The following is a 50,509-nucleotide window of genomic DNA, read 5'->3' on the forward strand; positions in this document are numbered from 1 at the left end:
AGACAGCGCTGGTTTCCCCGCCGCCTGTTGGCTGGACGGCGTGCCCGGCCAGGTGGCGGTGGGGGTGATCGTCGGAATGGAGTCCGAGGCGGCGCTGTTGCCGCCCGGAACCCGGATTGGCGTCGCGGGAGCAGACAGCGCCCGCGCCGCCTCCGAGGCCCGCCGTCTGCTCGACGAGGGGGCCGAGGCGCTGCTCAGTCTGGGGATTGGCGGCGGCCTCGATCCGGCGCTGGTTCCAGGCGAGATCGTTATCGGCACCGCCGTCCAGGATGGCGACGAAACCCTTGATACCAATCAGGTCTGGATGTGCCGGTTGCTCAACGCGATCCCGCATTCGCAGAGCGGATTGATCCATGCGTCTGCCGGTCCTGTGGTTGGGCGGGGCGCGAAACAGGCGTTATTCGTCGCCAGTGGGGCGCGGGTCGTCGATATGGAAAGCGGCGCGGTGGCCCGTGTCGCGGCAGCGGCGGGGCGTCCATTCGCGGTGATCCGTGCCGTGGCCGATGCCGCCGATTTGTCTTTGCCATCATCGGCCCTGGCCGGGATTGGTCCCGATGGAAAGTCCCGTCCCTTCGCCGTTATCGGCCGCCTTGCGCTAAAGCCGTGGGAATTGCCCGACCTGATCCGGGTCGGACTTGACTCTCACACGGCACACTCGGCCCTGCGCGTTGCTCTCGGCGGTCTGGGACCGGCGTTCGGGCTTTAAATTCATTCCGATTTGGGGTGGCTGCCCGCAGGCGATCCGGGCGGTTGCCCGGACTCGCTTGCGAGTCTCACCGATCGAACCCTTTAGCTCGGATCGGTTTTCAGCAAGGCCCGCCCTTCTTCCAACACTTCGGCGTAGCGGTCAACCGCCGGACGCTGATTGTCGAGCGAAAGATCGGGAGCCATCGGCCCCTCGGTGCGCGGCCCAAACAGCGCGACCCGTGCCGCTTTCAGTGGATGATTCAAGGTGTCGGTGACGGCGGTCGGTTCATAGCCGCTGTGAACCATGCAATCGGCGCATTTTTCATACTTGCCGGTGCCGTAGGACTCCCAGTCGGTTTCTTCCATCAGTTCCTTGTAGGTGCGGGCATAACCTTCGCCCAGCAGATAGCACGGACGCTGCCAGCCGAACACGTTGCGGGTCGGATTGCCCCACGGCGTGCAGGCATAGGTTTCGTTGCCGGCAAGGAAGTTGAGGAACAGCGAGGATTGCGTGAACTTCCATCCGCGCCCCTTGCCCAACCGGAACAGGGTGCGGAACAAATCCTTGGTCGTCCGCCGCGTCAGGAAGTGCTGGCCGTCGGGGGCGCGTTCGTAGGCGTAGCCCGGCGACAGGGTGATTCCCTCGACCCCGATCGAATGGGCAAAGTCGAAGAACTCGGCCATCCGCGCCGGGTCGGCGTTGTTGAACAGGGTGCAATTGATATTGACGCGGAAGCCCCGCGCCCGTGCCGCCTTGATCGCCGCTACCGCCTGATCGAAAGTGCCGTCGCGCGATACCGCGTGGTCGTGGTCCTCACGGTTGCCGTCCAGGTGGACGGTCCAGGTGAAGGCCGGGTTCGGCTCGAACTGATCGAGCTTCTTTTCGAGCAGCAGGGCGTTGGTGCACAGATAGACGAACTTACCCCGCGCCAAGGCTCCGCGAACGATCCGGTCCATCTCGCGGTGGAGCAACGGCTCACCGCCAGCCATCACCACCACCGGGGCCGGACACTCGTCGATCGAGGCCAGAGCATCGGCCACGGACAGGCGGGCGTTCAGCACGTCGTCGGGATAATCGATCTTTCCGCAGCCGGCGCAGGTGAGGTTGCAGCGGAACAGAGGCTCCATCATCAGCACCAAGGGATAGCGCTTGGCGCCGGAAAGGTGCTGGCGCAGAACATAAGCGCCGATACGCAGGGTCTGTTTAAGGGGGACTGCCACGGATTTCGACTCGGGTTGTTGGCGGGGCCGCCGGGCGTTTCTGGCGGGTGGCGGATCATACAGGCCGGTCGTCGTCAAGTTCAACGACGGAACGTCGGTCCGCAACGCGCCGATGGCGCCGGGGCCGCAGGATGTGCTATGGGCTGCGGTCATGAGAATGAATATGAGGTTTCCCATGAAGCCGGGTTTTGTCGCCGCGATTCTGGCGCTCGTCATCCTGGTTGCGGGCCTGTCGGCTCCGGCACGGGCGGGAGAGGCCGAGGCGGTCATCGCCACCTTCAACGATCGCCTGCTCGATGTGATGAAGACCGGGCAAAAGCTGGGGTTCAATGGACGGGTCGAAAAGCTGCGCCCGGCAGTGGCAGCGGCTTACGATATGGCGGCGATGACACGGGCGACATTGGGGGCGGCGGCTGCCAAAATGGCGCCGGAAGAGGCGTTGCGGCTGTCCGATGCCTATACCCGCTTTTCCGTCGCGACCTATGCCGCTCAGTTCGACGATTGGAATGGCGAGCGGTTCGAGGTTGGAGAGGCGCGGGCATCGACTCAGGGGGCGGTGATCGTGCCGACCAAGATCGTCCCCAAGGATAGCGAGCCGGTCGCGATCGATTATCTGCTGCGTGAGGATCAGGGGCGTTGGCGGATTGTTGACGTTTATTATCAGGGAACGGTCAGTCAGGTGGCGGTTCGCCGTTCCGAGTTCTTATCGATTTATCGCGCCAAGGGATTGGACGGGCTGATCGAGACTCTTGACGCCCAGACCCGCGCTCAGGGTGGAAACTGACGCATGATTAGTATGTTGTTCTGGCTGCTGACCGCGTTGGTCGGCGCCGGATGCGTTTACCAAATCGCCGCCGCGATTCTGGTTCGGCGGTTTGCCGCTGCATCGCGGTTGGTTCCGGTCGAACGCCCTCCGGTCAGTCTGCTGAAGCCGCTCCATGGTGCTGAGGCCGGTTTGGATACGGCACTTGAGTCTACTCTGCGCCAAGATTATCCGGCGTTTCAGGTTCTGTTCGGCGTTGGCGATCCGTCCGATTCTGCACTTGATGTCGTGCGGGCGCTGCCTGCGCCGCCGCCTGGGGGCGAGGTTATGGTTGTGGTGCGGCCCGGTGGCCCCGCGCGCAACCGCAAGGTCGCCAATCTGCTGTCGATGTGGCCCGAGGCCCGTCACGATCTGATCGTTGTCGCCGATAGCGATGTCCGGGTTGATCGCGGCTATCTCGACGATCTGGTCGCACCATTTGCCGATCCCACGGTCGGAGTGGTCACCAGCCTTTACGTCGGTCGTTTCGGCGAGGGATTGTGGAGCCGTATCGGTGCGCTGGGGATCAATCACGGCTTCCTGCCCTCGGCTCTGGTTGCTCGGGCGCTGGGCCGTTGCGACGGTTGCTTCGGTGCCTCGATCGCGATCCGGCGGTCGGTGCTGGAACGGGGCGGCGGATTGGATGCCGTCGCCGATCTGCTGGCTGACGATTGGGCGCTGGGAGCGATGGCGCGGGCCCAGGGACTCAGAATTGCCCTGGCGGCTCGTCCGGTCGATATTGTCGTCACCGAGCCCGATCTGAGAACGCTGTTCGATCACGAAATTCGTTGGGCGCGGACCATCGCTTCGATTGACCGCGCCGGTTACTTTGCTTCGATCATTACCCAGCCGTTTGGGCTGGCCCTGCTTGCAGCCGGTGTCTCGTTGGTCGCGGGTAGTGTCGGCGTGGGGCTGGTGGTGCTGGGCGCGGCTTCGGCCTGCCGCCTGTGGGCGGTACGGGCCGAGGAAGCTGCTTTTGGTCTGCCGCGCGCCGATCTGACCGATCTGGCGTTGCGGGAAATTCTTTCTGTCGCCGTCTATGCTGTCGCATCGGCGGGGCGGACTGTGCTATGGCGTGGCCGCCGTTTTGTCGTCCGCCGTGACGGTACTCTAGAGCCTGTCGAGGGGTTAGCCTCATGAAGAAGTCGTTGTTTCTCAATCCACCCTCGCTCGAAGGGTTCGACGGCGGCGCCGGTGCCCGCTATCAGGCGAAGCGTGAAGTTCGCTCTTTCTGGTATCCGACCTGGCTTGGCCAGCTCGCGGCGCTGGTTCCCGATTCGAAGCTGGTCGATGCTCCGGCTCACGGCCAGACCCTGGCCGACATCTTGCCGTTAGCGAAGGATTTCGAACTGCTGGTGATCTATGCCAGTGCCGCCACCTTCGCTTCCGAGGTTAAGGTTGCCGAGGCGTTCAAGGCCGCCAACCCCAACCTGATGATCGGCATGGTCGGCGCGCATGTCGCCACTGTGCCCGAGCCGTCGTTGCTGGCTTCGCCCGCGATCGATTTCATTGCCCGCAACGAATTCGACTACACCATTGTCGAGATCGCCGAAGGCAAGCCGTTCGCCGAGATCGATGGCCTGACGTTCCGCGGCGTTGATGGGGCGGTGGTCAACACCAAGGATCGCGCCCTGATCACCGACATGGACGCGCTGCCGTTCGTCTCGCCGGTTTATCGTCGCGATCTGAAGATTGAAGATTATTTCATCGGCTATCTCAAGCATCCCTACATGTCGTTCTATACCGGGCGGGGATGTCGGTCGAAATGCACCTTCTGTCTGTGGCCGCAGACGATCGGCGGACGCTCTTACCGCGCCCGGACGCCTGCCAGCGTGATCGAGGAAGTGACCCAGGCTCGGGCAATGTTCCCCGAAGTGAAGGAATTCTTTTTCGACGACGACACCTTCACCGATGACCTGGAGCGGGTTGAGGAAATTGCCCGCGGTATCGGTAAGTTGGGGATTCCGTGGTCTTGTAACGCCAAGGCCAACATCCCGCGCAAGACCCTGGAAGTGCTGAAGGCCAACGGCCTGCGTGTGTTGCTGGTCGGATATGAATCCGGTGTTCAGGACATTCTCAACAATGTCCGTAAGGGGCTGCGCCTCGACATCATGCGGCAGTTCTCCAAGGATTGCCACGAGTTGGGGATCATCGTTCACGGCACCTTCATTATCGGCTTGCCGGGCGAAACCCGCGAGACGATCCAGCAGACCCTGGCTTTTGCCAAGGAAGTCAATCCGCGGACCCTCCAGGTGTCGATGGCGGCTCCCTATCCGGGGACAGAGCTGTTCCGTCAGGCGATTGACAACGGATGGTTCAAGCAGGACGAAGGGTTGTTGCGCCAGGATGGCTGGCAGATGGCGGCACTGCACTACCCGCATCTGTCGTCGGAGGAGATCTTCTCTGCCGTCGCCGATTTCTATAAGGCGTTTTATTTCCGCCCGTCGAAGATCGGTGAAATTGTCCTGGAGATGGTTCAGGACTGGGATATGATGAAGCGTCGCCTGCGCGAGGGTGTCGAATTCTTCCAGTTCCTGCGCACGCGTAAGCCTGGGGCCGATTGCTGATCCCGGATTCGTTCGCCCACCCCAAGAGAGCCGGGTCCGGAACTGCGTGTGCCGGTTTCTGGACTCAGTTTCTCTTGACGGGGGGAGAGCGGATAAATAGGATGCGGGCCTCCCGGGGGACCGGTGGCTGGCGACGGGCCATGACACCGTCGTCCGCCGATTAGCGAAACAACGATGTTAACGCCGGACGGGTCGGCGACCGATACCCGAAGAGGCCCGGTAGTCAGGCTGCCGGTGACCTTTCATCTTGGTTGCGCCATTCCTGCGAGGGGAAAGAGACCGTATGCCTACGATTAACCAGCTGATCCGCCAGCCGCGTACCCCGGAGAAGGATCGTAACAAGGTGCCGGCGCTTGAAGCCTGCCCGCAGAAGCGCGGCGTTTGCACCCGCGTTTACACCACGACCCCGAAGAAGCCGAACTCGGCGCTTCGTAAGGTTGCCCGCGTGCGTCTGACCAACGGCTTCGAAGTCACCAGCTACATTCCCGGCGAGGGCCATAACCTCCAGGAACACTCGGTGGTGATGATCCGCGGCGGCCGTGTGAAGGATTTGCCGGGCGTTCGCTACCATATCATCCGTGGTACCCTCGATACGCAGGGTGTTAAGGACCGCCGTCAGCGCCGGTCGAAGTATGGCGCGAAGCGTCCGAAGTAAGGAGTTCGTCACAGATGTCCCGTCGTCACGCCGCCGAAAAGCGCGAGATCACTCCCGACGCCAAGTTCGGCGATTTCGTCGTTGCCAAGTTCATGAATTGCCTCATGTTCGATGGCAAGAAGTCCGCCGCCGAAGCGATTGTTTATGGCGCCCTTGACAAGATCCAGGCCCGGAGCGGCCAGGACCCGTTGAAGGTGTTCCACGAGGCCCTGACCAACGTGAAGCCGGCTCTCGAAGTCCGGTCGCGTCGCGTTGGTGGTGCCACTTATCAGGTTCCGGTCGAAGTCCGCACCGATCGCCGTCAGGCGCTCGCGATCCGCTGGCTGATCGAGTATTCGCGCAAGCGTTCCGAAACCACGATGATCGACCGCCTGTCCGCCGAGCTGCTTGATGCCGCCAACAACCGTGGCGCCGCTGTCAAGAAGCGCGAGGACACCCACCGTATGGCAGAGGCCAACAAGGCCTTCTCGCATTATCGTTGGTAAACCGGAAACGCGAGAATAAAAATGGCCCGCACGACGCCCCTCGATCGGTACCGCAATATCGGCATCATGGCTCACATCGATGCCGGCAAGACCACCACGACCGAGCGTATCCTTTACTACACCGGAAAGTCCTACAAGCTCGGTGAGGTGCATGAAGGCACCGCCACCATGGACTGGATGGAGCAGGAGCAGGAACGCGGTATCACCATCACTTCCGCCGCGACGACCGCGTTCTGGCGTGATCATCGCGTCAACATCATCGACACCCCCGGTCACGTCGACTTCACCATTGAGGTCGAGCGTTCCTTGCGCGTGCTCGATGGTGCGGTGACGGTGTTCGACTCGGTCGCTGGCGTCGAGCCGCAGTCCGAGACGGTGTGGCGTCAGGCAGACAAGTACGAAGTTCCGCGGATTTGCTTCGTCAATAAGATGGATCGTATCGGCGCCAACTTCTACCGTTGCGTCGATATGATCATCGATCGCCTCGGTGCCCGTCCGCTGGTGCTCCATCTGCCGATCGGCGAAGAGAGCAACTATCTCGGTGTCGTCGATCTGCTGCGCAACTGCGCGGTGATCTGGAAAGACGAAAACCTGGGCGCCGAGTTCGAAGACGCCCCGATCCCGGCCGATCTGGCCGAGAAGGCCGCCGAATATCGCGCCCAGCTCATCGAGACCGCGGTCGAGATGGACGATGACGCGATGGAGCTGTATCTCAGCGGCGAGGAGCCCTCGATCGAGACTCTTCGTGCCTGTATCCGCAAGGGCACCATCGCTCGGACCTTCGTGCCCGTGCTGTGCGGTTCGGCCTTCAAGAACAAGGGCGTTCAGCCCCTGCTCGACGCGGTGGTCGATTACCTTCCGTCGCCGCTCGACATTCCCGCCATCAACGGCGTGAAGTTCGGCACCGAAGAGGAAATCTTCCGTCACGCCACCGATGACGAGCCGTTCTCTGGTCTTGCCTTCAAGATCATGAACGATCCCTTCGTCGGTTCGCTGACTTTCGTCCGCGTCTATTCGGGCGTTGTCGAGTCGGGTTCGTACATCCAGAACACCGTCAAGGAAAAGCGCGAGCGCGTCGGCCGTATGCTGCTGATGCACGCCAATTCGCGTGAAGAAATCAAGGAAGCCCGCGCTGGCGATATCGTCGCCTTCGCTGGTCTCAAGGACACCACGACCGGTGATACCCTGTGCGACCCGACCCCCAGCTCGCTGGTGATCCTGGAGCGCATGGACTTCCCCGAGCCGGTGATCGAGGTCGCGGTCGAACCGAAGTCGAAGGCTGACCAGGAAAAGATGGGCGTTGCCCTGGCGCGTCTTGCCGCCGAGGATCCGTCCTTCCGCGTTGCGTCGGACCCCGAAAGCGGTCAGACGGTGATCAAGGGGATGGGCGAGCTTCACCTCGAAATCCTCGTTGATCGCATGAAGCGCGAGTTCAAGGTCGAAGCCAACGTCGGCGCGCCGCAGGTGGCCTATCGTGAGACGATCTCGAAGTCTTACGAGTGCGACTACACCCACAAGAAGCAGACCGGTGGTTCGGGTCAGTTCGCCCGCGTCAAGATCCGCTTCGAGCCGGCCGAGAAGGGCGACGGTTTCGTCTTCACCAACAAGGTCGTTGGTGGTTCGGTGCCGAAGGAATACGTCCCCGGCGTCGAAAAGGGTATCCGCTCGGCGATGGACAATGGCGTGATTGCCGGCTTCCCGCTGATCGACTTCAAGGCGACCCTGATCGACGGTGCCTATCACGACGTCGACTCGTCGGTGCTGGCCTTCGAAATCGCTTCCCGCGCTGCCTTCCGCGAAGGTATCGCCAAAGCGGGTCCGAAGCTGCTTGAGCCGATGATGCGTGTCGAGGTCGTCACCCCCGAAGACTACATGGGCGACGTCATTGGCGATCTGAACAGCCGTCGCGGTCAGGTCAACGGCATGGATCAGCGCGGTAATGCCCGCGTCATCACCGCCATGGTGCCTCTCGCCAACATGTTCGGCTACGTCAATACCCTGCGCTCGATGTCGCAGGGCCGGGCGCAGTACTCGATGCACTTCGATCACTATTCCGAAGTGCCTCAGAATGTGTCGGACGAGATTCGCGCCAAGCTGGCTGGCTAAAAAACACGGTATTCGAGGACGGAGTAAGAGACGATGGCTAAGGCGAAATTCGAGCGCAACAAGCCGCACTGCAACATCGGCACCATCGGTCACGTTGACCATGGCAAGACCTCGTTGACTGCGGCGATCACCAAGGTTCTGGCCGAGACCGGCGGAGCGACCTTCACGGCCTACGACCAGATCGATAAGGCCCCCGAAGAGAAGGCTCGCGGCATCACCATTTCGACGGCGCACGTGGAATACGAGACGAGCAATCGTCACTATGCTCACGTTGACTGCCCCGGCCACGCCGACTATGTGAAGAACATGATCACCGGCGCGGCGCAGATGGACGGCGCGATCCTGGTCGTTTCGGCGGCTGACGGCCCGATGCCGCAGACCCGCGAGCACATCCTGCTGGCGCGTCAGGTCGGTGTTCCGGCCCTGGTCGTGTTCATGAACAAAGTCGACATGGTTGACGATCCCGAACTGCTCGACCTGGTTGAGCTTGAGGTTCGTGAGCTGCTGTCGTCCTACGATTTCCCTGGCGACGATATTCCGATCGTCAAGGGCTCGGCGCTGTGTGCTCTCGAAGACCGCAGCCCGGAAATCGGCAAGGAAGCGATTCTGAAGCTGATGGCCGAAGTTGACCGCTACATCCCGCAGCCGGAACGTCCGAAGGACAAGCCGTTCCTGATGCCGATCGAAGACGTGTTCTCGATCTCGGGCCGTGGCACCGTCGTGACCGGCCGTGTCGAGCGTGGCGTGGTGAAGGTTGGCGAGGAAGTCGAGATCGTCGGTATCAAGACGACCGTCAAGACCACCTGCACCGGCGTTGAAATGTTCCGCAAGCTGCTCGATCAGGGTGAGGCTGGCGACAACATCGGCGCTCTGCTGCGCGGCACCAAGCGTGAAGACGTCGAGCGTGGCCAGGTTCTGGCGGCTCCGGGTTCGATCACGCCGCACACGAAGTTCGAGGCCGAAGCCTACATCCTGACCAAGGAAGAAGGTGGACGTCACACCCCGTTCTTCACCAATTATCGTCCGCAGTTCTACTTCCGCACCACCGACGTCACCGGCGTCGTGTCGCTGCCGGAAGGCACCGAAATGGTGATGCCGGGCGACAACGTGAAGATGAGCGTTGTGCTGATCGCCCCGATCGCGATGGATCAGGGTCTGCGTTTCGCTATTCGCGAAGGCGGCCGTACCGTCGGTGCCGGTGTGGTTGCCAAGGTCCTCGAGTAGTCTCGACGGTCCTTAAGGTTTGTACGACGCGCCCGGAGCTTACTGCTCCGGGCGTTTTCGTTTGTGGGTGCGCGGGGGACGTGTCTGTGCCGTCGATCCAAAGGCGATAGCGTCTTCCATGCCCCAAGCCATCTTGCCTCGCGCCCGCAGGGTGTCTAATATTCAATCCCTAACGTTCGAGGGGATTGGCGATGGCCAAGGTGGTAAGCGGACTCGCGCAGGGAACGAAACTTGTGGCGAAGGGAACGCGCCTCGTTGCGTTGTTCGTGATGAAGCTGTCACGTCTTCTGGTGCGGCTGACCGGGCGCTTCGGTCTTGCCTTCGCCCATTCTTCTAACGAGACCAAGACCACCACGCTGATGGCTTTGCTCTGTGCCGTCGGTGGTATTGTTTTGTCGCCGTTGGTCGAAATCACCGTGGCGGGAAGCGCCGTTTCGAGCGCGATGATTTTGGCTCTAATCGGGCTGGTGATCGGGTCTTTGGCCGGGTACAGTGCCGTTAAGAAGGTCCGGGACGGGGGAAAAGCCGGATCGTAGGGGAAATCGCCTGGTTCCGGCTCGGAATTGGGCGGGAATCGGCAGGTCGACATTCCGGGGGGATCGGTCGCACAGTTGCCGGTTAGGAACTGCGGCGGCTATTCTCTTTGGGTCTTGAATCCATGGGTTTCGAGGAACGGAAATGACGGAGAACGGTGGGCGAGAGCTCCAGAGCGTCGAGCCGGTTGCAAATAATATACCGGCGGAGCGGGCATTAAGCCTCACGCAGAGCGACTCGCTCGATCTGAGCGGTTTGTCCGATGCGCAGGTTGCCCTGATCAAACGGCAGCATGCCGACGGAATGGTCTCGGTCCAGGTCAAGGCCGCCGAGATGAAACTGGATGTGTCGGCCCTGGATGCGGCATTGACCTCCTTTACCGACCAGACCGCCAAGGCGACCCAGGCCGGTGCCCATGCCACCATCCAGCATTCGCAGACCAGCGCCATCGGCAAGACCGAAGTGGTGATCGGCAATACGGAACGGGCCGCTGCGGGCCGGTTCGCCGGGTTTTCCGAAGTGGTGCAGAAATATATTCTGTGGATCGTTGGCGCTGTTGCTGTGCTGGTGATCCTCGGTAGCACGGTCATGGGCCGCTAGCCGATGTTCAAGCGCGACATCATTCTTCGGCAGCCGCAGGACGCGCCCCGAGAATTGGCGCGCTTTCGTTCTCTTCTCACCCATTCTGGTCTGCCGGATGTGACTGCCGCGCTGCTTGCCGAGCAGGTCGAAAGCACACTGTTGCAGTTCCAGTTCCAGATGTCCGTTCCCCACGTCAAGAAGATCGTCGCCGATCGGGTGCTTGAAGGGGATGGCTATCGGGTGACGATCGAGATTCGGCTTGGTAGTGAAAGTCTTTTGGCGAAAGTGTTGCGCCTGTTTCGGGGGGGGTAATGGGACTGGCTCGTCGCCACATCCAGGAAGCCCAGGAGTTCTCTCGCGAGGTCGGGGGCCTCGATGCCGAGGTGAAGGCTTACTTCTTCTCGTTGGATCGCGAGCAGCTCGATATCCTGTTGAAGGAATACGGTAAGAAATACAGTCCCCAGGCGGCCAGTTATGCCCGTCAGGCGATTCCGAAGTGGCGGGCCGGTTCGACGAAGATGTCGGGAACCGTGATGAAACGGTTGTTCGACCTGTTGCCGCCGTTGATGCCGCTTCATATGAAATTTGATCTGGCCGAGCGGATCTGGCTACATTTTGGTCCCGCATCTCGCCACGAATACATCATCGGTCCCAATGCCGATGTCGCGGAGTTAATCGCCCTGGTGTGCGAGAAACTCGACGAAGTGGTGATTCCCTATGAACTGGAAGAAGCGGTGCCGCACCGCTTTCACTGGTTGTCTTCGGGTGATGTTAAGATCAAGGAAAAGCTGCTGAATCACTCCCGCCAGGTTCAAAAGACGCTGGCGACGGAAAAGCTGTCGCTGGAAATTCCCGTCTTGCAGCGTCAGGTCCGCGATCACTCCGATATTACGCGTCTGGCCCGTATCGAACTGAAAATCCATAAGCACAGCGTCATCGTTTCGGTTGAGAAAGCGATGAATCGCAAGGTGATGGAAAAAACTCCCGAGGCGATTATCAGCCCCGACAGCCAACGCAACTGGCTGCGGTTGCTGATTGGAACCGTGCTGATCTCCTTTGTTTTGTCACGTCAGGTGGTGTGGTCCACCCTGTTCGAAGTGATCGCGCGGCTGAACGTCCTTTTGCCGTTCTGATCGGTGCCGCCTCTGTCCGTCCGTCCCGAGTGCTGTGGCACCGGGGGGGGCGGGAATTGTCGGATTCTCGCGGCTGGCTGGCTTGTCTGGCTGAGTCCGGCACGGCATAATCGCCGCCGGCTGAAAATTGGTTCGGGGGTTACTGTATGTCTGAGGCAACGGGGCGGGAATTGCAGAACGTCGAGCCGGTCGTGGCGAATGTCCCGGCCGAGCGGGCGATCAATCTCGCACAGAACGACGTGCTTGATCTGAGCGGCTTGAACGACACCCAAATCGCTGAGATCAAACGTCAGCACGCCGATGGGATGGTTTCGGTCCAAGTCAAAGCCGCCGAGATGAAACTGGACGTTACCGCGCTGGACGCGGCGCTGACCTCGTTCACCGACCAGACCGCCAAGGCGTCTCAGGCCGGTGCCCACGCCACCATCCAGCATTCGCAGACGACTTCGATCGGTAAGACCGAGGTGGTGATCGGCAATACCGACCGTGCCGCCGCCGGGAAGATCAATTCCGGCTCGAACACCCATCTTCGCACCCTTCTGGTGGTCGCGGTTGTCGCTATCGCTGTTGTGGTTTTGGTCGGGCTGTTCCGCGGCCATCCGTAACGTCTTGTCATGGCTGCGTTGGGTCGGACCGGCCTCGCCGCCGTTTGGAAAGTTTGGGCGTGCGTCCGTCTGCTCGCCCTCTGCCGCCGATTCCCGGCGGGTTGCGTTCGTTTTGAACGCCATCGCTGGGGATCGCGGCTTTCTCCGGCGCGATCTTCAATGATACACTGCGCCACGTTTCAGTCCGGGGGAGCCTATGTCTTATACCGCCGATATCAGTCGTTCCACGCCGACCTGTTTTCTGTTCGTGATCGATCAGTCGGGGTCAATGGACGAGATTCTGGATTCTGGCGAATCCAAGGCTGAATTCGTCGCCAATGTTTTAAACAAGACGCTTTATCAGTTAGTGATCCGCAGCACCCGCGCCGATGGTGTGCGGAATTACTTTGATGTCGGCGTGATTGCGTATGGCGGTGCGGGTGTCGGCTCGGGCTTTCGCGGTGCGTTGAACAGCGGCATTATCCATCCGCTGTCGGAGATCGAAGCCAACGTGCTGCGGGTTGACGAAAAGCACAAGAAGGTCAGCGACGGTGCCGGTGGTCTGGTCGAGGTGTCGGTCAAGTTCCCGGTCTGGTTCGAGGCGGTTAACGAGGGTGGAACCCCGATGTGCGAGGCGATGCACAAGGTCGCCGAAGTGTTGGTCGAATGGTGCGATGCCCATCCCGGCAGTTATCCGCCGACCATCATCCACGTCACCGATGGCCAATCGACCGATGGTGACCCGTCGCGGATCGCCGATGGATTGAAGCAGATCGCCACCCAGGACGGCACCTGCCTGCTGTTCAATCTGCATATCGACCGCACCAGTGGTTCGGCGGTTCTGTTCCCGGCCACCGAGCGCGGCTTGCCCGATTCTTATTCGAAGATGCTGTACCGGATGTCGAGTGTCTTTCCGCCCCATCTAGTTGCGGCGGCGAAGGCCAAAGGTCATGAGGTCGAGGAGGATTCCCGCTTCTTCGGCTACAAGGCCAATATCGAGGAAATCGTCGACTTCTTCGAAATCGGCACTCAGGCGGCCAATCTGCGGTAGGGCGAGAGGAGGGCAGGCCATGCGCCCGCTGTTCGAAGCCCAAGTGTCCAAGTTGGAGGCGGCACCTCACGAGATCGAGGATGCCGCCTGCTCATGGCCGCAGCGCGGGCTGTACGCGGTCAGCGACGGTGCCAGCGAATCCTATCACTCGGCATCGTGGGCGCGCGTGCTGGTCCGGCGTTTCATTGCTCATCCGTCGCTGGGGGCTGAGTGGCTGGCCGAGGCGATTACCGAGTACAACACCGGCTTCGACCGTGAAACGATGTCGTGGAGCGCTCAGGCGGCATTCGACCGTGGTTCGTTTGCGACTTTGCTGGGGTTGTCAGTGTCACGGCCCGAGGAGCGGGTCCGGCTGCTTGCCGTTGGCGATTCGCTGGCGGTGCTGGTCTCGGGAGGGCATCTGGTCGCCTCGTTCCCCTATGACCGGCCCGAGCAGTTCGAGGCTCGTCCCATGCTTCTCTCGACTGTTTCCGAGCGCAACGAGGCGCTGCTGCGCCCCGCCAGTCTCCAGGCGATGACCGCCGAATGGGGGCTGAAGGGTATCGTCAATCCCCGCGTCCTGTTGATGACCGACGCATTGGGGGCTTGGCTTCTGGCCGAGGCGGATGAGAGGGTCGAACACTTATTGACGTTGCCGTCGGCAGCCGCCTTCTCGCGGTTGGTGGTCGAGGAACGCGCCGCCGGGCGAATGCGTCGCGACGATTGCACCCTCGTGGTCCTGGGGTAGTGGCCGATGGCCTACCCGTCGCCGGATCAGTACAACGACGCGGTTCAGGCTCCGCACCTCGCTTTTGCCGACCCGGTGCTGCAAGCGGGCAAACTCGTTCTGAACGACATGGGGTTGCCTCAGGCCTATGGCGGTGGCTTTGCCGTCACCTACGCCGTCGCCCATGGGCGACGAAAATATGCGGTTCGCTGTTTCCACAAAGAAGCTCGCGACCTTCAGGACCGCTACGCCCGGATCGGTGAGGCTCTGTCCGGCGGCAAGGGCGGTGAGCACTTCGTTGGATTCGACTATCAGCCGACCGGAGTCCGGGTGCTGGGGAAGCCGTATCCCCTGGTCAAGATGGACTGGGTTAATGGCACGCCGCTTGGTATCTGGCTGGAGCGCAACCACCGTCGTAAATCGGCGTTGACCCCCTTGATTGCCCGATTGCGCGTTTTGGAAAAGCATTTGCGCATGCAGGGCGTCGCTCATGGCGACCTCCAGAACGGCAATATTCTGGTTCAGGATGGGACCCTGAAGCTTATCGATTACGACGGCATGTTCGCCCCCGGTCTGGTCATGGGCGACGGCAACGAAGTCGGGCACCGTCACTTCCAGCACCCCACCCGCAAGGGCGAGCATTTCGGTCCCGAGATGGACCGCTTTTCCTTCATCGTTCTTGATCTCAGCCTGCGTGCCCTGATCAAGGAACCCGGTCTGTTCCGCCGTCATGCCAACGGTGAGAATATCCTGTTTTCCGCCGCCGATTTTCTCGATCCTGCCTCGTCGCGGGTGTTCTCCGATCTGCGTGCGATTCGCTCGCTGGCGAAGGATGTCGAGAAATTTGCGGCTCTGTGCACCGGGCCGTTGGCCGACATGCCGACGCTGGAGGATTTCGTCGGCATCGTTCCGCCACCCCCCCCCAAGCCCCGGCCGGTGGTGTCGAACAAAAGTCCCAACCAGATGTTGCTGGAAGAATTGCAGCGGATGCCGGGCGAGGCGTTACCTCCCGAGTTGTTGCTGGACGATGGCGAGCCGCAGGGGCCGATCTTCCAGCCGCCAGGAACGGTTGCCGGAGCCGCGCCGCAATGGTTGGTCGTCGCGGGTGTCGCGGCTCAGTTGCTGTGGTTGGGGGCGCGCAAGGGAGGGCAGGCGGCAATCGAGGTCGCCGCTCGCCAGATCGAGACCCTGGCCCAGGATCACCTTCCCGATACGTCGCCGACACCGGCCGCGTTAGCCGGAAAGGCGCTGTCGTCACTGAAGCAGGTGGCAGGGCGTTGGTTCGGTTCGAATCGGCCTTAAAACAGATCGACTTCACGGTGTCCGAAGTCTTCGCCAATCCTCCAGGTGCTATTTCCCATATTACTTTGTCCCGGTGATCTCAACGGATCGCGGTTGCGCTGGCGTGATCGGACTCGGTGTCGGCGGAAAGCGTCAGACTCCCTATCACGATGCCAGTGGGCGGAGGGAGATGATGACGAGTGTGGAGAAAGGGAAAGTGCAGGCGAACAGCTCGTAACCGTGACACGTATATTTTTATATAAGGGATATCACCTACATTATTGATTGTGCCTTGACAGGTGCCAACTGGTTGCATCAACATTTGGTTGTTTTTGTTTAAAATACAACATAAAGAGCATCTTCTATGTATTTTGCTCATAGTCTACGCGAAGAATCGGACAAGACGGGCTGGCAAAAATTATCGGATCACGCCAACGGCACTGCGGAATTAGCCGCATCTTTCGCGAGAGTGTTCAAAGCAGAGCGCGCCGCCAGTGTCGCCGCTATTCTTCACGATCTCGGAAAATATTGTCCTGAATTCCAGGAACGTCTTAATGGCGCCGACATAAAAGTCGATCATTCTATCGCAGGTGCTGCCGAGATTCGTGCTTTGGGTGCGACTGGAGCCTCGGCCTGGGACAAGATCATGGCGGAACTGGTGTCCTATGCCATCGCCGGTCATCATGCCGGATTGCCCGACTGGCAAGACTTCTCCGACCGCCTGAAGCATATCCGCCCCGCGCTTGACTCGGTTTGGCGCGAAGAGATTTCGGTCGATTCCAGCAATCTTGCTCTGTCGCTGACGCCCCATCCGGCGAAGACGCGGACAGCGTTCCAACTGGGTTTTCTGGGCCGGATGCTGTTTTCTTGTCTGGTTGATGCCGATTACAAGGATACCGAGCGTTTTTACGCTCAGGCGGCAGGGAGCCAGCTTGACCGCGACTGGCCCCGCCTGGGAGACATCACGAGCGATCTGATCGCCCGGTTCGATGCCCATATCGCCACCAAGGCCGGGGATGGTCCGGTCAATCGTCTGCGCCGCGAGGTGCTGACCCATGTGCGGGAGAAGGCGGATACGTCGCCCGGCTTGTTCACCTTGACGGTGCCGACCGGGGGCGGAAAGACGCTGGCTTCGCTGGGGTTCGCGCTCGACCATGCCCGCCGCCATGGGCTGGAGCGGATCATCTATGCGATTCCCTTCACCTCGGTGATCGACCAGACCGCGCAGGTATTCCGCGATGTTCTGGGCGACGACGTTGTTCTGGAACACCACAGCGCCATCGAAACGGAAAAATCCGCGCAATGGGAGCAGCGCGACAAGCTGCGGTTGGCGATGGAGGATTGGGCCGCGCCGATTGTTCTCACCACCAATGTTCAATTGTTTGAAAGTCTATTCGCTAACCGCTCGTCGCGCTGTCGCAAGCTGCACCATCTGGCCAAAAGCGTCATCGTTCTTGACGAGGCTCAGACCCTGCCGCTTTCCCTGCTGATTCCCTGCATCGCCGCAATCGATGAACTGACCCGCAATTACGGTGCCTCGGTGGTGCTGTGCACCGCCACCCAGCCCGCACTCGACAAACGGCATTTTGCCGGTGGAGACGGAACCGGGCTGGAGTTGGAGGGGCGGGAACTGGCCCCGGATCCGGACGGTCTGGCGGCACGGCTGACGCGGGTGACGATCCGTTCCGGCGGCCCAATGAGCGACGACGAATTGGTCGCGGAACTGGAGCGCCACCCCCAGGGGCTGGTGATCGTCAACAGCCGCAAACATGCCCTGGCACTCTATCGCAAGGCGGGCGAGGCGGGACTGGAGGGGCTGGTTCATCTCACCACCCGCCAGTATGCCGCCGACCGGCGTCGGATTCTCGCCGATGTCCGACAGCGGCTAAAGGATGGCGATCCCTGCCGCCTGATCGCAACGTCGCTGGTCGAGGCGGGGGTCGATCTTGACTTCCCCCGCGTGTGGCGAGCCGAGGCCGGGCTGGATCAGATCGCCCAGGCGGCGGGACGCTGTAACCGCGAAGGACGCCGCCCGGTCGAGGATAGCATCGTCACCGTGTTCACCGCCCCCGACAATCCGCCTCCGCGCGAGGTCGCTCAACTGGCCGCCGCCTATGGACGGATGGCCGGGAACCACGACGATCCACTGGCTCCCGCCGCCCTGCGCGACTATTTCGGCGAAGTCTATTGGAGCAAAGGCCCCGATCTCGACCGGCACAAAATCCTTGGCAAGTTCACGGTCGATCGCAGCGGTCTCGCCTTCGATTACAAAACGGTGGCGAGGGATTTCCAGATGATCGATAGCGGCTTGGTGCCGGTGATCGTCGCTCACGAAAAGAAGGCGCGCCACGCCCTCGAGCAACTGGGAATTGACGGGATCAGTCCCGGCCAGATCGCACGTGCGCTTCAGTCCTTCGTCGTCCAGATCCCGCCCAAGGCGCGGGCGCGGTTGCTGGCCAACGATCATGTCCGTTTCGAGCGGGAAAAGATCTTCGGCGATCAGTTTGCCGTCCTTCAGACGGGCAGCCTGTATCGGAAGGAGACCGGCCTGCTGTGGGAGGACGCGGACTATCTCGGGTTGGAGCAGTCGATTTTCTAAAGGCAAAGGGCGGACCTCATGTCTCTGGGCGTCAAATTACGGGTTTCGGGCGCGCATGCCTGCTTTACCAGACCAGAAATGAAGGCGGAGCGGGTCTCTTATGACGTGATGACGCCATCGGCGGCGCGCGGCATTCTGGAGGCAATCCATTGGAAACCGGCCATTCTTTGGGTCGTCGATGCGATCCATGTGCTGAAGCCGATCCGCTTTCACACCCTGCGCCGCAACGAAGTCGGCAGCAAGATCCCGGTCGCCAAGGTCAAGACTGCGATCAACCGGGGCAGTCTGGACGGCTTGCATCTTCGGGTTGAGGACGACCGCCAGCAGCGCGCCACGACCTTGCTGGTCGATGTCGAATATGTGATCGAGGCGCATTTCGAGATGACGTCTCGCGCAGGGGACGAGGACAATCCGGGCAAGCATCTCGACATCTTCAATCGCCGCGCCCGTCGGGGACAGTGCTTTCACCAGCCCTGCCTGGGCACGCGGGAATTTCCGGCGCGGTTCGATTTGATCGAGGCCGATACCGAGGTTCGCTCCCCCATCGACGACAGCCGGGATTTGGGCTTCATGCTGTGGGACATCGACCATGGCGGGGACCGCGCCTCGATGTTCTTTCGCGCCCGGATGGAGCGGGGCGTGGTGCGGGTGCCGCCACCCGGTTCGCTGGAGATCCGCCGATGAGCATCCTGGCCGCGCTGACCAAAGCCTATGACCGTCTCGCCGAGGACCACAAGGTTCCTCCGTTCGGCTATTCCAGCGAAAAAATCGGCTTTCTGATTTCGTTGAATGAGGACGGCACTCCCGCCGGGCTGCCGATCGATTTGCGTCAGGGAACCGGAAAGAAGCTGACGGCGCGGATGCTGTCGGTACCTGCGTCGTTCAAGCGCCCCGGCATTACACCTCGTCCCTTCTTTCTGTGGGACAACACGGCCTACTGCCTTGGAATAACTGCGTCTCCTGACAAGGATGCCTTGTCGAGATTTTCTTCATTTAAGGATTTCCACGCGAAGGTTCTGTCTCAATCGGATGATCCCGGCCTGTTGGCGCTGCTGGGGTTTTTGCGCGATTGGACCCCCGACCGATTCGCCGCGCTGGGCTGGCCGGAGGAGATGAAGGACCAGAACGTCATCTTCACCCTTGAGAGCGACCGCCTGAGCAACCGTTATCTGCATGACCGGGCGGCGGCGCGGGAAGTGTGGGCCGATCTGGCCTCGGCCGAGACACAGACTCAGGCGGTCTGCCTTGTCACCGGCAAGACCGCGCCGATTGCCCGATTGCATCCGGCGATCAAGGGGGTGTGGGGCGGACAATCCTCTGGCGTCTCGATTGTTTCCTATAACAAAGACGCCTTTGAATCCTACGGACACCAGCAGGGCGATAACGCCCCGGTGTCCGAAGCCGCCGCCTTCGCTTATACCGCGGTCCTCAACCGCTTCCTGGAAAGTGACAGCCCGAACCGCCTTCAGATCGGCGATGCTTCGACGGTGTTCTGGGCCGATGCCTCCGATGCCGCGACCGCGCAATTGGCCGAAGACGCGTTTCTCGCGATGTTCGACAGCATCGACGAAGACAAGCAGGCGGGCGAGGTGCGGGCGATCCTCGACAAAATCCGCCAGGGTTTGCCGGTCCATGACTTCGCCCCCCAATTGTGCGAGGGCGTCCGCTTTTACGTTCTGGGGCTGGCCCCCAATGCGGCGCGGGTGTCGATCCGATTCTGGTTCGAGGGCGATTTCGGTCGGCTGGCCGAGAACTACCGACGCTATGTCGAGGACATCCGGATCGCGCCGCCGCCGCGCGATCCCCATCCGCCGCTGTGGCGTTACCTTCAGGAAACCGCCGTGCTGGGCAAGCGCGAGAACGTGCCGCCCAATCTGGCCGGGGACGTTCTCCGCGCCATCCTGACCGGCTCGCTCTATCCGCTGACTCTGCTGTCCAACATCTTGATGCGCCTGCGCTCAGACAAGACCGTCAGCGTGCTGCGCGTGGCCCTGCTTCGGGCCGTTCTGATCCGGAATTACGGTTACACCGACAAGGAGGCTCCCGTGGCGTTCGACCCGGATAATACCAACAAGGGCTATCTGCTGGGGCGGCTGTTTGCCGTTTACGAACAGGTTCAGAGCGCGGCTTTGGGCCGCAACGTCAACGCGACGATCAAGGACAAGTTCTATGGTGCCGCTTCGGCCCAGCCGCGCAAAGTGTTCGCGATTTTGGAAAGCGGTTCCGCCAATCACCTGTCAAAGGTCGGCAAGGCCCGACCCGGAGCTAGGGTGAACTTGGAAAAGGAGATCGGCGCGATCATGGGCTTGATGTCGCCCGGCGACGATCCGTTCCCCGCTTCGCTGTCCGCCGAGCAGCAGGCTCTGTTCGGACTCGGCTATTACCACCAGCGCAATCAATTCTTCGTCGCCAAGGATCACGATTCTTCTGCCCAGAAGGAAACTGCTGTATGAGCGCCCTGTCTCACCGTCACGAATTCGTCGTTCTGTTCGATGTCGCCAACGGCAATCCCAATGGCGACCCCGACGCCGGCAATCTGCCGCGTCTTGACCCCGAGACCAACCACGGTCTGGTGTCCGATGTCTGCCTGAAGCGGAAGATTCGTAATTACGTCGAACTAGCCAAGGGCGACGAGAGCGGCTTTCACATTTACGTCCAGGACGGCTCGATCCTCAACGACAAGCACCGCGAAGCCTATGTCGCCCTGCGTCCCGGCGACGAAAAGGTCGCCAAGGAGGCCAAGCTCAATCCCAAGGACGAGGCCGAGGCCAAGAAACTGCGCGCCTTCATGTGCGACAATTTCTTCGACATCCGCACCTTTGGTGCGGTGATGGGGACCGGGATCAATTGCGGTCAGGTGCGGGGGCCGGTCCAGTTTGCTTTTGCAAGCTCGGTCGAGCCGATCGTGCCGCTTGAAATCTCGATCACCCGGATGGCTGCCACCAACGAGAAAGAAAAAGAAAAGAACGACAAGGAAAAAGCGCAGCAGGACAATGGTGACGGCAACGACCGCACCGACAATCGCACGATGGGCCGCAAGCATATCGTGCCCTATGGCCTGTATCGCGCCCACGGGTTCGTCTCGGCCAAGCTGGCCGAACGCACCGGCTTTTCCGAAGCCGATCTCGATCTGCTGCTAGAGGCGGTCGAGAACATGTTCGAGCATGACCGTTCGGCGGCGCGAGGCGAGATGGCGGTGCGCAAGCTGATCGTTTTCCGTCACGATTGCGCGCTGGGCAAGGCACCGGCGCACAGCCTGTTTGAACGGGTCAAGGTCGGTCGCAACATCGACGGAGAATTCCGCGCGGTGAACGACCCGGCGATCGACAATCGCACCTCGGCGCGCAGCTTTGCCGATTATCTGGTGACGATCGACCGGGACAATCTGCCCGAGGGGGTCGAGATCGTCGAGCGTCTGTAAGCGCGCTTGATGTCCGGGGCAGATGCTCCGATGCGAGGCGACGAGCGGGAGGGCGACCCCATCCCGCTTTCCGCGCTTCAACATGCGGTGTATTGCCTGCGTCAGGCCGCGCTGATCCATCTCGAACGGCTGTGGGAGGAAAACCGCTTCACCGCCGAGGGGCATCAGCTTCATATCGCCGCCGACCGGGGCGACCAGCGTAAAGTGCGGGGCGTTCGCCGGGTGATGTCCCTGCCCCTGGCGGCTCCCCGTCTCGGGATCGCTGGCGTGGCTGATCTGGTCGAATTCCGCCGCGCCGCCGATGGAACCGAAACGCCATTTCCGGTCGAGTACAAACGCGGCAAGGCCAAGCTGCACCGCGCCGACGAAGTGCAATTGTGCGCGCAGGCTCTTTGCCTGGAAGAGATGGTCGGGGTAGCGGTGCCCGACGGGGCGCTCTATTACGCCGAAACCAAACGCCGGGTCGCCGTTCCCTTCGATGCCGAATTACGCGCCCTGACGGTGGCGACCATTGCCGATCTGCGCGAGATGTTTGCCACCCTGCGCACGCCGCCACCGACGTTCCGCGCCGATCGCTGCCGGGCCTGTTCTCTGATCGATCTGTGCCGCCCCAAAGCCGCCATTCGCCCCGCCCGACAATGGCGCGACAGGATGCTGGCTGCCCTGCTGTCCGACGATGAGACCGACGCATGAAAAAGTTGCTCAACACGATCTATGTCACCACCGAGGGGGCGGGAATCCGCAAGGATGGCGAAAATCTGGTTGTCGAGGTCGATGGTGCCGAAAAAGGCCGGGTTCCGCTGCATATGCTGGCCTCCGTGGTGGTGTTTGGAGGTATTTACCTCTCGCCCGCTTTGATGCAGGCCTGTGCCGCGAATGGCATCACCATCGTTCTGCTCGATCGCGGCGGTCGTTTCCAGGCCCGGATCGAGGGGCCGGTGACTGGTAATGTTCTGCTGCGCCGCGCTCAATACAAAGCGTCGGAGCAACCGGAAGAGATCGTCAGAAGTCTGGTGATGGGCAAGGTCGCGAACCAGCGCTCGGTGCTGATGCGGGCGGTGCGCGATTACGGCGGCGAGTATACGCCAGAGCAGAGCACCGCCCTGGCCGACGCCATCCAGCGCATGTCGTACATCTTGCGCAAGGTCGATGCCTCGCCCGGCGACACCGATGAATTGCGCGGTGCGGAAGGCGAGGCCGCCGCTCTCTACTTTGGCGTCTTTACCCATTTGATCCGCTCCCCCGATGCTGATTTCGCGTTTCAGGGTCGTTCCCGTCGGCCGCCGCTCGACCCCACTAATGCGCTGCTGTCATTCCTCTATACGCTGTTGACCCACGATTGCCGCGCCGCCGCCGAAAGCGTCGGACTCGACCCGGCCGTGGGGTTTCTTCACCGCGACCGGCCAGGGCGGCCCAGCCTTGCCCTCGATCTGATGGAGGAACTCCGCCCGGTCATGGCGGATCGTCTGGCGCTCTCCCTGATCAATCGCCGCCAGCTTCGCGCCGGGGACTTCGAACGGCACGATGGCGGGGCCGTTCTTCTTGGCGACGAAGGACGCAAGACGGTTCTGACCGCGTGGCAGGAGCGCAAAAAAGAAGAACGTCAGCATCCGTTCCTGGGAGAAAACGTCCCGCATGGATTGGTGCCGTATCTCCAGGCTCTGCTTCTGGCTCGTCACCTCCGCGGCGATCTCGATGCCTATCCGCCCTGGTTCTGGAAATAAGGAGGACGCCGATGATGGTCTTGGTCACCTACGACGTCAGCACAATCGATCCGGGCGGGAGCCGCAGGCTGCGCAAAGTCGCCAAGGCCTGTCAGGATTATGGACAAAGGGTCCAGAATTCCGTCTTCGAGATCGAGGTCGATCCGGCCCAATGGGTCGGCCTGAAAGCCCGGTTGGAAGCGATTATCGATCCTGCCGTTGACAGTCTGCGGTATTATTTCCTTGGATCGAACTGGCAGCGTCGTGTCGATCATGTCGGGGCAAAACCGACACTCGACCTGAACGGTCCTTTGATCATTTAAGACTGGCCGATTTCGCTGGAATGATCCCGTGCGAACCTCAAGCGTGTCTGGAATTCCCGGTCGGTTCGCACGAGGGCTAACTCTTTGACATCGTGAATACTTGACGGTCCAGCGTCGCGCTGTCGGTGAAAAAACCCGCTTTTGGCTCGCCGGTTCGCGCCAATGCGGCGATTTTCTCAATGAGAGCAATCTGTTATTCCTAGGCTGTCGCCCCCCACGCGGGGGCGTGGATCGAAACAAAATCTCCGGGCGTAGGATGTTGTGGGGCATTCGTCGCCCCCCACGCGGGGGCGTGGATCGAAACGGTCGGCAGGATGGTCTTGGCCAGAGTGGTGGCGGGTCGCCCCCCACGCGGGGGCGTGGATCGAAACTCCGGTCACAGAGGAAAGGGCGGTCAAGAACTGCGGTCGCCCCCCACGCGGGGGCGTGGATCGAAACCGTAAGAAACCAATTCGCCGTCAACCCAACACAGCGGTCGCCCCCCACGCGGGGGCGTGGATCGAAACTCGCTTCGGCCATGTTTTACGCTCCGGCTAACTGGTCGCCCCCCACGCGGGGGCGTGGATCGAAACTATTTTTTGGAAGATGAACGGAACAGTGTCCGCCCGTCGCCCCCCACGCGGGGGCGTGGATCGAAACATGGGCAGGCTCTTCAGAATGTCGCGACCGATGCGAGTCGCCCCCCACGCGGGGGCGTGGATCGAAACGAACCGCCACGGTCTGATTGTCGATGCCACCCTGGTCGCCCCCCACGCGGGGGCGTGGATCGAAACCGACGTATCAGACGGCCAGCGTCAAGGCGCAGGGTCGCCCCCCCACGCGGGGGCGTGGATCGAAACGCGAAAGACGTGAGCCTGTGCTTTCGAGGCCGACAGTCGCCCCCCACGCGGGGGCGTGGATCGAAACCAGGAAGTAGCCCAACTCGCGAATGAAGAAATCTGTCGCCCCCACGCGGGGGCGTGGATCGAAACCAGTTGCGCTTGACAAAACCATCCGGGGCGGCTGCGTCGCCTCCCACGTCGGGGTCTGGGGCAAAAGCCCCAGATCCTTTTGGGGGCGAGCCTTATTCGTCCTCGGCGATCGGTTCGAACTCACCATTGCTGTCGAGTTCAATCGGCACGCCGGGTTGAACCTTGGCGCTGCGGATCGCCAGGGCGCTTTTTACGTGGCTGATATTGGGTGCGGCGGTCAGGCGGGTGGTTAGGAAGCGCTGGTAATCGTCCCAATCGTGGGCGACGATCTTCAGTAGAAAATCCATCTCGCCCGCCAGCATGTGGCACTCGCGTACCTCAGGCCAGGTGTTGGCAAGATCCTCGAATGCCTTGAGGTCGCTTTCAGCCTGACTGCTGAGTCCGACATGGGCGAAGATGGTGACATTATACCCCAGGGCCGCCGGATCAATGTCGGCGTGGTAACCCCGTACATATCCCGCCTCTTCCAAAGCCCGGACCCGCCTCAGGCAGGGCGGGGCCGATATTCCTGATCGTCGCGCCAGTTCGACGTTGGTCATCCGGCCGTCGGCTTGCAGATCGGCGAGAATTCGACGATCAATGCGGTCGAGCTTGACCCGCTGCATAAAGAAACTCCAAAACCAAGGGTGCGCGAAATTATATTACAAAAGCTCACCCCAGCAAGCGCGAGTTTCTTCCTGCCCGTTTTTTTTGCAAAAAAACCGTTCCGCTGTTCAGGAGAGCACAATCTGATCGGCAGACCAGCGGCGAGCCAGCGGGTTACCGATATTGCTCCATTCCTCGAACCGGCGACGGGCGTCGGCCTCGGCGGATTTTCGGTTGAAACGGCCGTGATAGGTGACGCGCATGTCGGCCAATTCTCCCGCCGACGGCTGCCCGTCGACCGTGAAGCCGAAGCGCAGGAGGCGGCGGGAGGCCATGGTCAGTACTTCCGCAGCAGGCCGACCAATCGTCCCTGGACCTTCACCCGATCGGGGGGGAATATCCGGGTTTCGTATTTTTTGTTGGCAGGCTCCAGAGCGATCGAAGCCCCCTTGCGACGGAGACGCTTTAAGGTCACTTCGATATCGTCAACCAGGGCCACGACGATGGTTCCGGCCTCGGCGATCTCGCAACTGCGCACCACCACGACGTCTCCGTCGAGGATACCCGCGTCGATCATCGAATCCCCTTCGACGGTCAGGGCGTAATGGTTGCCGTTGCCCAACATCAGTCCAGGGACGTCGATGCTGCTGTTATGATCGCGTAGCGCCTCGATCGGGGTGCCAGCGGCGATCTTGCCGTAAAGGGGAAGACTGATCGCGTCGGAGGGACCGGCGACCGCTGCTCCCGGCAGGATTTGTGAGAAGCTGCCCTTGATCACAGTCGGGGAAAAAGCCCTCGTCGGCGGCGGAAGCGGCTGGTCGGCTGCATTGTCGGGCATCCGCAGCACTTCGAGTGCGCGGGCGCGGTGGGCCAGACGACGGATGAACCCGCGTTCCTCTAGTCCGGTGATCAGGCGGTGGATGCCTGATTTCGATTTGAGATCAAGCGCGTCCTTCATTTCGTCGAATGACGGCGAAACTCCGGTCGCGCGCAGGCGCTGATCGATAAACATCAACAGTTCGTACTGCTTGCGGGTCAGCATGCCGGGCATCCTTTCGCAGCGGCCGAAGCCGGAACAAAGACCAAACGGTCCCGGTTTCGTTCTATCCTCGTTCCGGTTTTGCGTCAAGTACGCTCTCTGCGTCTGACCTCAGGCCAGAGAGGTGGCTCCAGCCCCGGCCAGCAGCACCTTTAGCGCCTGCTCGACATCGGTCCGGCGCATCAGCGCTTCGCCGATCAGGAAGCGGCGCACTCCAAGCGCAGCCATGCGCTTCAGATCGCCCGGCCCTTCGAGTCCGCTTTCCGAGATCGCGATTTTACCTTCGGGCAGCAACGGAACCAGCCGCTCGCTGGTGGCGAGGTCGGTCTTCATGATCTTGAGGTCGCGATTGTTGATGCCGATCAGCGGCGATTTCAGCTTCACCGCGCGGGCCATTTCGGCCTCGTCATGGACTTCGAGGATTACGTCCATGCCGTAGCCGAGGGCGATTCCCTCCATTTGTTCCAGTTCGGCATCGGTCAGGGCGGCGACAATCAACAGGACGCAATCGGCTCCCAACGCGCGGGCTTCGACGATCTGGTACGGATCGATCATGAAATCCTTGCGCAGTACCGGCAGATCGCAGGCCGAGCGCGCCGCGCCGAGATCGGCGTCGCTGCCCTGAAAGAACCGCTGATCGGTCAGCACCGAGAGGCAGGCGGCCCCACCGCGCTGATACGCGCGGGCCAACTGGGCCGGTTGGAAGTTAGGACGGATCACCCCGGCCGAAGGCGAGGCCTTCTTGATCTCGGCGATGATGCCATAGCCGATCTTGTCGATCTGGTGTTCCATCGACAGGGCAAAGCCCCGCGGCGGAGCCTGATCTTCGGCCCGCTTCAGCAATTCCTGTATCGTGCGGCGGCCTTTTAATTCGGCAACCTGCTTGCGTTTCTCGGCGCAGATGCGGTCCAGGACGGTTGGGGTGTCGGACATGGTATCAGGAATTCCGGTTGGAGATGGTGATCATGCGGTCGAGGATTGCGGTGGCGGCGCGGCTGTCGATGGCCTGCTCGGCTTGTCGGGCGGCGGCGGCGAGGTCGGGGCTACGCCCGGCCACGACCAGCGCGGCGGCGGCGTTCAGTACGACGATATCGCGATAGGGGCCTTTTTCACCGGCCAGAACCGTCCTCAACGCGGCGGCGTTGACGGCTGCGTCACCGCCCTTCAGGTCGTCGGGCACGGCGCGGGCCAGCCCGGCCTGTTCCGGTGTCACGGTAAAGACCCGAACCTCACCGTTTTTGAACTCGGCCACTGTCGAGGGGCCGGTCGTGGTCAGTTCATCCAGCCCATCCGAACCGTGTACCACCCAGGCATGTTCGGCTCCCAGGCGGCCCAGCACATGAGCCACCGGCTCGACCCACCGTTCGGCGAACACGCCCACCACCTGGCGGCGGGTTCCGGCGGGGTTGGCCAGCGGCCCCAGCAGATTGAAGATGGTGCGGGTGCCCAGTTCGACGCGGGGACCGCCGACATGACGCATCGCGTTGTGATGGCGTGGTGCCATCAGGAAGCCGATATTGTTGGTGTTGAGCGATTCCAGCACCAGCGAGATATCAGCGTCGATCTTGATTCCCAGGGCGGTCAGCACATCGGCGGAACCCGATTTCGACGACAGTGCCCGGTTGCCGTGCTTGGCCACCGGCACGCCGCAGGCGGCGACCACAAAGGCGGCGGCGGTCGAGATATTATAGGTGCCGGACCCGTCGCCCCCGGTGCCGCAGGTGTCGATCGCCCCCGGTGGGGCTTCGATGTGCAGCGCCTTTGAGCGCATGATCCGGGCCGCGCCGGTGATTTCCTCGACCGTCTCTCCCCGCACTCGCAGCGCCATCAGCAATCCGCCGATTTGCGCCGGGGTGGCGTCGCCCGACATGATGACTTCGAACACCGCCTCGGCCTCGGACTCAGACAGGGTCTGACCGGCACCAAGGCGGCCCAGGACATCCTTGATCACGGCGGGGGCGGTGGGTGGAGTGGACTGAATGCTCATCAGGCGGCTGCCCCGTTGACAAGGGCGTGCGCGGGGCTGCCCGTTGAGAAATCGAGGAAATTGCGGATCATCTGGTGACCGTGTTCGGTCTCGATGCTTTCCGGGTGGAACTGAACCCCCCAGACCGGCAGCTCGCGGTGAGCCAGCCCCATCACCAGCCCATCATCGGTCCAGGCCGAAATGTGCAGGCTGTCCGGGAAGGTTTCGCGCTCGACCACCAGCGAATGATAGCGGGTGGCGCGGAACGGTGACGGCAGACCGGCGAACACGCCGCTGCCGTCATGGCTGACCGCGCTGATTTTGCCGTGCAACGCCTGGGGGGCACGGATCACCTTGCCGCCAAAGGCCTGGCCGATCGACTGGTGCCCGAGACAGACACCGAACAGCGGCACCCGTCGGGCGGCGGCGGCGGCGATCAGGTCAAGACAGATGCCGGCGCGGTCGGGATCGCAGGGGCCGGGCGAGATCACGATGCCCTGGGGCTGCAACGCCAGCGCCTGCTCGACGGTCAGGACGTCGTTGCGCCGCACTTCGACGTCGGCACCCAGCTCGCCCAGATAATGCCAAAGGTTGTAGGTGAAGCTATCGTAATTATCGATCAGCAGGAACATAGCCGGCACCCGCCCAAGTCCAAGGGGTTTGGTGGGCCGGCCCTCCCGGCACGCGGCGGCACGAATCGGAACCGGTCCACAGATCAAATCAGTGGCGGCAGAATGCAGGGGCGCCCCCCCGCCCGTCAAGCAAGACAGGCGGAGAAATGGCGAAGAATGCTCTCCTTTGGTATAAGAGAACGATGAAACCGACCGATCCGGAGCGGCAGCAGGCTCATGCTGCCCTTCTCGTTGCACACGACATCGCTGTCGCCGCCCTGGCTGGCGGGGTCGAAGCTATTCTGGCCGCTGTCGGGGCGTGTCATCAAAGCGCGGATCGTCTGTGGGGCGATGCCCGCGCCGCCGGTTCTGATCCGGCCGCCGAAGCGGCCTGCGCCGCCGGTTGTGGCTGGTGCTGTCACCAGCCGGTCGAGGCTTCGACGGTCGAGGTTTTGGCGATCGCGGCCCGCTTGCGCATTCATCCCGATATCGCCGCTCTGCGGGCGCGGCTGGGCGCGTGGTCTGGCGGTCGGATCTGTCCGTTTCTTACAAATGGAACCTGCGCGATTTATTCGTTTCGGCCGCTGAAATGTCGCGGCCTTTATCAGCCCGATCCGCGCTGGTGCATGGCCACTTTCGCCAAGATCGATCCGCCCGAGGATGGTTCGCCAATTTGCCACCGGGCCTTCACGTTGCCACGCACTCTCTTCGACGCGGTAGGGCAGGGGCTGACCCGGCCGTTGCATCGGGCCGGGCTGGATTGTGCCGCCCTTGACTTCGCTCCGGCGCTAAAGGCGGTTCTTGATCGCCCTGACGCGGCGGCGGCCTGGGCGCGGGGAGATGCGCTATTCCCGGATCGGGTCCGTTTCCATGGTTGGATCGAACGGGATTTCTCGCTTTAAAAAGCCGATACTGTGTGGCCGTGATTGAGCGGGCCGTGGCCCCGGCCCAGACCGGGGGCAGTCTCGATGGCGCGGCGGACATAGGCGCGCCCTCGTTCGACCGCCGCGTCGAGTCCCAACCCTTGGGCCAGTCCGGTGGCGATCGCCGAGGCCAGGGTGCAGCCGGTGCCGTGAGTCGAATTTCCGGGCAACCTCCGACCGGAGAACACGCGCACTCCGTCGGAATCGGCCAGTAAGTCGATCAGGTCGTCGCCGTCCAGGTGCCCCCCCTTCAACAGGACGGCCTGCGATCCGAACCGCAGCAGCGCGCATGCCGCCGCCTCCATCGCCGCCGCGTCGGGAATCCGGCGGCCCAACAGCGCTTCGGCCTCGGGCAGGTTGGGAGTCAGCAGCCGGGCGCGTGGGAGCAGGCGGACGATCAGGGTCTCGACCGCCGCCGGGTCAAGTAAGGCCGCGCCACCCTTGGCGACCATCACCGGATCGAGCACCAGGGGCACGTCCGGCACGCGGTCAAGCGAGTCGGCTACCGCCGCGATGATCGGGGCCGAGGCCAGCATCCCGGTTTTGATGCAATCCGCGCCGATATCGTCGATCACCAGATCGATTTGACGTTGGACGAAGGCGGGCGGTACCGCTTCGACCGCAAAGACCCCCATCGTGTTCTGGGCGGTCAGGGCGGTGATGGCGCTGGCGCCATAGCCTCCCAGGCAGGTGACGGTTTTCAGGTCGGCCTGAATTCCCGCGCCGCCACCGGAATCCGATCCGGCGACGATCAGTACCCGTCCGGTCTGGAGTCGCGTCATCGTCAGCTCTCCGATCACTCTTGCATTTCCCTCTGGGTACTTCATTTCCGCGCCCTTTGCCAGCCGTGGCCACCCGGTTTGAACGGCGGTTTTACCACCCCTGCCGCATTTCCGTTTGCCGCGCCGAAGCAAACGCGGTACATCGGCAGTTACCCGACCGTCGGGTGACCGGGCGGCCCTGTCCGGCTGCCCCTGTTCCAGGTTGCGACACCGCCGATGACTGATTTTGCCCACCGGGCCCTGTTGCCCGCCGGTCTGCGTGACATGTTGTCTCCCGACGCCGCCCACGAGGCGGGCGTGGTCGAACGGCTGATGCGCCTGTTCGCCGCCCAAGGCTATGACCGGGTTAAGCCGCCGCTGATCGAGTTCGAGGAAAGCCTGCTCGACGGTCCAGCCGCTGCCGCCTCGGCTCAGACCTTCCGGGTGATGGACCCGCAGAGCCAGAAGATCATGGGGCTGCGTGCCGATATGACGCCGCAGGTTGCCCGTATCGCCACCACCCGGCTGGCGCGGGCACCTCGTCCGCTCCGTCTGTCCTATTCCGGGCAAGTGCTACGGGTCAAAGGCAGCCAGTTGCGCGCCGACCGCCAGTTTGCCCAGGCCGGGGTCGAGTTGATCGGTTCGGACGCCGCCGCCGCCGATGCCGAGGTGCTGGTCCTGATCGGCTCCGCCTTGTTCGAACTTGGCGTCGAGGGCGTGACGGTCGATCTGTCCCTGCCGACCCTGGTTCCCGCGTTGTTCGCCGCGCTGGGGGTGGAGGGTGAGATTGCCGAGCGTCTGCGCGCGGCTCTCGATCATAAGGATTCCGCGACCGTCGCCGAAATCGGTGGTGCCGGTGCCGACCTGCTTCAGTCTCTGATTGCCGCCGCTGGTCCCGCCGACCGAGCCGTGGCCGCGTTGCAGGCGCTGCCGCTGCCGCCCGCCGCCGCTGTCGAGCGGGAGCGGCTGGCACAGGTCGTCGCCTGCGTCCGCGCCGGTCTGCCCGACCTGCCCCTGACTGTCGATCCGGTCGAGAATCGGGGCTTCGAATATCATTCCGGTGTCGGATTCACTCTGTATGCCCGCAATCTCGGGGCCGAACTGGGGCGGGGCGGCCGCTATCTCGCTGGCGGGTTAGAGCCTGCGGTGGGCGCCACCCTGTTCATGGACTCGGTGCTGGCGGCGCTGCCTGCCCCCCGTGTCCCCGGACGTGTGTTCGTTCCGGCGGGAACGTCTCGGGCCAAGATTCGGGAATTGCATGACCAGGGATGGGTAACCGTCGCCGGGTTGGACGACGGCGCCGACGTGGCGGCCGAAGCGCACCGTCTGGGCTGTAGCCACTGGCTCGGTTCCGACGGACTTATCGACGTACTTTAGCAAGGCAGGGACAAGAATGGCGAACGTCGCGGTAGTCGGCGCCCAATGGGGCGACGAGGGCAAGGGCAAGGTCGTCGACTGGCTGTCCGAGCGTGCCGACGTGGTGGTGCGGTTCCAGGGGGGCCATAATGCCGGGCATACCCTGGTCATCAACGGCGTCACCTACAAGCTGTCGCTGCTGCCCTCCGGTGTGGTCCGGGGCAAGCTCAGTCTGATCGGCAACGGCGTTGTGGTCGATCCGTGGGCGCTGCTCGATGAAATCGACCGCCTCTGTGCCCAGGGCGTCGCGATCACTCCCGACGTGCTGAAGGTTGCGGAGAACGCCTGTCTGATTCTGCCGCTGCATGCCCAGATCGACCGCGCCCGCGAGGAAGCCAGCGGTGCCGCCAAGATCGGCACCACCGGCCGCGGCATCGGCCCCGCTTACGAGGACCGGGTTGGCCGTCGTGCCATCCGCGTTTGCGACCTGAATTGCCGTGCGACGCTGGAAGCGCGGATCGAAGGCTTGTTGCGCCACCACAACGCGCTGCTGCGTGGGTTGGGAGCCGCCGAGATCGACGGGCAGGATTTACTCGAAAAGCTGCTGGCGGTCGCGCCGCGCATTCTGCCTTATGCCGATGTGGTGTGGCAGCGTCTGGACGAACTGCGTCATACTCGCAAGCGGGTTCTGTTCGAGGGTGCGCAGGGAGCGATGCTTGACGTCGATCACGGCACCTATCCCTTCGTCACATCTTCCTCAACAGTGTCGGGCAATGCCGGGACCGGTTCGGGCGTTGGGCCGGGGCAGGTCGGCTATGTGCTGGGGATCTGCAAGGCCTACACCACCCGTGTCGGTGCGGGTCCGTTCCCGACCGAACTGTTCGACCCGATCGGCGAGCGGATCGGTGATCGCGGCCACGAATTCGGCACTGTTACCGGGCGGCGGCGGCGTTGCGGCTGGTTCGATGCGGTTCTGGTTCGTCAGGCGGTCAAGGTCGGCGGCATCGACGGCATCGCCCTGACCAAGCTGGACGTGTTGGACGGTTTCGAGGAATTGAAGATCTGCATCGGCTATCGTCTGGGCGATAAGGTGCTGCGTCACCTGCCGGCCTCGATGGCCGAACAGCCGCTGGTCGAGCCGATCTACGAATCCCTGCCGGGGTGGAGCGAAAGCACACGCGGCGCTCGTTCGTGGAAGGATCTTCCCGCCAGCGCGATCAAGTACATCCGTCGGATCGAGGAACTGATCGAGGCTCCGGTGGCGCTGCTCTCGACCAGTCCCGAACGCGAGGACACCATCCTGGTCCAGGATCCGTTCTCAACGTGATTGTCGGGTGAGCCGTCTCTCCATAACGTGTATAAGGAACCGATGGCAATCGGGTGGGAGCGATGGCGGAAGCCGAAGAGGATGTCGATGTCGTAGAAGATCCGGTCCTTCATGCCGAGGAAATACGCCCGGCTGGCCCACCCGGATTGCTGCGTGATCGCTTTTTAATACGTTCGACCCAGCCCCTGGTTGATTTGTCGACTCCCTCGGCGGACGCTTTTGCCGCCGAGGATAAGCGCGACCCCAACCGGCAAATGTATGCCCTGATCTGCAAACCCGAACTTCCGCCCCGCGTCACCGTGATGCGGGCGCTGAGGGGGGTGTCTTCACCCGGAATGCAGCAATTGGTCGAATGGGGGGCAATGAACTGGCCCCCAGCCGGTCGGCGCTGCATGACGGTGATCTATGAGCGCCCCGCCGGTCGGCGGATCATGGCCTCTCTGCGCGGCGAGGTGAGGCGCTTCGACGAATACGTCATCACCAAGAAGGTGATTGAGCCACTGTCCGCCGCGATTCGCGAGCTGACCTCGCGCGGGATTACGCATCGGGCGGTGCGTCCAACCAATCTGTTTTTCATGGACGCCAACGGCGATCGGCTGGCTTTTGGCGATTGCGTCGCGGCTCCGCCCGGATTTGACCAACCAGTTCTGTTCGAGACGATCGAATCCGGGATGTGCAATCCGATCGCTCGTGGCAGCGGCACCTATTCCGACGATTTGTATTCTCTGGGGGTAACCGTTGCGATCCTGCTGATGGGGCGCAACCCGGTCGCGAATATGTCGGACGAGGCGATCCTTAGCGCCAAGATTCAGTTGGGCAGCTACAACACGCTGATCGGTGACGAACGGTTGCCGATGCCGCTGATCGAGCTGTTGCGTGGCCTGCTGTGCGACGATGGCGAGCAGCGCTGGACTGTCGAGGATCTTGACCTTTGGATGTCGGGGCGGCGGATGTCGCCGTTGCAGCCGCGTGGTGAGAAGCGGGCGGCCCGTGGTTTCCCCTTCATGGGCAAGGATTACTTCAATTGCCGCGAATTGTCGCAGGCGATGGCGCGGAATTGGGATCAGGCGATTCCGCCGGTTATTGAGGGGAAGCTGGAGCTTTGGCTGCGTCGGGCCGTCGAGGATAAGGACAAGGCCGCGATTGTCGCCGAGATCGTCCGGCTGGCACTCAACACGACGGCCGACAAAAAAAGCTCCACCGACCTGATGCTATGTAAGGTCTTGATCGCGCTCGATAAGTCAGCACCGATCCGGTACAAGGGCTTTTACGCGATGCCCGACGGTTTCGGCTCGGCTTTGGCGGCGGTGGTTGCCAGTCGGGGCGATACCCGCCTGCTGACCGAGATGATTATCCGCGAAGTGCCGAAGCTGTGGTTCGAACTGCGCGGCGAATACCAACCCGACAATTCATTGATGGAGTCAAATTTCCGCGAATTGCGCGGTTATCTGACCCAGCCGGGGATGGGATTCGGCCTCGAACGCTGCCTGTATGAGATGAATGACGCCCTGCCGCTGCAAAGTGCGCTGATCGGCGAGGATTACGTCGTCGAGGTCAAGGAATTGCTGCCCGCGCTTAATCTGGCCGCCACCCGGCGCGGCGAGAGCAAGCAGGTGCCGATTGACCGCCACATCGCCGGATTCCTGGGCGCCCGGATGCGGTCGGATATCGACCGCAACCTTAATCTGCTCAACGATCCCGACGAATCCGTGATGATGCTGGCGGTGCTGAATCTGTATGCGGTTCTGCAATATCGGCTGGGACCTGAATCGCTGCCGGGTTTGGCTGAGTGGCTGTCTGTGTCGCTGAAGTCGGTGATCGATGCGTATCACGGCCGCGACAAGCGCAAGGAACTGGAAAAGGGAATTCCCCGCATTGTCCGCAAAGGCTCGATCGTCGAGCTTTACCACCTGCTGGAAAATCCAGAGGAACGAGCCAAGGACGAAAAAGAGTTCCAGTGGGCTCAGGCGCAATATCATGCCGCCGAGGAAGAGGTCCGCCGCCTCCTGGTTGAGGCCGATGAACATGTTGTCGAGGCGGAAAAAATTGGCCGTCAGACGGCTGCGGTCAGCGGAATCGTTATCGCGATGGTGGTGGCGACGATCGTTGTCGTGACAGCGGTGTTCTGACCGGGGACGGCAGGACGCCGGAGATCCGAGGATCGTCCGGCGCCGCGCCTCTACCAGATGATAGACTTACTTTCCGAGAACGCCTTTGAGGGCCTCGCCGGCTTGGCCGGTGATCGCCTTCAGCTTTTCGTCGGTAACCGCCTCCTTGATTTTGTCGGCGACGTTGCCAAGAACGCCGTCCAGGCTGCCGGACGAGTTGATGGCACCTGAAATCAGCGCGTTCATAATCTCCTGACCGACCTGGACGGGGGTGGCGCCACCATTGTCGCGTCCGATGCCGGTCAACTCGATATCGCCGATCTTGGCGGTCGTGGCCGCGCCGGGCACACCGCCGACGGCCAGATCGACCTGTCCCCCGGTGATCGCCAGACGATCGATCGTGACCTTCTTATCCGCTCCCTTGGCCGGTTCGGTCTTGGCGGCTTCGGTCTTCGCCGCGTCGCTTTGGACGGGCTTTTCGCCGTCGGTGGCCGTCTTGTCCTGATCGGTTCCCGAGATGTTGCGGCGCAGAACGTCAAGGTTGCTGCCGCCGTTAGGCGACACTTCCAGCGCAACGGCCGGAGACGCAATCAAGATTTCCTTGATAACGATAGGATTGCTGTTCAGCGACGTGGTCTCAAGCGAGACCGCGACCTCGCCGAACTTGATCGCCGGATTGGCGGAAAAACCGGGCGGATTGGCGACTGTCAGGCCCTTGATCGCGGCCTTGCCCTCGGACACTCGAATCGCAACCGACCCGACCGAGACCTTGACCCCGGTGACCTGGGTTCCAACCCGTTCGATAACGGTTTTGACGATGCCGTCAATAGAAGAGAACAGGTAGAACAACCCGCCTACGATCACCGCCAGCAGAACGCTGGCGCCGATGATGAGCTTGCGCATGAGGCTCCCTCGTGCTTGATGGGAAAGGAGGAGAGTGTCCGCCAGACTCGTCTGCTTGTCGAGACATCGAGCGTGGAGGCGGCTATGCTTGAAGGATGGATGACAAGGCTATCTCCGACCTGGATTTTGCCGCATTGATGCTCCCGCTGGGACCGTTCGAGCCCCGGCCGCGTCTTGCCGTGGCTGTTTCAGGGGGGGCTGACAGCCTGGCCCTAACCCTGCTTGCCGATAAATGGGCCAGGATGCGGGGTGGTCATGCGGTTGGGCTGACCGTCGATCATCGTCTGCGCCCAGATGCGGCGGCCGAGGCGAACCGGGTCGGGCAATGGCTGGCCGTGCACGGGATCGATCATGTCATTCTGGTCCGTGAGGGCGAGCGGCCCACCGCCGATATTCAGGCGGTGGCGCGGAAAGCCCGACACGACTTGCTTGGACGCTATTGTGCCGAGGCGGGTATTCTCCATCTGCTTTTGGCTCACCACCGCGAGGATCAGGCCGAGACGTTGTTGTTGCGGCTGGGCCGAGGGTCGGGCGTGGACGGCTTGGCGGCGATGGCGACCCGACGACCAACCCGGTGGGGGCAGATTCTTCGCCCTCTGCTCGATACACCCCGCGCCCGGTTGCGTTCTACCCTGGTCGAACGCGGTCAGGATTGGGTCGAAGACCCTTCCAACGCCGACCCGGTCTATGCCCGCGTGCGTTTCCGCCAACTCGCCCCGGTTTTGGCCGCCGAGGGGCTCGCCTCCGCGCGGCTGGCGGCGACGGCGGCGCGGCTGGGGCGGGTGCGGGCGACCCTGGAACACGATGTGGCGCGAGCGGCGGCGCGGCTGATCGTTCCGCACCCCGCCGGGTTTGCCCGGCTGGCCGCGAATGGTTTTAGCGCACTGTCCGAAGAGATCGCACTTAGAGTGCTGGCCCGTCTGCTGTCATTGGTCGGCGGCGAGCCTCTTCCTCCCCGGCACGAGCGGCTGGAACGGCTGGCCCATGCCCTCGCCGCAGGCTCCATGACGGGGCTGACCCTGGCCGGATGCCGGATCGTCGCCGATGGCCGCGGCTGGATCGTCTGTCGCGAGCCAGCGCGGGTTGCTCCGCCGGTCGCGCTGGTTCCTGGTGCCGAGAGTCTCTGGGATCGCCGGTTTCTCGCCCGAATCAGGTCCTCCGCTCCCCAAGGGCTTTACCTTGGGGCGCTGGGGGCTTCGCCCGGTCGCGAGCTTGCTCAGGCGGCGCGACGGCACGGTATTCCGGCCTGTGCCCGTGCGACGATTCCCGCTCTGCACGATCAGCAGGGTGTTTTCGCGGTGCCGCACCTCGTTTATAACCGAGAGGGTGCACAACAAAATGTGTGCCGACTGGAACCGGCCCCGGCTCAAAGCCTGACCGTGGCGGGGCTCAGGCTTGTGCCGTTCGGTTCAAACCCCATATCCTGGGGGATGTCTTCGGCGTGCGATCCGGCTTCCGGCGCCGGTCGCGCCAAACCAGGAAGGACCCAACCTTGAATTTCAGCAAGAACCTGGCGTTGTGGGTCATCATCGCCGTGCTGCTGGTGATGCTCTTCAACCTTTTCCAGGCATCGTCGCCCCCGCGCGGGACCGGGCAGGTCTCGTTCTCCGACTTCCTTACCGATGTCGATCGCGGAAGCGTTGCCGACGTCACCATTCAGGGCAATTCCCTGAACGGTCATTACGGCGATGGGCGGACGTTCTCGACCTATCTGCCTGACAATTCACAGGTCGTCGAAAAGCTGCGGGCCCAGAACGTGCGGATCACGGCCCAGCCTCCGGCCGAGAACACGCCGACGGTTTGGAGCCTGTTGGTCTCCTGGTTCCCGATGCTTCTGCTGGTCGCGGTCTGGGTGTTCTTCATGCGCCAGATGCAGTCGGGCGGTGGCAAGGCGATGGGATTCGGCAAAAGCCGGGCCCGCCTGCTGACCGAGAAGACCGGTCGGGTCACTTTCGAGGATGTCGCCGGAATCGACGAAGCCAAGCAGGAGCTTGAGGAAATCGTCGAGTTCCTCAAGGACCCGCAGAAGTTCCAGCGTCTGGGCGGAAAAATTCCCAAGGGATGTTTGCTCGTTGGCCCGCCCGGCACAGGTAAGACCTTGCTGGCCCGTGCCATTGCCGGCGAAGCCAATGTCCCGTTCTTCACTATTTCCGGTTCGGACTTCGTTGAGATGTTCGTCGGCGTCGGTGCGTCCCGTGTCCGCGACATGTTCGAACAGGGCAAGAAGAATGCGCCTTGCATCATCTTCATCGACGAAATCGATGCGGTCGGTCGTCATCGCGGTGCCGGTCTTGGCGGCGGCAATGACGAGCGCGAACAGACCCTCAATCAGTTGCTGGTCGAGATGGACGGCTTCGAATCGAATGAGGGCGTGATTCTGATCGCCGCGACCAACCGTCCCGACGTGCTCGACCCCGCCTTGCTCCGTCCCGGTCGGTTCGATCGTCAGGTCGTGGTGCCCAATCCCGATATCGCCGGTCGGGAGAAGATCATCCGCGTTCATATGCGCAAGGTGCCGTTGTCGCCTGACGTCGATGCCCGGATCATCGCACGCGGTACTCCCGGTTTCTCTGGTGCCGATCTCGCGAATCTGGTCAACGAGGCCGCCCTTCTTGCCGCCCGCGCCGGGAAGCGCGTGGTGGGGATGGTCGATTTCGAAGCGGCCAAGGACAAGGTGATGATGGGGGCCGAGCGTCGCTCGATGGTGATGAGCGAGGACGAAAAGAAGCTCACCGCCTATCATGAAGCGGGTCACGCCCTGGTTATGATGCATGTGCTGGGGCACGAGCCGCTGCATAAGGTCACCATTATCCCGCGCGGCCGGGCGTTGGGTCTGACCATGTCCTTGCCGGAACGTGACCGTTATTCACTGTCGCTGCGTCAGATCAAGTCGATGATCGCCTCGTTCTTCGGTGGTCGCGTTGCCGAAGAAATGGTCTTCGGTCTTGATGCGGTGACCACCGGTGCGTCGAACGATATCCAGCGCGCCACGGAACTGGCTCGTAAGCTGGTGACCGAATACGGCTTCTCGGAAAAGCTCGGGCCGCTTCGCTATAACGAGAATCAGGAAGAGATCTTCCTCGGTCACTCGGTTACTCAGACCAAGAACATCTCGGAGACGACCGCGACCCTGATCGATTCCGAGGTCCGCCGCTTTGTCGAGGAGGGGGAAAATACCGCTCGCGACATCCTGTCGCAGTACCGGGCCGATCTTGAGACGATCGCACGCGGTCTGCTGGAATACGAAACCCTGTCAAAGGACGATATCGACACCCTGATCAAGGGCGATCCGATCACTCGTCCCGACGGTACCGAATATCACCCGCGCGACGTGCCGCGTCGCTCGTCGGTGCCGACCTCGGGGCCGACCGCTGGTCGGGGCTTTGGTCCCGAGCCAGAGCCTCGGGCCTGATCCGGTGGCGGCCGTTACCCCGGTCGCATCCGCCTTCCACCGAAGCCCCGCTCTTCCGCGGGGCTTCGCGCTGGAAGGGGTCGATCTGTCCCGCTCTCTCTATCTTCTTCCGACCGGAATCGTTGGTGGTGAGCAGGCTGCCGCAGCCGTGGTTGCCGGTCACGGCTGGCCGATTGCGGACGGAACCCTGGCTTTTACCGCTCTTGCCGTGATCCTGCGCCGTCCAGGCGGTGGGGCAACCCTGTCCATCGCGCCGTTTGCCGAGGCGGTGACGTGGGCCGAGCGAGAGCATCCCGATCTCTGTCGTCACGTTTCGGACTGTCTTCACCGTATCGGTCGCCGCCGTCCTGCCTGGGGGGGCGTTCCGATGGAGACCCCGGTCGTGATGGGGATCGTCAATGTCACGCCCGATAGCTTTTCCGATGGAGGAGAGGCGTTTGGCACCGAACCTGCCATCGCCCGTGCTCTGGCCCTGATCGAGGCCGGGGCGACGATCATTGATGTCGGGGGTGAGTCGACCCGTCCCGGTGCCGATCCGATCTCGCCCGAAGAAGAAGAACGCCGGGTGGTGCCGGTGGTGCGTGCGTTGGCCGAACGCGGTATCGTTGTCTCGATTGACACGCGCCATGCCCGTGTGATGGCCGCTACCGTCGCCGCCGGTGCCCGGATCATCAACGATGTTACCGGGTTGGCCGGAGATCCCGATTCCCCCCGCGTTGCCGCCTCAGGCGGGGCGGCGGTTTGCCTGATGCATATGCTGGGGGACGATCCCCGCACCATGCAGGCCGACCCACGCTATGAATGCGCTCCCCTCGATCTGCTCGATCAGATGGAAGAGCGGATTGCGACGGCAGAGCAGGCTGGAATCGACAGAGCGCGCCTGTGCGTCGATCCCGGTATCGGTTTCGGCAAGACCGCCGAGCACAACGCCCAGATTCTGGGATCGCTGGGCCTGTTGCACCGTTTCGGTTGCCCGGTTCTGCTCGGCGTATCGCGCAAGAGCTTTGTTAGTCACCTGAGCCAGGGCGAGCCACCGCGCCAGCGTCTGCCCGGTACCCTTGCCGCCAATGTGGCCGGTCTTGATGCCGGAGTGCAGATTTTGCGCGTTCACGACGTCGCTGAAACGGTTCAGGCGCTGCGGATATGGCAGGCGATGCGGGCCGGAGCTTAGGCGCGCAGGTTTCATTCATGAAATGACATAAAAAAGCGCGGGCGAATTCGCCCGCGCTTTTCCGTATCCGTAGCCTCAGTCTTCCTTGTGACGGAACATCTGAGTGATAAGCGGCTGTCCATAAATCTGGTGCGCCACTGCTGCGCCAACATGGACGATCAGGAAAGTCCACAGCACAGAGGCAAGAAATTCGTGGATTTCCTTGGCCAGCCAGCCAAAGGCGCTGATCTGGCCGCTCGGATAAAAGCTGAAATAGACGATGAATCCGGTGAAAGCCAGTCCGCTGGCGGTGATGAGGCCAATGCCCTGGATCGCGCCGGGCAGTGGGGTGGGAACGTCTGATTCGGGAATCTTACGTTCCTTGGCGGCCTGAATGTACAGGCGGGCGTCGGCGACAACGGCGTCGATCCCGGCGCGGCTGGTCCACGGGAACAGGTAATGCGGGGTCTCGCGGTATTTCGGCAGCGACTTGACCCAGTGCACGATCAGCAGGACCCCGACGGCGAGGCCCGCCCACGAGTGGAGGGTGAACAGCCAATTGCCCGAATAGCCGGGCTTCGGGTGGCTCATCACCAGACTGAGCAGAATTTGCAGGATGATCCCGGCGGCCAGGAAGCGGTGCAGGGTTCGGGTTGTTTTGTCATAGGTCATCGGCGTGTCTCCATTGGCAGATTGCCACCCGAGATGAACCGTGAGGACACGATCGGCCCCAGGCCGACCGGGGTCAGCGCGGCTCGCGCCCTTTGAGAAAGAAAGCGACGGCTTGGGCGCGGTTGCCAACCGCAAGCTTGTCGTAGAGGTTTTTCAGGTGGAATTTGACAGTATTAAGGGAAATATCGAGCTGTGTCGCCATCTGCTGATTGGTCAGGCCGCCGGCCAGGGCGGCGAGTAATTCCCGCTCACGCGGGGTCAGGCCAGCCAGCGGATCGCTGGCCAAGCTGGCGACGTCGATGAACGGAAAGACCATCCGTCCCGTCGCCACCGCCAGAATGGTATCGACCAATTGTTCGGGCGGTTCGCGCTTCGAACAGAATCCTGCCGCCCCTAGCGTCATCGCCTGACGTGGTACGTCGGGATTGGCGCTGCCGGTATAGACGATCAGGCGAGGGGCATCGGTGCGGCCGCGCAGCGATTGCAGAACGCCGCGCCCGTCGATCACGGGCATCTCCCATCCGATCACCCCGACACGGAATGCGGTCTTGTCGAGAAGTTCCAGGAATCGTTGCCCGTCATTGGCAACGCCGGCAATGGTGAATCGCTCGTCACCGCCCAGTAATTTCACCAGACTGCTTTGCAGCAGCGGGTTCTTTTCGGCAATGACAACAGCGATCGGTCGGCTTTGGTGACCAGGCATGGACAACACTATCTCCCGCGGGTCGTTCTTCCCTACCCTATTGGGCCGTATTGATAACGCCAAACCCGTATTTCTCAAAGGGTCAAAGCGACAGGGGGGGAGAGGGGTGTACCGCCGGATATGTCGTCTTATCGTCCGAGGCTGTCCAAATCGAAGCCATCGGGCGAAAACCGGGGCGGGGTGGGCACCCATCCCCAGGTTCGGGTCAATTCAGTGAGTGGAGCAGATCAGGCCTGTTCGGCCCAGCGGGAGACATCGATCCGACCGGCGTCGGCCGGGCGAACCTGAACCATCGGAGCTGGGTTTGCGACAGTCGGAGCCGGGGTTGAGACCATTTGCACGGGTTCGACCGTCTTGGCCGGAGCGGCAACGACCGGAGCCGGCTCGGCTGTCTTGACCGGGGCTGCGGCCGGCGGTTCTGCCTTAGGCTGCGGCGGCATCGGATCGACCCGCATCACGGCCGTGGTAACGGATTCGTTCAGGGCCACGGTCTGCAAAAGAGGTTGCGACGTGGCCGTCGGGGTGGCGTCGGCGCGATTAGAGGAATTCGACAGCGGCTGAGTCATCATGCCGCGCGGGGCAGGGGTGCCGGGGCGATAGACAAAGCCTTGGGTCAGATAGACTCGGGTGCCCAATTCGCCAGCCGGGCGATAGAACACGCGAACCTGGGACCAGTCATTGTTGGGGGATACGTCGATAACAGGGACGGAATGGGTTACTTTGCCGCGTCCGGCGCTGCGATGCGGTGCCCAATTGGCGTGATCGACCAGAAGCTCGCGGCTGTTTTTCATGTGGCGAACCACAGAAACGTGCCCATGCGCCATTTTCCCCTGGCGTTTGAACACAAGCACGGCACCTTCGCGCGGACGGCTACCCCGATCATAGACTCCGGCGGCAGCTTCCCACCACTTCCAGGCATCGCCCTTCAGATTGAGTCCGCTGACGTCACGAGCATATGTCACGCATTGTATGGCGGCGCTCGCCTGGAAAGGCGTTGCCAGAGCCATCGTCGCCACGATCACAAAGGTCGCCGGCAGAATGGTCGCTCTCCGCACCGGTACCCTCCCCTCCGGTTATTGGTGCGGCCGATTGTGTCTATCCGAAAAGCCGATGGCAACTATTTTCGTGAAATGCGTCACATTTAATCTGAAGTTATCGCCAGCCCGCATTCGGGGCCGCAATCGCCGGCATCGGTTGGATTTGGTGTCTATCGTTCTCTTTCGGGCGGGGCAGGGCGGGGCTATTATCGTCAGTGTTTGTAAGGAGGAGTTTGATTCTGCGACCGTTCTCGAAGCTGTTGACGGCGGCCTGTCTGGCCCTCGCGACCCCCTCTGCCCTGGCGGCGGAGCAACGCCCGCTGGTCATCGCCGGAGGCGAGGTGACCGGCTATTATTTCCCGGTGGCCGGTGCGCTGTGCCGTGTCATTAACAAGGATCATCCGCGCGGCATGACCTGTACGGTGATGCCATCCTCGGGTTCGGCGGCCAATCTGGCCGCGTTGCGGGCTGGCGAGGTCGATCTGGCCCTGGTTCAGTCGCGTGCGGCTCAATTGGCCTTGGCCGGAGACGAAGGCTTTCACGATGCCGGGCCGATGCCCGATCTGCGGGCGCTGATGGCCCTCCACGGCGAGGTCGCGGTGGTGCTGGCCCGCCCCGGTTCGGGTATCGAGCAGGTTGGCGATCTGAAGGGCAAGCGGGTTAATCTTGGCCGTCCTGGTTCGTTTCAGCGGGTGATGGCCGAAACGGTTCTTGACGCTGCCGGTCTGTCGCAAGGCGATCTGTCGGTTCTGGTCGAACTCGACCTCAACGAACAGGTGGCCGAACTGTGCCAGGGCAATATCGATGCGGCGGTGTTTACCGGCGTTCATCCGATGACCGAGGTCCAGTCCGCCATCGAGGAATGCGGTGCCACCCTGGTGCCGATCCGGGCGAAGTCGGTTGAGTCTTTTTTGCGTAAAAGTCCGTGGGTGGCTCGCTTCGTCGTCAAAGGCCGGACTTATGACGGCCAGAAATCGGACATTCCCGCCCTGGGAATGAAGACGCTGTTGGTAACCAATCGTCTGTCGTCCGATGAGGTCGCCGATCTGATGCAAACCGTCTGGGCCAATTTCGGGGCACTGACCCGGCTGCATCCGGTGTTGAACGACCTGACCCGAGCCGAAGCGAGCCGGGACGGCATCCCCATCCACCTTCATGATGGGGTGGAACACACCCCATCTCGTTCACTGGAAACGTCTGAAGCCGAGAAAAGCAGAAAGAAATAACGGAAAAACGATGCGGGGGCGGTCCCCGCATCGTTTCCCGGTCGGTGATTACTTCCTTACCGATTGCAGGAAGTGGTCTGCCTCGTCGTTAAGATCGGCAACGACGTTGGCCAGGGTCTTCGCGCTCCAGATGACCCGGATCGTTCCAGCACAGGCCTGAGCTGACGCTTTCGACAGGTGAGTGACGCTACGTGACACCTCGCCCGCCTGATGGGCGACCTCAGTGATGTTGCTGGCGATGTCGCGGGTTGTGGCCTCCTGCTCCTGCACCGCGCTGGCAATTGCGGTCGAAATGTCGCCGATCTCGCGGATGGTCTCGACGACGCCTTCGATGCTAGAGGTCATCTCGCGGGTCGATTGTTGCACCGCCGCCACCTGTTGCGAGATTTCCTCGGTTGCTTTGGCGGTCTGGTTGGCGAGATGCTTGACCTCGCCCGCGACGACGGCAAAGCCCTTGCCGGCTTCTCCTGCCCGTGCCGCCTCGATCGTGGCGTTCAGCGCCAACAGGTTGGTCTGGGCCGCGATGTCGTTAATCAACTGGACGACATTGCCAATCGCCCGCACCGCGTCGGACAGGCCGACCATTTGCCGGGCGGTGGTGTTGACATCCTCGACTGCCTTTTGGGCGATACGCGAGGAATGACTGACCTGCTGGGCGATTTCGTTGACCGATTCAGCCAGCTGACGGGTTGCTTCGGACACGGCCGCCGCGCGCTCGGTGGTGATCTCGGCGGCTTCGCTGACTTCAAGGGTGCGGCCTCCGCTCTTTTCCGAACGGTTGGCCATCGATTGGGCGGTGTTGCGGATGCCTGCGGTCGATTCATCGACGCGGGCGACCTTTGACTTCACCGTGTGCTCGAAATTGTTAGCCATATCATGACGGGCCTGGGCGCGTTGGGCCGAGGCGCGGTTGCGTTCCTCTTCCTGGCTGGCGCGCAGTCCTTCGGCCTCGACCATGTGTTCTTTGAACACCTGGACCGTCCGGGCCATGTCACCGACCTCGTCCTGACGCTCGACCCCCTCGATCGAGACGGACATGTCGCCTTTGGCCAGCCGTTCCATCAGCGCCGACATGCTGTTGATCGGGCGGATGATGACTCCGGTCAGAATCCATCGCACCACCAGCACCGATATGATCGTTGCGATGATGCCAAAGCCGATCAGCCATCCCATGATGGAGCGCAATTCGGCTCGTTCACTGGTCGAGGATAGCGAACTGGACAGCACCGCGATTACTTCGCCGTCAACGATCCCCATGCCGCCATGACAGGTGTGACAGACTTCCTGATTGGCTCCCTCGGTGACGCCAAGGACAATCGGAAGGGAATAGCGGTAGAAATCGCCGACGAAGCGTCCGACCGGTTTCCCGGTGGCCAGTGCTTCGCGGTCCACGTCGTCCTGTGGTGCCTTGGGTATCCGGTCGGGTTCGGCATCCTTCATATAGGTGGTGACCTTTGGCCCCCACACGCTCCACACCTTGCCGGCATAGTCGGTGTTGCGGCTATCGAACCACTTGTTGAAGACCTTGATACCGATATTGTCGCCATCGACGGGGCGAGTCGCCATCACGTTGACGATCAACGCGTGAAGCGAGGTCATCTCGTTGACACTGAGCTCATGCAGCTTGCGTTCCATCGCTTGTTCGTCAAAGCGGGCGATGAACAGCACGATAACCGTCGCCATGACGATGACGCCCATCCCGATCACGATCATAAACCGCTGTCTGAGCCGCAGGGCCCCCCAACCGGCCTTCCTCATTCCCTCTCTCCTCTCAACTCTCTCTTACTCTCCCGGTTTACCGGGTTATCGCGAAAACCTTAGTGGTTTCCGTCAGTTCCAACATCCTGAGCACAGTGTCGCGCGGCCGGAGCAGGGCGAGGGCGATGTTGGCCTTACCCAGATCTTCGTGCGCAATGTAGAGCAGCCCCAGCCCGACTGAATCGACGTGGCTGAGGCCGGACAGATCAAACCGAACCTGCCGTCTGTGCGAGACAACCAGGTCGGCGAGCAGTTCCTGAAATTGGCGTTCGGCGGCAAAGTCGAGCCGTCCTTCCAGCGCCACGGTCAGCCCGTCATCGTCATCGACAAGCCGATACCGTATCCCCCGTTTTTCCACCCCTCACGTCCCCCCCCTCATGTCAATTTCCCTGTGCAATGCAAAGTCGTGGAAAGGTCATCACCAGAGTTCGCCCCCCATCCTCCGATCCGATCCGGGCGCAAGCCCGCCGGATTAGTCCCAGGCCGCGCCCGCTATGGGCATCGACACGAGTTTCTTTTTCCAATTTTGACTCTAGATTGAATCCGCCCCCCTGGTCGGATACAAAGAGAGTGAATGATAACTCTCCATCCCTCAATGCGTGAACCTCAATTCTCCTTGAGGCCATGGTCTGATCGCAGAGACGTTCGCGCATGATCTGCCGGAAGGACTCGAAGCCCTTGGGGGTGGCGCGGAGATGATTCGGAATTTCCAGATTGCCGTGGATGACGGCGTTGCTGACCGCTTCGCCCAGGCAGATTTCCATCAATTCCGCGACCTCGCCATCAGGAAGCGCAAGCCGCCGCCGGATTGCGATTGAGATGAGTTCAACCACCGGCAGCGTGCAGGCCGTGGCGGATGTCAGCGAGAGAACCAGACCGCCAGCACGAGCGGTCTTGATACAGCGCTGGGTAATTCCGGCCAGACCATTGGGACAGGTTTCTAGAAAGCCGGAGAAAGGAAGAGACAGGCTGTGGCTGATTGTCTCGATCGTCGCCGGTCCGGCCTGAAGCAGGGGAGTCTCGTCCGGCTCGGATTCATCCGCAGAGGCGGCGCGGTGGGGAGACAGGCCCAACGTGGCGCATTGCTGGTCGAAATTCCATGTCTCATCCGGCGATCCGATCAGCCGTACTCCCGGCGCTGCATTCTGCTTCACGTCGGAACACGCAGTCGGTGTCATCACGGAGTCTCCGCCAGCCGCCGGATGCCCAGCGCGGTCATGTCGTCTTCGAGCGGCATACGCACCCGCGCCTGGAACGCGTCTATCAAGTCGGCGATGGCCGATCGGCCGGTGCGGTCGATCATCTCCTGAGCCAGAGCGATCAGTCCTGCTTCGCCGAACAGGTCGCCCTCTTCCTTGGGGGCGTCGGTGATGGCATCGCTATAGATCATCAACGCGGCACCGGGAGGAAAAGGTTCGCATCGATTGCGGTAGTGCGGGTCGGCGGAGAGCCCTAACGGCACTCCCTGTGCATCGAGAAAGCGCACGCCACCGTCGGCGATCATCAAAGGGGCGGGGGCTCCGGCCGATGCCCACTCGATTTCGCCCCGACCGCAATCGATCGTACAGAGGAACATCGTGGCGAAATGGCCCCGCGCCAGCAGGCCGCGCAGGGCGATCCCCAACAGCCGCAGTGTTTCGGCCGGGGTCTGATCCGGCGTCCAGCGGTCGCTGATCAATGCGTGGAGACGAAAAACATTGAGGGCCGCACCGATGCCATGGCCGGTGAAGTCGAACGAGTAGAAGCTCATCCGCTGTCCGCCACAATCGAGACAGCCCCACAGGTCGCCGCCGATCCCCAGCGAAGGTTCGAAAAACGATTCGACCTCCAGCCCGAGTTCGGCCAGACGGGGATCGATCCGTTCGGGCCGGGGCAGCAGGTCGAACTGCATCGCTCGGGCGGCGTCGATTTCGGTCATCAGGGTGCGCTGCTGCTGGGCGATTCGACGCAACAGAGTCTCGCGCTCGATCTGGCTGGCCATCCGGGTGATGGCATAGCGGATCGCCCGTCCGACCGTTCGTTCGGGATCGTCGCTTTTCACTAGGTAGTCCTGAGCGCCCGCTTCCAGCGCGGCGGCGGCCAGGCGCTGGTCATCCATTCCGGTCATAATGACGATCGGGATACGGGGAGCCGCGTCTTTCATTCGCGCGACCGTGTCCAATCCGGTCGAGTCCGGCAGGCTGAGATCCAGCAGTACCACGTCAAGCGCGGCACCACCGGCAAGAATGGCGATTGCCTCGGTCAGGCTGGAAACATGGGTGACGGCGAATGCCGGTTTCCGGCACCCCATCAGAGCCAGTTGGACCAGCCGGGCGTCGCCCGGTTCGTCCTCGACCAGCAGGACCGAGAGCGAATCCCGGTTAGGGCGTAATGGGGGCGGGACCGAGGGCAGGTCTGGATCGGCTCCAGGCGAGTCCAGCCATCCCGCCGTGCGGCTGGGCAAGCGGATCAACCGACCGATGTCGGGGGTTCCCGGCGACAGGGCCGAATCGGTTTTCACCGCGCCTCCGGTCCTCATGATCCCGGCTCCGTGACCTAAAAATTTCACGGAACCATCCTAAGGCACCCGCTTGATCACAGTCCAGGATCGCGCCGGATCGCGATGCAGAATCAGTGATGAAAAGAGTTTTCTCTCAGGGTATCCTGCCTTTAAGTCAGGGTGCGTGTACCAGCCTGCCCGGTGTGCGGGAACAGGATGGAAAAAAGAGTCGTAGAGGTGGGTGATCTGTCCGGTCCAGGAAGCGAAGCCGAGGAGACCGCAGTAGCGACGCGTGCGGCGATGGAAGCGGAAATCGTCCGCCTTACCGCCGAGTGCCGATCTTTGCGCGATGCCGAAACCCGGTCGCGCGAATTTGCCGCGACCGCTGCCGATTGGTTCTGGGAAACCAACCCGGCATATCACGTTATCTGGCTATCGGACGGATTCGAGAACACGACCGGGCTTTCCCCCGCCAGCCTGCTGGGGCGTCGTCCGTGGGACTTCGCCTGTGAGGCGATGGAGATCGACAGCAATCTTTGGCAAGAGCACGTTGCCGTTCTTGCTGCCCGCCAACCGTTTCGTGACTTTAAATATTGGCAGCAGGATAGCAGTGGTCACGCCCGCTGGATCAAAGTCAGCGGCGCTCCCCGCTTTGCCGCGGATGGTAGCTTCTCTGGATATTATGGCGTCGGGGCCGATATTACCTCGGCCGTTTCCAGCGCGCACCGGATGCACATGCTGTCGCGCGCGGTCGAACAATGTCCCGCCTCGATCGTCATCACCGATCTTGATGGCGAAATCCAGTATGTGAACCTCAAATTCATTCAGGTTACCGGCTATTCCGCCATCGAGGCGATGGGGCGGAACCCTCGCATCCTCAATTCCGGATTGAACCCTCCCGGTACGTTCGAGGAGATGTGGCAGGCGCTGAGTTCCGGGCGGAAGTGGGAAGGTGAACTGATCAACCGTCGCAAGAGCGGCGAATTGTATTGGGAATATGCCTCGATCCAGCCGATCCAGAATATCGAGGGGATCGTTACGAATTATCTGGCGATCAAGTCCGATATCACCTCGCAGAAGCACAACGAGGCGCGGCTGGCCGCGTTGGTCGAGGAATTGCGTCACTCAAACGACGAGTTGGAGCAGTTCGCTTATGTCGCCAGCCACGATCTGCGCCAGCCCCTCAGGATGATCAGCGCCTATCTGGGGTTGTTGGAAAAACGTCTGGCTCCGGTACTCGATGGCGAAACCCATCAGTTCCTTGGCTTTGCCTTGGACGGAGCCAAGCGTCTGGACCGGATGATCGTCGATTTGCTGCAATATTCCCGCATCGGCCGGGTGACGACGCTGATGGAATCGGTCGATCTGGGCGATGCGTTGCGCGACAGCCTGCGCCATCTTGAAGTCGCCATCGCCGAATCCGGGGCCGAGGTGCGGGTCGAGGGGACTCTGCCGGTCTGCCATGGCGATCGTCTCGAATTGATGCGGCTGTTCCAGAATCTAATCTGCAACGCGATCAACTATGCCCGTCCCGGCCATCCGCCTCGGGTGGTGGTCAGCAATCGCGATGCCGGTGACGAATGGGTGGTGACGGTGGAAGATAATGGGATCGGCATCGCCCAGGCCGATCTGGGCCGGGTGTTCGGCATTTTCCAGCGGCTGGTGACCCGCGACAAAGTCGATGGCACTGGGATCGGTCTGGCCGTTTCCCGCAAGATCGTCGAGCATCACGGCGGCCGTATCTGGGTTGAATCCCAGCCCGATGTCGGCAGCCGTTTCCTGTTCGCGTTGCCCAAGAGCGGGGTTGCCGCTTCGTCTCCTCATGATTAACGACAACGAACCGGCGGAGGTCCCTTTC

48 protein-coding genes and 1 CRISPR repeat array (1 of these 49 only partly in view) are annotated in these 50,509 nt (G+C 62.1%); of the genes, 32 read left to right on the forward strand and 16 right to left on the reverse strand.

The genetic code is table 11. The features are described 5' to 3' along the window. Positions 1–706, forward strand: partial view of a phosphorylase family protein gene (locus tag PHAMO_RS01355; RefSeq protein ID WP_155801444.1) — the 3' portion only. The gene continues 14 nt to the left of window position 1, outside the view; the window shows 706 of its 720 coding nt (coding positions 15–720); its start codon lies beyond the left edge, outside the window; it ends in the stop codon at positions 704–706. Between the two features lie 83 nt (positions 707–789). Here the strand turns inward: PHAMO_RS01355 and hpnH are convergent, their stop codons facing one another. Continuing rightward, positions 790–1,908 (reverse strand): adenosyl-hopene transferase HpnH, encoded by a 1,119-nt coding sequence (gene hpnH / locus PHAMO_RS01360; RefSeq protein WP_040566040.1) that lies wholly within the window; start codon positions 1,906–1,908, stop codon positions 790–792. Between the two features lie 175 nt (positions 1,909–2,083). On the opposite strand from hpnH, the gene PHAMO_RS01365 reads away from it, so the two are divergent. The 22 genes from PHAMO_RS01365 (at position 2,084) to cas2 (ending at position 23,664) form a co-directional block, all read left to right on the forward strand. Further along, positions 2,084–2,692 carry an ABC transporter substrate-binding protein gene (locus PHAMO_RS01365; RefSeq protein WP_002725628.1) on the forward strand — a complete coding sequence of 203 codons (609 nt, stop codon included), beginning with the start codon at positions 2,084–2,086 and terminating at the stop codon, positions 2,690–2,692. Positions 2,693–2,695: 3 nt separating this feature from the next. Then, positions 2,696–3,850 carry a bacteriohopanetetrol glucosamine biosynthesis glycosyltransferase HpnI gene (hpnI, locus tag PHAMO_RS01370; protein WP_002725629.1) on the forward strand — a complete coding sequence of 385 codons (1,155 nt, stop codon included), beginning with the start codon at positions 2,696–2,698 and terminating at the stop codon, positions 3,848–3,850. Then, entirely contained in the window at positions 3,847–5,277 is a 1,431-nt protein-coding gene (gene hpnJ / locus PHAMO_RS01375; RefSeq protein ID WP_002725630.1) for a hopanoid biosynthesis associated radical SAM protein HpnJ, read from the forward strand. The genes hpnI and hpnJ overlap by 4 nt, the downstream gene beginning before the upstream one ends. Positions 5,278–5,560: 283 nt before the next feature. After that, the gene (rpsL, locus tag PHAMO_RS01380) at positions 5,561–5,932 is read left to right on the forward strand and encodes a 30S ribosomal protein S12 (protein ID WP_002725631.1); all 372 of its coding nucleotides are present in this window, start codon (positions 5,561–5,563) and stop codon (positions 5,930–5,932) included. Between the two features lie 14 nt (positions 5,933–5,946). Beyond that, positions 5,947–6,417 carry a 30S ribosomal protein S7 gene (gene rpsG, locus PHAMO_RS01385; RefSeq protein WP_002725632.1) on the forward strand — a complete coding sequence of 157 codons (471 nt, stop codon included), beginning with the start codon at positions 5,947–5,949 and terminating at the stop codon, positions 6,415–6,417. A gap of 21 nt (positions 6,418–6,438) precedes the next feature. Then, positions 6,439–8,523, forward strand: a complete 2,085-nt coding sequence (fusA, locus tag PHAMO_RS01390; RefSeq protein WP_002725633.1) for an elongation factor G — start codon at positions 6,439–6,441, stop codon at positions 8,521–8,523. A gap of 33 nt (positions 8,524–8,556) precedes the next feature. Further along, complete coding sequence (gene tuf / locus PHAMO_RS01395; RefSeq protein WP_002725635.1) at positions 8,557–9,747, forward strand: elongation factor Tu; 1,191 nt, start codon at positions 8,557–8,559, stop codon at positions 9,745–9,747. Between the two features lie 233 nt (positions 9,748–9,980). Beyond that, the gene (locus PHAMO_RS01400) at positions 9,981–10,283 is read left to right on the forward strand and encodes a hypothetical protein (protein WP_155801446.1); all 303 of its coding nucleotides are present in this window, start codon (positions 9,981–9,983) and stop codon (positions 10,281–10,283) included. Between the two features lie 142 nt (positions 10,284–10,425). Further along, a complete protein-coding gene (locus PHAMO_RS01405) occupies positions 10,426–10,881 on the forward strand; it encodes a hypothetical protein (RefSeq protein ID WP_002725641.1) in 456 nt (151 codons plus the stop codon). A gap of 3 nt (positions 10,882–10,884) precedes the next feature. After that, positions 10,885–11,175, forward strand: coding sequence for a hypothetical protein (locus PHAMO_RS01410; protein ID WP_002725643.1), 291 nt, complete (start codon positions 10,885–10,887; stop codon positions 11,173–11,175). Then, a complete protein-coding gene (locus tag PHAMO_RS01415; RefSeq protein WP_002725646.1) occupies positions 11,175–11,996 on the forward strand; it encodes a hypothetical protein in 822 nt (273 codons plus the stop codon). Before PHAMO_RS01410 ends, PHAMO_RS01415 begins: the two co-directional genes overlap by 1 nt. Before the next feature lie 146 nt (positions 11,997–12,142). Beyond that, positions 12,143–12,601 carry a hypothetical protein gene (locus PHAMO_RS01420; protein ID WP_002725648.1) on the forward strand — a complete coding sequence of 153 codons (459 nt, stop codon included), beginning with the start codon at positions 12,143–12,145 and terminating at the stop codon, positions 12,599–12,601. Positions 12,602–12,797: 196 nt separating this feature from the next. Then, positions 12,798–13,631, forward strand: coding sequence for a vWA domain-containing protein (locus tag PHAMO_RS01425; protein WP_002725650.1), 834 nt, complete (start codon positions 12,798–12,800; stop codon positions 13,629–13,631). Between the two features lie 19 nt (positions 13,632–13,650). Then, the gene (locus PHAMO_RS01430; RefSeq protein ID WP_002725652.1) at positions 13,651–14,358 is read left to right on the forward strand and encodes a hypothetical protein; all 708 of its coding nucleotides are present in this window, start codon (positions 13,651–13,653) and stop codon (positions 14,356–14,358) included. A 6-nt stretch (positions 14,359–14,364) separates the two neighbouring features. Further along, complete coding sequence (locus tag PHAMO_RS01435) at positions 14,365–15,639, forward strand: serine/threonine-protein kinase (RefSeq protein ID WP_002725654.1); 1,275 nt, start codon at positions 14,365–14,367, stop codon at positions 15,637–15,639. Positions 15,640–15,982: 343 nt separating this feature from the next. Continuing rightward, a complete protein-coding gene (locus tag PHAMO_RS01440) occupies positions 15,983–18,217 on the forward strand; it encodes a CRISPR-associated helicase/endonuclease Cas3 (RefSeq protein ID WP_002725655.1) in 2,235 nt (744 codons plus the stop codon). Positions 18,218–18,235: 18 nt separating this feature from the next. After that, positions 18,236–18,901 (forward strand): type I-C CRISPR-associated protein Cas5c, encoded by a 666-nt coding sequence (gene cas5c / locus PHAMO_RS01445; protein ID WP_002725658.1) that lies wholly within the window; start codon positions 18,236–18,238, stop codon positions 18,899–18,901. Continuing rightward, complete coding sequence (gene cas8c / locus PHAMO_RS01450; RefSeq protein WP_002725660.1) at positions 18,898–20,670, forward strand: type I-C CRISPR-associated protein Cas8c/Csd1; 1,773 nt, start codon at positions 18,898–18,900, stop codon at positions 20,668–20,670. Before cas5c ends, cas8c begins: the two co-directional genes overlap by 4 nt. After that, positions 20,667–21,638, forward strand: a complete 972-nt coding sequence (cas7c, locus tag PHAMO_RS01455; protein ID WP_002725662.1) for a type I-C CRISPR-associated protein Cas7/Csd2 — start codon at positions 20,667–20,669, stop codon at positions 21,636–21,638. Before cas8c ends, cas7c begins: the two co-directional genes overlap by 4 nt. Positions 21,639–21,647: 9 nt before the next feature. Then, positions 21,648–22,331 carry a CRISPR-associated protein Cas4 gene (gene cas4 / locus PHAMO_RS01460; protein WP_002725664.1) on the forward strand — a complete coding sequence of 228 codons (684 nt, stop codon included), beginning with the start codon at positions 21,648–21,650 and terminating at the stop codon, positions 22,329–22,331. Beyond that, positions 22,328–23,362: a type I-C CRISPR-associated endonuclease Cas1c gene (cas1c, locus tag PHAMO_RS01465; RefSeq protein ID WP_002725666.1), complete on the forward strand. Its 1,035-nt coding sequence runs from the start codon at positions 22,328–22,330 to the stop codon at positions 23,360–23,362. Before cas4 ends, cas1c begins: the two co-directional genes overlap by 4 nt. 11 nt (positions 23,363–23,373) lie before the next feature. Continuing rightward, positions 23,374–23,664, forward strand: a complete 291-nt coding sequence (gene cas2, locus PHAMO_RS01470; protein WP_002725668.1) for a CRISPR-associated endonuclease Cas2 — start codon at positions 23,374–23,376, stop codon at positions 23,662–23,664. A gap of 206 nt (positions 23,665–23,870) precedes the next feature. Continuing rightward, positions 23,871–24,635: a CRISPR direct-repeat array (repeat unit 32 nt; unit sequence GTCGCCCCCCACGCGGGGGCGTGGATCGAAAC). Positions 24,636–24,727: 92 nt separating this feature from the next. Here the strand turns inward: cas2 and PHAMO_RS01475 are convergent. The 6 genes from PHAMO_RS01475 to PHAMO_RS01500 form a co-directional block, all read right to left on the reverse strand. After that, positions 24,728–25,240 carry an Lrp/AsnC family transcriptional regulator gene (locus PHAMO_RS01475; protein WP_002725675.1) on the reverse strand — a complete coding sequence of 171 codons (513 nt, stop codon included), beginning with the start codon at positions 25,238–25,240 and terminating at the stop codon, positions 24,728–24,730. Between the two features lie 108 nt (positions 25,241–25,348). Further along, positions 25,349–25,555, reverse strand: a complete 207-nt coding sequence (locus PHAMO_RS01480; RefSeq protein WP_002725678.1) for a hypothetical protein — start codon at positions 25,553–25,555, stop codon at positions 25,349–25,351. A 2-nt stretch (positions 25,556–25,557) separates the two neighbouring features. Beyond that, positions 25,558–26,262 carry a transcriptional repressor LexA gene (gene lexA / locus PHAMO_RS01485; protein WP_002725680.1) on the reverse strand — a complete coding sequence of 235 codons (705 nt, stop codon included), beginning with the start codon at positions 26,260–26,262 and terminating at the stop codon, positions 25,558–25,560. A 108-nt stretch (positions 26,263–26,370) separates the two neighbouring features. Next, positions 26,371–27,192 (reverse strand): indole-3-glycerol phosphate synthase TrpC, encoded by an 822-nt coding sequence (gene trpC, locus PHAMO_RS01490; RefSeq protein WP_002725682.1) that lies wholly within the window; start codon positions 27,190–27,192, stop codon positions 26,371–26,373. 4 nt (positions 27,193–27,196) lie between these two features. Then, complete coding sequence (gene trpD / locus PHAMO_RS01495; protein ID WP_002725684.1) at positions 27,197–28,246, reverse strand: anthranilate phosphoribosyltransferase; 1,050 nt, start codon at positions 28,244–28,246, stop codon at positions 27,197–27,199. Then, positions 28,246–28,857, reverse strand: coding sequence for an anthranilate synthase component II (locus PHAMO_RS01500; RefSeq protein WP_002725686.1), 612 nt, complete (start codon positions 28,855–28,857; stop codon positions 28,246–28,248). Before PHAMO_RS01500 ends, trpD begins: the two co-directional genes overlap by 1 nt. Positions 28,858–29,039: 182 nt before the next feature. Between PHAMO_RS01500 and PHAMO_RS18240 the strand changes: the two genes are divergently transcribed. Then, the gene (locus tag PHAMO_RS18240) at positions 29,040–29,738 is read left to right on the forward strand and encodes a YkgJ family cysteine cluster protein (RefSeq protein WP_051002340.1); all 699 of its coding nucleotides are present in this window, start codon (positions 29,040–29,042) and stop codon (positions 29,736–29,738) included. Here the strand turns inward: PHAMO_RS18240 and thiD are convergent. Further along, complete coding sequence (gene thiD, locus PHAMO_RS01510) at positions 29,735–30,541, reverse strand: bifunctional hydroxymethylpyrimidine kinase/phosphomethylpyrimidine kinase (RefSeq protein WP_002725690.1); 807 nt, start codon at positions 30,539–30,541, stop codon at positions 29,735–29,737. The genes PHAMO_RS18240 and thiD overlap by 4 nt on opposite strands. A 216-nt stretch (positions 30,542–30,757) precedes the next feature. Here thiD and PHAMO_RS01515 point away from each other — a divergent pair, with 216 nt between their 5' ends. From PHAMO_RS01515 to PHAMO_RS01525, 3 genes are all read left to right on the forward strand, one after another. After that, complete coding sequence (locus tag PHAMO_RS01515; protein WP_002725692.1) at positions 30,758–31,897, forward strand: ATP phosphoribosyltransferase regulatory subunit; 1,140 nt, start codon at positions 30,758–30,760, stop codon at positions 31,895–31,897. 16 nt (positions 31,898–31,913) lie between these two features. Continuing rightward, the gene (locus PHAMO_RS01520) at positions 31,914–33,203 is read left to right on the forward strand and encodes an adenylosuccinate synthase (RefSeq protein ID WP_002725694.1); all 1,290 of its coding nucleotides are present in this window, start codon (positions 31,914–31,916) and stop codon (positions 33,201–33,203) included. 62 nt (positions 33,204–33,265) lie between these two features. Then, complete coding sequence (locus PHAMO_RS01525; RefSeq protein WP_002725696.1) at positions 33,266–35,332, forward strand: protein kinase family protein; 2,067 nt, start codon at positions 33,266–33,268, stop codon at positions 35,330–35,332. 66 nt (positions 35,333–35,398) lie between these two features. Here PHAMO_RS01525 and PHAMO_RS01530 read toward each other — a convergent pair whose 3' ends face one another. Beyond that, positions 35,399–36,214 carry a DUF748 domain-containing protein gene (locus tag PHAMO_RS01530; RefSeq protein WP_002725698.1) on the reverse strand — a complete coding sequence of 272 codons (816 nt, stop codon included), beginning with the start codon at positions 36,212–36,214 and terminating at the stop codon, positions 35,399–35,401. Between the two features lie 95 nt (positions 36,215–36,309). On the opposite strand from PHAMO_RS01530, the gene tilS reads away from it, so the two are divergent. From tilS to folP, 3 genes are read left to right on the forward strand one after another with little or no spacing between them, the layout of a single operon-like run. Further along, positions 36,310–37,710 (forward strand): tRNA lysidine(34) synthetase TilS, encoded by a 1,401-nt coding sequence (gene tilS / locus PHAMO_RS01535; protein WP_002725700.1) that lies wholly within the window; start codon positions 36,310–36,312, stop codon positions 37,708–37,710. Next, on the forward strand, positions 37,707–39,626 hold the full coding sequence (ftsH, locus tag PHAMO_RS01540; protein ID WP_040566001.1) for an ATP-dependent zinc metalloprotease FtsH: 1,920 nt from the start codon (positions 37,707–37,709) through the stop codon (positions 39,624–39,626). The genes tilS and ftsH overlap by 4 nt, the downstream gene beginning before the upstream one ends. A gap of 4 nt (positions 39,627–39,630) precedes the next feature. Continuing rightward, positions 39,631–40,797, forward strand: a complete 1,167-nt coding sequence (folP, locus tag PHAMO_RS01545; RefSeq protein ID WP_040566002.1) for a dihydropteroate synthase — start codon at positions 39,631–39,633, stop codon at positions 40,795–40,797. A 75-nt stretch (positions 40,798–40,872) separates the two neighbouring features. Here the strand turns inward: folP and PHAMO_RS01550 are convergent, their stop codons facing one another. From PHAMO_RS01550 to PHAMO_RS01560, 3 genes are all read right to left on the reverse strand, one after another. Then, positions 40,873–41,448, reverse strand: coding sequence for a cytochrome b/b6 domain-containing protein (locus PHAMO_RS01550; RefSeq protein WP_002725706.1), 576 nt, complete (start codon positions 41,446–41,448; stop codon positions 40,873–40,875). Positions 41,449–41,521: 73 nt separating this feature from the next. Continuing rightward, a complete protein-coding gene (locus PHAMO_RS01555) occupies positions 41,522–42,151 on the reverse strand; it encodes a LuxR C-terminal-related transcriptional regulator (protein WP_002725708.1) in 630 nt (209 codons plus the stop codon). 227 nt (positions 42,152–42,378) lie between these two features. Then, positions 42,379–43,206: a CHAP domain-containing protein gene (locus PHAMO_RS01560; RefSeq protein WP_002725710.1), complete on the reverse strand. Its 828-nt coding sequence runs from the start codon at positions 43,204–43,206 to the stop codon at positions 42,379–42,381. Between the two features lie 215 nt (positions 43,207–43,421). On the opposite strand from PHAMO_RS01560, the gene PHAMO_RS01565 reads away from it, so the two are divergent. Further along, on the forward strand, positions 43,422–44,414 hold the full coding sequence (locus PHAMO_RS01565) for a TAXI family TRAP transporter solute-binding subunit (protein WP_002725714.1): 993 nt from the start codon (positions 43,422–43,424) through the stop codon (positions 44,412–44,414). Between the two features lie 48 nt (positions 44,415–44,462). Here PHAMO_RS01565 and PHAMO_RS01570 read toward each other — a convergent pair whose 3' ends face one another. The 4 genes from PHAMO_RS01570 to PHAMO_RS01585 are packed head-to-tail and all read right to left on the reverse strand — an operon-like array spanning position 44,463 to position 48,690. Continuing rightward, the gene (locus PHAMO_RS01570; RefSeq protein WP_002725716.1) at positions 44,463–46,172 is read right to left on the reverse strand and encodes a methyl-accepting chemotaxis protein; all 1,710 of its coding nucleotides are present in this window, start codon (positions 46,170–46,172) and stop codon (positions 44,463–44,465) included. A 37-nt stretch (positions 46,173–46,209) separates the two neighbouring features. Next, a complete protein-coding gene (locus PHAMO_RS01575; RefSeq protein ID WP_002725718.1) occupies positions 46,210–46,530 on the reverse strand; it encodes an STAS domain-containing protein in 321 nt (106 codons plus the stop codon). 22 nt (positions 46,531–46,552) lie between these two features. Then, on the reverse strand, positions 46,553–47,350 hold the full coding sequence (locus PHAMO_RS01580; protein ID WP_040566003.1) for an ATP-binding protein: 798 nt from the start codon (positions 47,348–47,350) through the stop codon (positions 46,553–46,555). Further along, positions 47,350–48,690 (reverse strand): PP2C family protein-serine/threonine phosphatase, encoded by a 1,341-nt coding sequence (locus PHAMO_RS01585; RefSeq protein WP_002725722.1) that lies wholly within the window; start codon positions 48,688–48,690, stop codon positions 47,350–47,352. The genes PHAMO_RS01580 and PHAMO_RS01585 overlap by 1 nt, the downstream gene beginning before the upstream one ends. Positions 48,691–48,867: 177 nt before the next feature. Between PHAMO_RS01585 and PHAMO_RS01590 the strand changes: the two genes are divergently transcribed. Further along, positions 48,868–50,481, forward strand: a complete 1,614-nt coding sequence (locus PHAMO_RS01590) for a sensor histidine kinase (protein WP_155801448.1) — start codon at positions 48,868–48,870, stop codon at positions 50,479–50,481. Positions 50,482–50,509: the final 28 nt, after the last annotated feature.

Origin of the sequence: Magnetospirillum molischianum DSM 120 (assembly GCF_000294655.1) — a bacterium.
GTDB lineage: Bacteria > Pseudomonadota > Alphaproteobacteria > Rhodospirillales > Magnetospirillaceae > Phaeospirillum > Phaeospirillum molischianum.

What these genes read in the sequence shown, in the direction of transcription:
- tuf (WP_002725635.1), top strand. Translation starts at nt 8,557, where the DNA reads ATGGCTAAGGCGAAATTCGAGCGCAACAAGCCGCACTGCAACATCGGC.
- PHAMO_RS01430 (WP_002725652.1), top strand. Translation starts at nt 13,651, where the DNA reads ATGCGCCCGCTGTTCGAAGCCCAAGTGTCCAAGTTGGAGGCGGCACCT.
- cas5c (WP_002725658.1), top strand. Translation starts at nt 18,236, where the DNA reads ATGTCTCTGGGCGTCAAATTACGGGTTTCGGGCGCGCATGCCTGCTTT.
- PHAMO_RS01365 (WP_002725628.1), top strand. Translation starts at nt 2,084, where the DNA reads ATGAAGCCGGGTTTTGTCGCCGCGATTCTGGCGCTCGTCATCCTGGTT.
- PHAMO_RS01415 (WP_002725646.1), top strand. Translation starts at nt 11,175, where the DNA reads ATGGGACTGGCTCGTCGCCACATCCAGGAAGCCCAGGAGTTCTCTCGC.
- cas7c (WP_002725662.1), top strand. Translation starts at nt 20,667, where the DNA reads ATGAGCGCCCTGTCTCACCGTCACGAATTCGTCGTTCTGTTCGATGTC.
- PHAMO_RS01570 (WP_002725716.1), bottom strand. Translation starts at nt 46,172, where the DNA reads ATGAGGAAGGCCGGTTGGGGGGCCCTGCGGCTCAGACAGCGGTTTATG.
- fusA (WP_002725633.1), top strand. Translation starts at nt 6,439, where the DNA reads ATGGCCCGCACGACGCCCCTCGATCGGTACCGCAATATCGGCATCATG.
- PHAMO_RS01555 (WP_002725708.1), bottom strand. Translation starts at nt 42,151, where the DNA reads ATGCCTGGTCACCAAAGCCGACCGATCGCTGTTGTCATTGCCGAAAAG.
- PHAMO_RS01480 (WP_002725678.1), bottom strand. Translation starts at nt 25,555, where the DNA reads ATGGCCTCCCGCCGCCTCCTGCGCTTCGGCTTCACGGTCGACGGGCAG.
- PHAMO_RS18240 (WP_051002340.1), top strand. Translation starts at nt 29,040, where the DNA reads ATGAAACCGACCGATCCGGAGCGGCAGCAGGCTCATGCTGCCCTTCTC.
- PHAMO_RS01420 (WP_002725648.1), top strand. Translation starts at nt 12,143, where the DNA reads ATGTCTGAGGCAACGGGGCGGGAATTGCAGAACGTCGAGCCGGTCGTG.
- hpnI (WP_002725629.1), top strand. Translation starts at nt 2,696, where the DNA reads ATGATTAGTATGTTGTTCTGGCTGCTGACCGCGTTGGTCGGCGCCGGA.
- trpD (WP_002725684.1), bottom strand. Translation starts at nt 28,246, where the DNA reads ATGAGCATTCAGTCCACTCCACCCACCGCCCCCGCCGTGATCAAGGAT.
- PHAMO_RS01525 (WP_002725696.1), top strand. Translation starts at nt 33,266, where the DNA reads ATGGCGGAAGCCGAAGAGGATGTCGATGTCGTAGAAGATCCGGTCCTT.
- PHAMO_RS01530 (WP_002725698.1), bottom strand. Translation starts at nt 36,214, where the DNA reads ATGCGCAAGCTCATCATCGGCGCCAGCGTTCTGCTGGCGGTGATCGTA.
- rpsL (WP_002725631.1), top strand. Translation starts at nt 5,561, where the DNA reads ATGCCTACGATTAACCAGCTGATCCGCCAGCCGCGTACCCCGGAGAAG.
- lexA (WP_002725680.1), bottom strand. Translation starts at nt 26,262, where the DNA reads ATGCTGACCCGCAAGCAGTACGAACTGTTGATGTTTATCGATCAGCGC.
- PHAMO_RS01550 (WP_002725706.1), bottom strand. Translation starts at nt 41,448, where the DNA reads ATGACCTATGACAAAACAACCCGAACCCTGCACCGCTTCCTGGCCGCC.
- PHAMO_RS01580 (WP_040566003.1), bottom strand. Translation starts at nt 47,350, where the DNA reads ATGACACCGACTGCGTGTTCCGACGTGAAGCAGAATGCAGCGCCGGGA.
- PHAMO_RS01405 (WP_002725641.1), top strand. Translation starts at nt 10,426, where the DNA reads ATGACGGAGAACGGTGGGCGAGAGCTCCAGAGCGTCGAGCCGGTTGCA.
- PHAMO_RS01590 (WP_155801448.1), top strand. Translation starts at nt 48,868, where the DNA reads ATGGAAAAAAGAGTCGTAGAGGTGGGTGATCTGTCCGGTCCAGGAAGC.
- PHAMO_RS01585 (WP_002725722.1), bottom strand. Translation starts at nt 48,690, where the DNA reads ATGAGGACCGGAGGCGCGGTGAAAACCGATTCGGCCCTGTCGCCGGGA.
- PHAMO_RS01435 (WP_002725654.1), top strand. Translation starts at nt 14,365, where the DNA reads ATGGCCTACCCGTCGCCGGATCAGTACAACGACGCGGTTCAGGCTCCG.
- trpC (WP_002725682.1), bottom strand. Translation starts at nt 27,192, where the DNA reads ATGTCCGACACCCCAACCGTCCTGGACCGCATCTGCGCCGAGAAACGC.
- cas4 (WP_002725664.1), top strand. Translation starts at nt 21,648, where the DNA reads ATGTCCGGGGCAGATGCTCCGATGCGAGGCGACGAGCGGGAGGGCGAC.
- cas2 (WP_002725668.1), top strand. Translation starts at nt 23,374, where the DNA reads ATGATGGTCTTGGTCACCTACGACGTCAGCACAATCGATCCGGGCGGG.
- cas8c (WP_002725660.1), top strand. Translation starts at nt 18,898, where the DNA reads ATGAGCATCCTGGCCGCGCTGACCAAAGCCTATGACCGTCTCGCCGAG.
- PHAMO_RS01520 (WP_002725694.1), top strand. Translation starts at nt 31,914, where the DNA reads ATGGCGAACGTCGCGGTAGTCGGCGCCCAATGGGGCGACGAGGGCAAG.
- PHAMO_RS01500 (WP_002725686.1), bottom strand. Translation starts at nt 28,857, where the DNA reads ATGTTCCTGCTGATCGATAATTACGATAGCTTCACCTACAACCTTTGG.
- thiD (WP_002725690.1), bottom strand. Translation starts at nt 30,541, where the DNA reads ATGACGCGACTCCAGACCGGACGGGTACTGATCGTCGCCGGATCGGAT.
- cas1c (WP_002725666.1), top strand. Translation starts at nt 22,328, where the DNA reads ATGAAAAAGTTGCTCAACACGATCTATGTCACCACCGAGGGGGCGGGA.
- hpnJ (WP_002725630.1), top strand. Translation starts at nt 3,847, where the DNA reads ATGAAGAAGTCGTTGTTTCTCAATCCACCCTCGCTCGAAGGGTTCGAC.
- PHAMO_RS01410 (WP_002725643.1), top strand. Translation starts at nt 10,885, where the DNA reads ATGTTCAAGCGCGACATCATTCTTCGGCAGCCGCAGGACGCGCCCCGA.
- PHAMO_RS01440 (WP_002725655.1), top strand. Translation starts at nt 15,983, where the DNA reads ATGTATTTTGCTCATAGTCTACGCGAAGAATCGGACAAGACGGGCTGG.
- tilS (WP_002725700.1), top strand. Translation starts at nt 36,310, where the DNA reads ATGGATGACAAGGCTATCTCCGACCTGGATTTTGCCGCATTGATGCTC.
- PHAMO_RS01515 (WP_002725692.1), top strand. Translation starts at nt 30,758, where the DNA reads ATGACTGATTTTGCCCACCGGGCCCTGTTGCCCGCCGGTCTGCGTGAC.
- PHAMO_RS01475 (WP_002725675.1), bottom strand. Translation starts at nt 25,240, where the DNA reads ATGCAGCGGGTCAAGCTCGACCGCATTGATCGTCGAATTCTCGCCGAT.
- PHAMO_RS01425 (WP_002725650.1), top strand. Translation starts at nt 12,798, where the DNA reads ATGTCTTATACCGCCGATATCAGTCGTTCCACGCCGACCTGTTTTCTG.
- rpsG (WP_002725632.1), top strand. Translation starts at nt 5,947, where the DNA reads ATGTCCCGTCGTCACGCCGCCGAAAAGCGCGAGATCACTCCCGACGCC.